This is a genomic window from Slackia equolifaciens (genome assembly GCF_003725995.1).
GTDB classification, from domain to species: domain Bacteria; phylum Actinomycetota; class Coriobacteriia; order Coriobacteriales; family Eggerthellaceae; genus Slackia; species Slackia equolifaciens.
On sequence record NZ_QIBX01000002.1, the window covers coordinates 115,344 to 173,014 of the forward strand.

At 61.4% G+C, this 57,671-nt stretch carries 45 protein-coding genes, 6 tRNA genes, 1 other RNA gene and 1 riboswitch (2 of these 53 cut by a window edge); of the genes, 6 read left to right on the forward strand and 46 right to left on the reverse strand.

Annotated features, from left to right (window positions below; genetic code table 11):
• The 9 genes from prfB to DMP06_RS02385 form a co-directional block, all read right to left on the reverse strand.
• Positions 1 to 686, reverse strand: partial view of a peptide chain release factor 2 gene (prfB, locus tag DMP06_RS02345; RefSeq protein ID WP_123208144.1) — the 5' portion only. It extends 412 nt beyond the left edge of the window; only the first 686 of its 1,098 coding nucleotides appear in the window; it begins with the start codon at positions 684 to 686; its stop codon lies beyond the left edge, outside the window.
• Positions 687 to 904: 218 nt separating this feature from the next.
• Positions 905 to 3,718 (reverse strand): preprotein translocase subunit SecA, encoded by a 2,814-nt coding sequence (secA, locus tag DMP06_RS02350; RefSeq protein ID WP_181443010.1) that lies wholly within the window; start codon positions 3,716 to 3,718, stop codon positions 905 to 907.
• Between the two features lie 251 nt (positions 3,719 to 3,969).
• The gene (locus DMP06_RS02355) at positions 3,970 to 6,492 is read right to left on the reverse strand and encodes an AfsR/SARP family transcriptional regulator (protein ID WP_123208146.1); all 2,523 of its coding nucleotides are present in this window, start codon (positions 6,490 to 6,492) and stop codon (positions 3,970 to 3,972) included.
• A gap of 502 nt (positions 6,493 to 6,994) precedes the next feature.
• Positions 6,995 to 7,071: transfer RNA gene (locus DMP06_RS02360), tRNA-Glu, on the reverse strand.
• A 26-nt stretch (positions 7,072 to 7,097) separates the two neighbouring features.
• Positions 7,098 to 7,172 (reverse strand) — tRNA-Gln (locus tag DMP06_RS02365).
• An 816-nt stretch (positions 7,173 to 7,988) separates the two neighbouring features.
• The gene (gene thiD, locus DMP06_RS02370) at positions 7,989 to 8,819 is read right to left on the reverse strand and encodes a bifunctional hydroxymethylpyrimidine kinase/phosphomethylpyrimidine kinase (RefSeq protein WP_123208147.1); all 831 of its coding nucleotides are present in this window, start codon (positions 8,817 to 8,819) and stop codon (positions 7,989 to 7,991) included.
• 83 nt (positions 8,820 to 8,902) lie between these two features.
• Positions 8,903 to 9,616, reverse strand: a complete 714-nt coding sequence (thiE, locus tag DMP06_RS02375) for a thiamine phosphate synthase (RefSeq protein WP_245962335.1) — start codon at positions 9,614 to 9,616, stop codon at positions 8,903 to 8,905.
• Between the two features lie 2 nt (positions 9,617 to 9,618).
• On the reverse strand, positions 9,619 to 10,458 hold the full coding sequence (gene thiM, locus DMP06_RS02380; RefSeq protein ID WP_123208148.1) for a hydroxyethylthiazole kinase: 840 nt from the start codon (positions 10,456 to 10,458) through the stop codon (positions 9,619 to 9,621).
• Positions 10,449 to 10,559: riboswitch (TPP riboswitch) on the reverse strand. Its footprint overlaps the gene before it by 10 nt.
• 102 nt (positions 10,560 to 10,661) lie before the next feature.
• On the reverse strand, positions 10,662 to 11,474 hold the full coding sequence (locus DMP06_RS02385) for a thiamine diphosphokinase (RefSeq protein ID WP_123208149.1): 813 nt from the start codon (positions 11,472 to 11,474) through the stop codon (positions 10,662 to 10,664).
• Between the two features lie 569 nt (positions 11,475 to 12,043).
• On the opposite strand from DMP06_RS02385, the gene rnpB reads away from it, so the two are divergent.
• An RNA gene (gene rnpB, locus DMP06_RS02390) (RNase P RNA component class A) lies at positions 12,044 to 12,416 on the forward strand.
• A gap of 298 nt (positions 12,417 to 12,714) precedes the next feature.
• Here rnpB and DMP06_RS02395 read toward each other — a convergent pair.
• The 23 genes from DMP06_RS02395 to DMP06_RS02500 all read right to left on the reverse strand — a co-directional run bounded on the left by DMP06_RS02395 (position 12,715) and on the right by DMP06_RS02500 (position 37,419).
• Positions 12,715 to 13,599 (reverse strand): DivIVA domain-containing protein, encoded by an 885-nt coding sequence (locus DMP06_RS02395; protein ID WP_123208150.1) that lies wholly within the window; start codon positions 13,597 to 13,599, stop codon positions 12,715 to 12,717.
• Between the two features lie 29 nt (positions 13,600 to 13,628).
• The gene (locus DMP06_RS02400) at positions 13,629 to 13,889 is read right to left on the reverse strand and encodes a YggT family protein (RefSeq protein WP_123208151.1); all 261 of its coding nucleotides are present in this window, start codon (positions 13,887 to 13,889) and stop codon (positions 13,629 to 13,631) included.
• Position 13,890: 1 nt separating this feature from the next.
• On the reverse strand, positions 13,891 to 14,640 hold the full coding sequence (gene sepF / locus DMP06_RS02405) for a cell division protein SepF (RefSeq protein WP_123208152.1): 750 nt from the start codon (positions 14,638 to 14,640) through the stop codon (positions 13,891 to 13,893).
• Between the two features lie 35 nt (positions 14,641 to 14,675).
• A complete protein-coding gene (locus DMP06_RS02410; protein ID WP_123208153.1) occupies positions 14,676 to 15,368 on the reverse strand; it encodes a YggS family pyridoxal phosphate-dependent enzyme in 693 nt (230 codons plus the stop codon).
• Positions 15,369 to 15,444: 76 nt separating this feature from the next.
• Positions 15,445 to 16,278: a purine nucleoside phosphorylase YfiH/LACC1 family protein gene (locus DMP06_RS02415; protein ID WP_123208237.1), complete on the reverse strand. Its 834-nt coding sequence runs from the start codon at positions 16,276 to 16,278 to the stop codon at positions 15,445 to 15,447.
• Positions 16,279 to 16,308: 30 nt separating this feature from the next.
• On the reverse strand, positions 16,309 to 17,445 hold the full coding sequence (gene ftsZ / locus DMP06_RS02420; protein ID WP_123208238.1) for a cell division protein FtsZ: 1,137 nt from the start codon (positions 17,443 to 17,445) through the stop codon (positions 16,309 to 16,311).
• Between the two features lie 177 nt (positions 17,446 to 17,622).
• The gene (locus DMP06_RS02425) at positions 17,623 to 18,606 is read right to left on the reverse strand and encodes a cell division protein FtsQ/DivIB (protein WP_123208154.1); all 984 of its coding nucleotides are present in this window, start codon (positions 18,604 to 18,606) and stop codon (positions 17,623 to 17,625) included.
• Positions 18,590 to 19,504, reverse strand: coding sequence for a UDP-N-acetylmuramate dehydrogenase (gene murB / locus DMP06_RS02430; RefSeq protein WP_245962336.1), 915 nt, complete (start codon positions 19,502 to 19,504; stop codon positions 18,590 to 18,592). Before murB ends, DMP06_RS02425 begins: the two co-directional genes overlap by 17 nt.
• Positions 19,494 to 20,897 carry a UDP-N-acetylmuramate--L-alanine ligase gene (gene murC, locus DMP06_RS02435; protein WP_123208156.1) on the reverse strand — a complete coding sequence of 468 codons (1,404 nt, stop codon included), beginning with the start codon at positions 20,895 to 20,897 and terminating at the stop codon, positions 19,494 to 19,496. The genes murB and murC overlap by 11 nt, the downstream gene beginning before the upstream one ends.
• A gap of 154 nt (positions 20,898 to 21,051) precedes the next feature.
• The gene (murG, locus tag DMP06_RS02440; protein ID WP_123208157.1) at positions 21,052 to 22,152 is read right to left on the reverse strand and encodes an undecaprenyldiphospho-muramoylpentapeptide beta-N-acetylglucosaminyltransferase; all 1,101 of its coding nucleotides are present in this window, start codon (positions 22,150 to 22,152) and stop codon (positions 21,052 to 21,054) included.
• Positions 22,153 to 22,158: 6 nt separating this feature from the next.
• Entirely contained in the window at positions 22,159 to 23,784 is a 1,626-nt protein-coding gene (locus DMP06_RS02445) for an FtsW/RodA/SpoVE family cell cycle protein (protein ID WP_245962337.1), read from the reverse strand.
• Between the two features lie 9 nt (positions 23,785 to 23,793).
• Positions 23,794 to 25,224 carry a UDP-N-acetylmuramoyl-L-alanine--D-glutamate ligase gene (gene murD, locus DMP06_RS02450; RefSeq protein WP_123208158.1) on the reverse strand — a complete coding sequence of 477 codons (1,431 nt, stop codon included), beginning with the start codon at positions 25,222 to 25,224 and terminating at the stop codon, positions 23,794 to 23,796.
• A gap of 249 nt (positions 25,225 to 25,473) precedes the next feature.
• Positions 25,474 to 26,529: a phospho-N-acetylmuramoyl-pentapeptide-transferase gene (mraY, locus tag DMP06_RS02455; protein WP_123208159.1), complete on the reverse strand. Its 1,056-nt coding sequence runs from the start codon at positions 26,527 to 26,529 to the stop codon at positions 25,474 to 25,476.
• On the reverse strand, positions 26,526 to 27,947 hold the full coding sequence (locus DMP06_RS02460; RefSeq protein WP_123208160.1) for a UDP-N-acetylmuramoyl-tripeptide--D-alanyl-D-alanine ligase: 1,422 nt from the start codon (positions 27,945 to 27,947) through the stop codon (positions 26,526 to 26,528). Before DMP06_RS02460 ends, mraY begins: the two co-directional genes overlap by 4 nt.
• A 47-nt stretch (positions 27,948 to 27,994) precedes the next feature.
• Complete coding sequence (locus tag DMP06_RS02465; RefSeq protein WP_123208161.1) at positions 27,995 to 29,713, reverse strand: peptidoglycan D,D-transpeptidase FtsI family protein; 1,719 nt, start codon at positions 29,711 to 29,713, stop codon at positions 27,995 to 27,997.
• Positions 29,714 to 29,722: 9 nt separating this feature from the next.
• Positions 29,723 to 30,256 (reverse strand): cell division protein FtsL, encoded by a 534-nt coding sequence (locus DMP06_RS02470; protein ID WP_123208162.1) that lies wholly within the window; start codon positions 30,254 to 30,256, stop codon positions 29,723 to 29,725.
• 69 nt (positions 30,257 to 30,325) lie between these two features.
• Positions 30,326 to 31,288 (reverse strand): 16S rRNA (cytosine(1402)-N(4))-methyltransferase RsmH, encoded by a 963-nt coding sequence (gene rsmH, locus DMP06_RS02475; protein WP_123208163.1) that lies wholly within the window; start codon positions 31,286 to 31,288, stop codon positions 30,326 to 30,328.
• Positions 31,289 to 31,306: 18 nt separating this feature from the next.
• The gene (locus DMP06_RS02480) at positions 31,307 to 31,741 is read right to left on the reverse strand and encodes a division/cell wall cluster transcriptional repressor MraZ (protein ID WP_123208164.1); all 435 of its coding nucleotides are present in this window, start codon (positions 31,739 to 31,741) and stop codon (positions 31,307 to 31,309) included.
• A 1,084-nt stretch (positions 31,742 to 32,825) separates the two neighbouring features.
• Complete coding sequence (locus DMP06_RS02485; RefSeq protein ID WP_123208165.1) at positions 32,826 to 33,179, reverse strand: hypothetical protein; 354 nt, start codon at positions 33,177 to 33,179, stop codon at positions 32,826 to 32,828.
• Complete coding sequence (locus DMP06_RS02490; protein ID WP_123208166.1) at positions 33,158 to 33,880, reverse strand: helix-turn-helix domain-containing protein; 723 nt, start codon at positions 33,878 to 33,880, stop codon at positions 33,158 to 33,160. The genes DMP06_RS02485 and DMP06_RS02490 overlap by 22 nt, the downstream gene beginning before the upstream one ends.
• A gap of 457 nt (positions 33,881 to 34,337) precedes the next feature.
• A complete protein-coding gene (locus DMP06_RS11305) occupies positions 34,338 to 34,595 on the reverse strand; it encodes a hypothetical protein (RefSeq protein WP_148042479.1) in 258 nt (85 codons plus the stop codon).
• Between the two features lie 102 nt (positions 34,596 to 34,697).
• Positions 34,698 to 35,675 carry a site-specific tyrosine recombinase XerD gene (gene xerD, locus DMP06_RS02495; protein WP_123208167.1) on the reverse strand — a complete coding sequence of 326 codons (978 nt, stop codon included), beginning with the start codon at positions 35,673 to 35,675 and terminating at the stop codon, positions 34,698 to 34,700.
• A 130-nt stretch (positions 35,676 to 35,805) separates the two neighbouring features.
• Positions 35,806 to 37,419, reverse strand: a complete 1,614-nt coding sequence (locus DMP06_RS02500; protein ID WP_123208168.1) for a CTP synthase — start codon at positions 37,417 to 37,419, stop codon at positions 35,806 to 35,808.
• Positions 37,420 to 37,841: 422 nt separating this feature from the next.
• Between DMP06_RS02500 and DMP06_RS02505 the strand changes: the two genes are divergently transcribed.
• Positions 37,842 to 39,323, forward strand: coding sequence for a DUF1846 domain-containing protein (locus tag DMP06_RS02505; RefSeq protein ID WP_123208169.1), 1,482 nt, complete (start codon positions 37,842 to 37,844; stop codon positions 39,321 to 39,323).
• A gap of 546 nt (positions 39,324 to 39,869) precedes the next feature.
• Here the strand turns inward: DMP06_RS02505 and DMP06_RS02510 are convergent.
• Positions 39,870 to 40,730: an NAD(+)/NADH kinase gene (locus tag DMP06_RS02510; RefSeq protein WP_123208170.1), complete on the reverse strand. Its 861-nt coding sequence runs from the start codon at positions 40,728 to 40,730 to the stop codon at positions 39,870 to 39,872.
• Between the two features lie 80 nt (positions 40,731 to 40,810).
• Between DMP06_RS02510 and murJ the strand changes: the two genes are divergently transcribed.
• On the forward strand, positions 40,811 to 42,889 hold the full coding sequence (gene murJ / locus DMP06_RS02515; RefSeq protein WP_123208171.1) for a murein biosynthesis integral membrane protein MurJ: 2,079 nt from the start codon (positions 40,811 to 40,813) through the stop codon (positions 42,887 to 42,889).
• Between the two features lie 191 nt (positions 42,890 to 43,080).
• Here murJ and map read toward each other — a convergent pair whose 3' ends face one another.
• The 12 genes from map to putP form a co-directional block, all read right to left on the reverse strand.
• Positions 43,081 to 43,854 carry a type I methionyl aminopeptidase gene (gene map, locus DMP06_RS02520; protein WP_123208172.1) on the reverse strand — a complete coding sequence of 258 codons (774 nt, stop codon included), beginning with the start codon at positions 43,852 to 43,854 and terminating at the stop codon, positions 43,081 to 43,083.
• Between the two features lie 196 nt (positions 43,855 to 44,050).
• A complete protein-coding gene (rplA, locus tag DMP06_RS02525; protein WP_123208173.1) occupies positions 44,051 to 44,761 on the reverse strand; it encodes a 50S ribosomal protein L1 in 711 nt (236 codons plus the stop codon).
• 53 nt (positions 44,762 to 44,814) lie between these two features.
• Positions 44,815 to 45,309 (reverse strand): 50S ribosomal protein L11, encoded by a 495-nt coding sequence (gene rplK / locus DMP06_RS02530; protein WP_123208174.1) that lies wholly within the window; start codon positions 45,307 to 45,309, stop codon positions 44,815 to 44,817.
• A 98-nt stretch (positions 45,310 to 45,407) separates the two neighbouring features.
• On the reverse strand, positions 45,408 to 45,941 hold the full coding sequence (nusG, locus tag DMP06_RS02535; RefSeq protein WP_123208175.1) for a transcription termination/antitermination protein NusG: 534 nt from the start codon (positions 45,939 to 45,941) through the stop codon (positions 45,408 to 45,410).
• Position 45,942: 1 nt separating this feature from the next.
• Positions 45,943 to 46,344 (reverse strand): preprotein translocase subunit SecE, encoded by a 402-nt coding sequence (gene secE / locus DMP06_RS02540; protein ID WP_123208176.1) that lies wholly within the window; start codon positions 46,342 to 46,344, stop codon positions 45,943 to 45,945.
• Positions 46,345 to 46,446: 102 nt separating this feature from the next.
• Positions 46,447 to 46,522: transfer RNA gene (locus DMP06_RS02545), tRNA-Trp, on the reverse strand.
• Positions 46,523 to 46,534: 12 nt separating this feature from the next.
• Positions 46,535 to 46,684 (reverse strand): 50S ribosomal protein L33, encoded by a 150-nt coding sequence (rpmG, locus tag DMP06_RS02550; protein ID WP_123208177.1) that lies wholly within the window; start codon positions 46,682 to 46,684, stop codon positions 46,535 to 46,537.
• Between the two features lie 121 nt (positions 46,685 to 46,805).
• Positions 46,806 to 48,008: an elongation factor Tu gene (tuf, locus tag DMP06_RS02555; protein WP_123208178.1), complete on the reverse strand. Its 1,203-nt coding sequence runs from the start codon at positions 48,006 to 48,008 to the stop codon at positions 46,806 to 46,808.
• A gap of 86 nt (positions 48,009 to 48,094) precedes the next feature.
• Positions 48,095 to 48,171, reverse strand: a tRNA-Met gene (locus DMP06_RS02560).
• 43 nt (positions 48,172 to 48,214) lie between these two features.
• Positions 48,215 to 48,290: transfer RNA gene (locus tag DMP06_RS02565), tRNA-Thr, on the reverse strand.
• Between the two features lie 4 nt (positions 48,291 to 48,294).
• A tRNA-Tyr gene (locus tag DMP06_RS02570) sits at positions 48,295 to 48,379 on the reverse strand.
• 522 nt (positions 48,380 to 48,901) lie between these two features.
• A complete protein-coding gene (putP, locus tag DMP06_RS02575; RefSeq protein ID WP_123208179.1) occupies positions 48,902 to 50,470 on the reverse strand; it encodes a sodium/proline symporter PutP in 1,569 nt (522 codons plus the stop codon).
• Positions 50,471 to 50,654: 184 nt separating this feature from the next.
• Here putP and DMP06_RS02580 point away from each other — a divergent pair, with 184 nt between their 5' ends.
• Complete coding sequence (locus DMP06_RS02580; protein ID WP_123208180.1) at positions 50,655 to 51,932, forward strand: aspartate aminotransferase type Ic; 1,278 nt, start codon at positions 50,655 to 50,657, stop codon at positions 51,930 to 51,932.
• Between the two features lie 692 nt (positions 51,933 to 52,624).
• Here DMP06_RS02580 and nifJ read toward each other — a convergent pair.
• Complete coding sequence (nifJ, locus tag DMP06_RS02590) at positions 52,625 to 56,179, reverse strand: pyruvate:ferredoxin (flavodoxin) oxidoreductase (RefSeq protein WP_123208182.1); 3,555 nt, start codon at positions 56,177 to 56,179, stop codon at positions 52,625 to 52,627.
• 452 nt (positions 56,180 to 56,631) lie between these two features.
• Here nifJ and DMP06_RS02595 point away from each other — a divergent pair, with 452 nt between their 5' ends.
• Together DMP06_RS02595 and DMP06_RS02600 are read left to right on the forward strand one after the other, a co-directional pair.
• Positions 56,632 to 57,060 carry a hypothetical protein gene (locus DMP06_RS02595; protein ID WP_181443012.1) on the forward strand — a complete coding sequence of 143 codons (429 nt, stop codon included), beginning with the start codon at positions 56,632 to 56,634 and terminating at the stop codon, positions 57,058 to 57,060.
• Positions 57,061 to 57,319: 259 nt separating this feature from the next.
• On the forward strand, positions 57,320 to 57,671 hold the 5' portion of the coding sequence (locus DMP06_RS02600; RefSeq protein ID WP_274542715.1) for a very short patch repair endonuclease. Its footprint extends 47 nt past the window's final position; the window shows 352 of its 399 coding nt (coding positions 1-352); the start codon lies at positions 57,320 to 57,322; its stop codon lies off the right edge, out of view.

Below are 57,671 nucleotides of genomic sequence, written 5' to 3' on the forward strand. Positions count from 1 at the left end.
AGCTCCACTTCGATGTCATCGGACACCACGGGGAGCACCTCGACGCCTGCGAAGGTGGTCTGACGGCGCTTCTTATCATCGGTGGGAGAAATGCGCACCAGGCGATGCACGCCGCTTTCGCTGCGCAGCATGCCGTAGGCGTTTTTCCCCTCCACTTGGAACTGGGCCTTGTCGAGGCCTATGCCCTCGCCCGGCACCACATCGAGCACCTTGACCTTCCAACCGCGTTTCTCCGCATAGCGCGTGTACATGCGATAGAGCATCTCGGTCCAGTCCTGCGCCTCAAGGCCGCCCTGGCCGGGATTGATGGTCACAATGGCATCGTTGCCGTCCATCTCGCCCGAGAACCACGAATCGATCTCGAATTGGTCGAGCATCGCGGAAAGCGCCCGCAGCGCATCCTCTTTCTCGGCAAGAAACGCCTCGTCCTCGCTGGCCAAATCGGCCGCGGTGCGAGCGTCATCGAGCAAGCCGCACGCGCGGCGGTACGCCTCCAGCGTATCGCGCACGGCGCTCGCGACCTTCGACACCTCCTGGGCATGGGACGCATCGTCCCAGAAGCCCGGGCGCGCCGCCTCCTCGTCAAGCTCGGTGAGGCGCGCCTCTTTCTCCTCGATATGCAGATACGCCCTGGCGGCCTCCAACCGCTCCGCCGCAGCCGCTATGTCTTTATCCGAATCAGCCATTGTTCCTTCCGAAAATCAAAATACCTGGTCGTTGACCCGTCTCGCAGAGCCAAAGCAAAAGATCGAGAGACGGCCCAACGCCTCGCATCGCTCCGCCGCAGCCTCACGCGCGCCCCTTGGACGCGCCGAGCGCCGTGCAAGGTTCAGACGGGGCGCCCGGTTGCCAGGCGGCATCGCAGCGCCTCATCGAATGGCCTGCCAACCGGCAGGCCAACGAGCTACCTATCCTTGCCGTGGCATTTCTTGAACTTCAAGCCGCTTCCGCAGGGACAAGGATCGTTGCGCCCCACGTTGGCATAGGGATCGTCGCTCTCGTCCTTGCGATACGGCGTGCGCTGCGCGGGCTGCTGCGGCTGCGGGGCGCCCTGCGCCCTTTGCGCCTGGCCCTGCTGCGTCCGGCGCTGCGCCGCGGCCTGCGGGGCCATGCGCACGTTGAGCGCTGCCTCCGGCGAGGAGTAGCTCACCTTGCCGGAAAGCGGGGACGCCTCTTCCTCCTGCTGCACCGGCGCCGCCAGCTGCAGACGCAGAAGCGTGCGCAGGAAATCCTCGTACATCGATGCCGTCAGCTCGGCGAAGGCGGCGTGCGCCTCCTCCTTGTACTCGACAAGCGGGTCGCGCTGGCCGAAGGCGCGCAGCCCGATGCCCACCCTCAAGTAATCCATCGCCTGCAGGTGGTTCATCCAGCGCACATCGATGATGCGCAGCATCACCTGGGATTCGAGGGAGCGCATAGCGTCGGCGCCCAGCTGTTCCTCCTTCTCGCGGTACACGCCCAAAAGGTAGTCGGTCACCGCATCGGCGAGCAAGGCGGGGTCGTCATCGTGATCGACCTTCGCGGCATCGAAATCGTTTCGGCCGCACAGGTCCGCCACCCACAGGTTCACCGCGCGTATATCCCAATCGTCGCTCGCCGAGCGGTCGGGGCAGTTCTGGCTCACGACGCTTTCAACCTCGTCGCGCACGATGTCCTCGATGCGGGCGGAAAGATCCTTGCCGTCGAGGATTGCGTTGCGCTCGCCGTAGATGGCGTTACGCTGCAGATTCATCACGTCGTCGTATTCGAGCACGTTCTTACGGGCGGCAAAGTGCATGGCCTCCACTTGGCGCTGCGCGCCCTCGATGGCCTTGGACACCATGCCGGCCTGGATGGGCATGTCATCGGTGGCGCCGGTCTTTTCCATCATGCGGCCGATCGAGTCCATGCGGTCGCCGCCAAAGAGACGCATCAGGTCGTCTTCGAGCGACAGATAGAACTGCGTGAGGCCCGGGTCGCCCTGACGGCCGGCGCGGCCGCGCAGCTGGTTGTCGATACGGCGCGACTCGTGGCGCTCGGTGCCAATAACGGCCAGGCCGCCCGCGGCGAGCACCTTCTCATGCTCCTCGGCGCACACGCGCTTGGATTCCTCCAGCGCGCGCTCGCGGTCCTCGGCGCTTGGCGCGGGAAGCGTGTTCTCGGCGCCCTCTTCGGGCTCCTCCCCCGGCATGAGATCGGGATTGAACCCGCGCTCGCGCAGCACGTCCTCCATCAGCACCTCGGGGTTGCCGCCGAGCAGAATGTCGGTGCCGCGGCCTGCCATGTTCGTGGCGATGGTAACGGCGCCCAGGCGTCCTGCCTGAGCAACGATATGCGCCTCGCGCTCATGGTTTTTCGCGTTCAGGGTTTCGTGGGGAATGCCGCGTTTGTCGAGCAGGCGAGAGAGCTTCTCGGAGCTCTCGATGGAAACCGTGCCCACCAGGCACGGCTGGCCCGCAGCATGGCGTTCCTCAACATCGTCGGCAACGGCGCGGAACTTCGCTTCGATGGTGCGGTATACCAGGTCGTTCTCGTCCTTGCGAATGACGGGCTTGTTGGACGGGATGGCCACTACCGGCATATTGTAGATTTGGCGGAACTCGGCGTCCTCGGTCATGGCCGTGCCGGTCATGCCGGAAAGCTTCTCGTAGAGGCGGAAGTAGTTTTGCAGCGTGATGGTGGCGAGCGTCTGGTTCTCCTCGCGAATGCGCACGCCTTCCTTGGCCTCGATAGCCTGGTGGAGGCCCTCGGAATAGCGGCGGCCCTCCATGATGCGGCCTGTGTTTTCGTCGACGATCTTGATCTCGCCGTTGATCTTCACGTAATCAACGTCGCGCTTGAACAGGAAGTGAGCACGCAGGGCCTGCTGCAGGTGGTTTGCCATCTGGCCCGACGGATCGGCGTAAATGTCGTCGATGCCAAGACGCGCCTCGATCTTGGCCAGGCCCGATTCGGTGGCCACGATGGTGCGCTTCGCCTCGTCCATCTCGTAATCCTCGTCGCGCACCAGCCCGAACATCGCCTGGGCGAACTTGCGATAGGTGTCGGACGCCTTTACGCCCGCGCCCGATATGATGAGCGGCGTGCGCGCCTCGTCGATCAGAATGGAGTCAACCTCGTCGACGATGGCAAAGAAATGACCGCGCTGCACGCGTTGGCTTGCGCGCGTGACCATGTTGTCGCGCAGGTAGTCGAAGCCGAATTCGGCGTTCGTGCCGTAGGTCACGTCGGCGGCATAGGCGGGAATGCGGCTGGCGGGGCGCATGCCGTTTTGGACAAGGCCCACGTTCATGCCCATGAAGCGATAGATCCTGCCCATCCACTCGCTGTCGCGACGCGCCAGGTAATCGTTCACCGTGACGATATGAACGCCCTTGCCCGCCAGCGCATTGAGGTAGCCCGCCAGCGTGGACACGAGCGTCTTGCCTTCGCCGGTCTTCATCTCGGCAATCTGGCCATCGTTGAGCGCCATGGCGCCGATAAGCTGAACATCGAAGTGGCGCATGCCGGTGGAGCGCACGCTCGCCTCACGCACGGCGGCGAACGCCTCCGGCAGAATCGATTCGAGCGACCCCCCGTTGGCGACGCGCTCCTTGAACGCCGGCGTCAGCGCGCGAAGCTCATCATCGGAGAGCTCCTGCACGGACGGCTCGAGCGCGTTAATCTTGTCCACCATGGCGCGATAGCCTTTGAGTTGCTTGCCTTCGCCCATAGTGAGAAGTTTCGAAAGAAATCCCATGATGCCCTTTCGTCTCGCGCCTTTGCCGAGCTCGTCGTCGGATGGGGCGGAGCAGGTCTTCAGTGGTGGTAATGTAAAAATGCGAGCGTTGGCTACTTTATCACATGCCGCCTGCGTATTGCCTCGTTGTGGCGCCTCCTCCCCAAAGTCTCAACGCGGGAAAAAGCACCCTCCCTCACCCGTTTGCAACCCCCTCCCGCCCCCTTCTGCGCTCTATCCAACTCCTCTTGCGCCCACCTATTCCACGGCGATCACTCGCTCTCCGCGCACACCAACAGCTCGTCGTAGAGGCGAACGATGCGCTCCGACGGGCTCATGCCCAGCTCGTCGCCCATAAACCGCAGGCATGCAAAATAGGTCTCCATCGCAGAGGTGCGCCTGCCTGCCATCATCTGCGCGCGCATGAGCGCGTAGTACACGTCCTCGCGACCGCGGTCGAGTTCGAGCGCCGCGTTGGCAAACCAAAGCGCCGTCTGCGGCTCGCGCGCGTCGCACAGCCGCCCGGCCGCCGTGGCGCATGCGTCCACCGTGCGCGATCTGAACCGCTCCCGCATCCCCACGATGTAGAGGTTGTCGGTCTCGGAGGGCAGAAGGTCGCAGAAAAACCCTGCCGAGAGCCGCTCGAACACCCCCATCCATGCACGTGCATCGGGCGGGTCGAACATGAGGCGGCGGTATAGGTCCTCGAACTCCTCGATATCGCTGTGCACGAAGCGGGAATCCACCATGCAGCTCGTTTGATGGCGAACGAGATACGGGCACAGCCCCTCCTCGTCAGACAGGGCCTTGCGCAGCACGCTCCATACCGAATAGAAGTTGGATACCCCGCGCTCGCTGCGCGACGAGGGCCACAGAATGTCCACCAGGTCGCGGCGCGGCACCTCGCGCCCGCGATGGAGCACCAAAACCGCCAAAAGCGTTTTGGCTTTCTGTTTTCTGAAAGAGCCCGGATCGACCATGCGGCCTCCCACGCGCACCTCCATGCCGCCGAACAGCCGCACGCGCATCTCGGGCACACGGCGGCGCAGCTCCTCATCGTCGACGGCGCGGTGCCGAGGGATGGCCATGGCCATATCGCGTCGCATGCGCGTCGCCCATTCTGCGCGCTGGGTGGAAAGCCCCACCACGCGCTCGTCGGCAGAGATGCGCCACGCCTCATCGCCCACCGTATAGCCCGATGCGGTGGCAATCTCGCTTGCCACCACCGCCTCGAGCACGGTCGCCTGGCGCCCTCCGCCGCGCACGACCTCCAGCGCCAGACGCACGACTGCATCGCGCTGCGCACGCGACCAGGGCGCCCACTCCTTGCGCACGATCCGCCCGTTCGCATGCGCCAGAAGCACCGCTATGTGCGCCAAGGCGGCCTCTTCCCCCGCAAGTTCGCAGGCGATGGGCGTCAACACCGCGAGCGCCTTCAGGGGATCGTCGCGCAATGCCAGACGCGAGGCCGCGAGGCGTCGGAACGCCTCCGAATCGCCGCGCTCCTGCTCATCAGACGAGTCGCGACGAGCCGCGATTCGTTTAAGCGCCCGCAGCGCCCGCGCCCGTTGATCGTCGTTGCCGCACTCATCGCATAGCAGAGCGGCCTCGCATACGTTGCATGCCGACGAATCGGGATGAGCCATGGCCCGCGAGGCGAACCCTGCCGCCGCCTGCGCATCGCCCAAGATCCTAAGGCGCATCGCGGCATCCAGCAGCGCACGAGGGCTCAACCCCGCAGGACGTTTGCCCAGGCTTTCGAACAGGTCCTGAAGCGGCGCAAGCTGCCCCGCCGCCATGAATCCCGCATGCGAGCGTTCGATCCAGGAAATGCGGCGCTTGCGCGCGCAGAGCGCCTTCATCGTCTCGCACGCTCGTCGATACGCACCGCGCTCGACGAGCAGATCGGCCAGGCGCGCAGCCAGCGCATCGCGCCCCACATAGCCCGCACGCTCTACCGCCGAATCTATGGAATTCGCATAGGCGCGCGCGAGGCGCTCGACCGGAAGGCGCACGGCGTCGAACCCCTCCGCAACCAAATCGATTCCCAAATGCGGATAGTGGCGCGCCAGGAAGCGAAGCGTGTCGCGCTTGATGCCGCGCACCAGAGCGCCGAGGTCTTCGAACGAACCCTCTTGCAAAACGAGCATGACCAGCATCGCAAGCCGCATTTCTGCAGGCAGCTCCATCGTCCTGAGGCCGTCGACGAATGCGCCGCGATCATCGTCGTCGCCCCATGCCAGCGCGCACACGCGGTCAACTCGCCGCGTCATCGCGCCATCCGACGCGCCGCGAAGTGCTTCGAGCTCAGCGTCGTCCGCCAGGAAATCGTCTGCCTCGAGCAGCACGCGGTCGCCTTGGCGCTCGGAGTAGGAATCGAAGGGTGGCAGCATGCTCGCCGCCACCTCCCATCCCGCGGAAAGAAGCGCATCGACGCACGCGGAGAACGCATCGGCCCGCGCGTCATCGAGATAGGGAACGTCCTCGAACACGGCAAGCGATTGAGGGGAGCCCATCTGGACAAGCGTTTCCACGATGGCGGCGGCGTCCAGATCGCGCAGAAAGCAAGGGCTTTGGCAATCGATCCAATACACGTTGTGAAGGCCGAATATGGAATCGGCGTATTCGAGGAGAAGGGTCGATTTACCGTACCCCGTTGGAGCAACCAGAAAGCGCGCCACCTGGCGCTCGCCCATCATCTTCTTCATCAGGCGTGGCCTGTCGTAGCGTTTGCGCTGTCCGAGCAATTTGGGGCGGCAGCCGTTACAGGCCGAATTCATCAGAAAGTTCCTCATACCCCTTCCCTTCACATAGGGCAATGCCGCAAAGCAGGTGCGGCAAAACGGTCCAAGCGCGATTGTAGGGGCAAATGAGGCGGTGTCGTTCCTTCCTGAGCAACGCCATAAGGACGAAATCACACCATGGAAGCGGCCGAGGGCGCAGACTAACGCTGCAGACAACGCCGAACGGCAAAACCAATACCTTGCCCCAAAAGGGCTTTTGCGGCATAGAAATCGGGAAGGATCCGGCAAGCTTTCGGCAAGAACGGGGCAAGGTCGGAGGACCCGCCCAAAGCGCCACGCCCCAGTCGTCAAGCATCAGCGCCTGAGCCCAATGCCAGAGCACGAAGCTGAGGCGTGCCCCGATGGGTCCATCCAATACGCATTGCACGCAGCGCCTGAGCCCGAACCGAGCCGCGCCCCACGTGGGTCCGCCCGATACGCATCGCATGCAGACGTGGAATCAAAATGGCATAACGTAAAAAAGCAGGCCACCGAAGTGACCTGCCTGAAGTTTTGGTAGCCTGGAGGGGATTCGAACCCCCGATCTTCGCCTTGAGAGGGCGATGTCCTAAACCGCTAGACGACCAGGCCATATGTTAATGTGCGCTTGCGAAAAATGGCTGGGGTGGAAGGAGTCGAACCCTCACAGACGGAACCAGAATCCGTTGTACTGACCATTATACTACACCCCAGTACACTCGCACCCTGCTGCGTCCCTCGCAAGCCCTGCGTGTTTCGCAATCCCAAGCGCGAGTGAGTATATTACGGATTCGTCCCTCTCCCGTCAAGCGTTTTTCCGAACTTTTTTGAAAAATTTTTTTCCAGGGCATCATTGCGCCTCAAGAGAGCCAATCTGTCTCACCCACAGGAACGCTTGCCACTTGGCGGGATTTCCATCTACGCCACCTCCCGCTCGGCCTTATCCACAGGGACGTTTGCGGCAGTCGCCGCCGACCGCCTGCCCGCCGCCGCGGCTGACCGTTTGCCAACCGCTGCAATCAGCCATCGCCAACCGCCATAGCTGACCGTCCGCCAACCGCCACCGCCACGGCCAACCCTCCACCGACCGCCACGGCTGACCGTACGCAAACCGCCACGGCCAGCCGCTGCAGCCAACCGTTCGCGAACCGCCATAGCCACGGTCCGTAAACCGTCATGGCCACCGTCCGCCTGCCGTCATGGCCAGCCGCCCCCGCACGGGCGTTTCGGCACCCGATCAAAGACACGAGGCATCGCGATCAATCATTCGGCTCCGACGGTTCGCCCTCCCCCCTTCGCAGGAAACGCCTCCCGTGGAAAATGCCGTGGATTCTCAAGTGGATTATGGTCCGATTTCTGCGCCCGTTTTCGCACCTTACCGCAAGAGCCCCTTGGCACCATCGGCATCCTGCAGGAAAAAATGAGCGATTTCCTTAGCAGAAAATCGCCCGTAAAGTTTTCTTTTTCTCAACGGTAAACGGCATGGCATTCACCGCAAACGGCACGCTTACCCATATCGAAACCGACGCTTATGCCTCAGACCCCCGCGTCTCGAGGGCACCTCGCAACGCCCATAGGTGGTCGAGAGGACCGCATCCTTGTCCCATATCGAGCCCAGCAGCCAGCGCGCCTGCCACATAGCGCTTAGCCCTCACAACCGCATCCTCCACGTCGCATCCCTCGGCAAGCCCGCAGGCAATCGCGCTCGAGAGCGTGCAGCCCGTGCCGTGGGTGTTCGAGGTTTCGATGCGCACACCCGAAATCCACATGCAGTTCCCCTCCGTGTAAAGAAGGTCATCGGCTCTCGTGGCGTCTACATCGTGCCCGCCTTTTACGAGCACCGCTCCTGGAGTCGTGGCGGAAATCGCCTGGGCGGCGCGCTCCATATCCGCCTTCGAGGAAATTGACACGCCGCTCAAAGCCTCCGCTTCGAGGATGTTAGGCGTGACCACACGCGCCAGCGGAAAAAGCTCCGACACGAGCACGTCCTTCACGCCCTCGCCCATGAGCGCCGAACCGCTCGTGGCAACCATCACCGGATCCACCACCACGTTCTTCGCACCATGGGAGCGAAGCCCGCTTGCGATGGCGCGCACAAGATCGCCCGACGACACCATGCCGATCTTGACCGCATCGGGGCGGATGTCGGCGAACACGGCATCCATCTGCGCCCGCACGAATTCGGGCGTCGATTCGAACACGCCCGCCACTCCCGTGGTGTTTTGGGCGGTAAGGGCCGTAACGGCGGTCTGAGCGAACAGCCCCAACGCCTCGATGGTCTTGATATCGGCCTGAATGCCAGCTCCGCCGGAGCTATCCGACCCGGCGATGGAGAGCACGCTTTTGAGGGCATAGGTCATGGTTCCTCCCGAAAAGCCCACGCTCATAGGCGTGGGACGAGCCGCAGGCCCACAACGCAGTCGCGTGGGCCTGCACACATCCGTTATCGTAAATCCAGCGAGCCCAATCGCTCGCGTAGCTTGCGAGCGGCTGCCTCCACATCGGACGCGGCGAACAAGGCAGACACCACTGCCGCACCCGCGGCGCCTGTTCCGTCAAGCACGTCTACGGTATCCACGTTAAGGCCGCCGATACCCACCACGGGAATATCCACCGCGGCGCAGATGGCGGCAAGCTCCTCGCGCGACACGTCTGCCGCATCGGGCTTGGTGGGCGTAGGGATAAGCGCCCCCACACCTAGGTAGTCGGCACCGGCGGCCTGGGCGGCGCGAGCTTGCTCCACCGTCTGCGCCGACACGCCCACGATTGCCCGGGCGCCCAACGCTCGGCGCGCATCGGCGCATGCCACATCGGACTGCCCCACGTGCACCCCATCGGCACCGGACCGCAGCGCCGCCTCCACATCGTCGTCGATGACGAACGGCACGCCCGCCGCACGGCACACGGGGATGATGGTATCGGCCAGGGCGACGAGCTCGTCGGTGGATGCATGCTTCTCGCGCAGCTGCACGAACGTGGCGCCGCCCGCTATGGCCTGCCGCACGCATTCGGCCAACGTGCGGCCGCGAAGCCATGCGCTATCCGTAACGGCATACAGCCTCATGCCGCTGCGGATGGCACGGGACGTCCACTCGCCGCGCGACAGAAGCTCGCGCGGCGCGCTCACGGTGCCGCCGAATCGCTCGTCGGCACTCATTCTCACAGCTCCTCGATTCGAGCAAAACGCACAAGATCGGCGCCGGAAAGCAGCGAAAGCGCATCCATAAGATAGGTGCGGAACGTTCCCGTGCCATCGGCCTCGGTCATGCGCGCCTCGGCCCGCTGGCCCGCAACGCCCATGTGAACCACGGCGGCCAAGGCCGCCTCGAGCGCTTCCTCGGCGAAGCGTGCCACGTAAGCCCCCGAGATGGCCGACAGCATGCAGCCCGAGCCCGTGATGCGCCCCTGCAGCGGCGTGCCGTTGCTCACCGCGAATGCTCGGTTGGCATCCGCTACGATATCGATGGGGCCGGTAATGGCCACCACGCATCCCGCCTTAGCGGCAAAGTCGCGCGCGAAGGCGGCGGCGCGACGCGCGGCATCCATGTCGGTCACGGCATCCTCGGGATTCACATCCACGCCCTGGGTTGCCGCGGCGGCGCCGGCGATAGCCTTTACTTCGCTCATGTTGCCGCGCACGAGCGTCACCGGCAGCGTATCGAGAAGCTCGCACGCGGTCTTGGTGCGTAGCGCCGAAGCGCCCGCCCCCACCGGATCGAGCACGATTGCATGGCCCAGACTCGCAGCGCGAGCACCCGCCACCTTCATGCCCTCGATGCTACGCGCGTTCAGCGTGCCGATGTTGAGCACCAACGCATCGCAGATGGAGGTGATGTCCTCCACGTCGGCGGGCTCATCGCTCATGATGGGGCTTCCCCCCACGGCGAGCACTGCGTTCGCGCAACCCTCGACGGTCACGTAGTTCGTGATGCAGTGGACAAGCGGGCAGGTTTCGCGCACAGATTGGGCGCAGGCGGAAATAGATGCACTGGTAGACATGTTCTCTCTCCCTTCGTTGGCATTACCCATGTCAGGTTCCGCGGGTCGGTGCGAAGAAGCACCCTCTCAGCCCGCTTCGGCGAGCTCCCCGTATGTGCGCTTGTGATTATAGCCGTTTCGCATGATGTGTTATTGCCCACGCGTAAACCCCTCCGGTCGACGGCATACGAACAGCACGACGCACGCTGGAGAGCCGGGCGGTTTTATCGAAGCATATCGAGCGGCATCGCCGGCAGAAAGACAATCACGTCGCCCTCGAGCACCTCGATGCAAGCGGCACAGCCGGTAAGCTCGTTGGACACGCCAAGCGATGAGTCGCACGGCAGAACGACGTTTTCGACCTCGTACAAAAGCCCCCGCTCCGTCACGCGCGCATCGCCGCCCATAGCGCATACCGACACGACCCCCTCGATCCCGGCAGGTATATCGAGCTTGACGACCAACGGCGACCCCTCGTTCGCAATAGCGGAAGCGCCCCCGCAGCTCTTGCGACAGACGGCATCGGCTTCCTGCTTCTCTGATGCTAATTCCGCATCAAGCGCGTCACCCCTCTCTACGGAGCGTGTCGCGTCTGGAGATTCCCTTGCCTTGTTCTGGCGGGAAGAGAGCGCCACAACCACATATCCCTCACCTATCGCCGCCACATGCATGCCGCAACGAGCGAAATGAACGAGCGTTTGCAGCGTAGCCATGGTCTGATCGAGCCTGCCGCCGAGCGCGCCATATACCGCCGCCGACCGAAAGCCCTCATGATGCGCCCATTCGAGCGCAAGCTCCAAATCGGTCGCATCCTTCATCACGGGATGGCGCTCCACGCGCGGTGCCTCTGGCACATATCCCAGCGAGTCAAAATCGCCCAATGCCACATCGGGCGCCACGCACGCCCTCTCAAGACTTGCAAACCCGCCGTCGGCAGCCACCGTGCATGCGAACAGACCCGCTTCGCGTTCGCGTAAATAATGCTCCGCGTCAAACGATGCGGAGCCGACAATCGCGCAGCAATCCGAAAAGAACATTCTGCCTCCTTAAGCGGCATCTATCCCCAACAATTAGGCTCACCTGGCAGCATGACGTCACGATTACCGGACTCCCAGCTCGGCAGCGCCCGCACAAAAAGGCTGCCGCCAAACCGCCCATAAGACCATCCGGCTGCCAGCTCCGCGCAAGTGAGCATCCAATCGCCGGAGCCAAGCATAGAACGCCCGGTCGCTAGGGCAATACGTGAAGCCCCGTCCGTCCATGTACGAAGCCACTCGGTCGCCAAACCTACGCGCAAAGCCTCCCTGGCGACCATCCAACGTCCCAATCCGGCGCATCGCAATCAGCAAACGCCGATTTGCTGCAGTTTTCGAGGGGTACCCCGAGTACACTGCCGTTAAGCTCCTCGTTTCCCCAGTTCACGGTCTTGCGCCGATTGGGCTACTCGAAGGGGTGCCCGAAAACTGCAGCAAATCGGCGTTTGTTTCACCGTCCCCAGAATCATAGCGAAACACGGCCCAAGCACAAACTGCGGCTTTCGGAAAATTCTTCCACATCGCACTCGAAAAGGTGGAGCCGCAGGAAATGAATGGTACAATATGCCGGCTATGCGGGCCGGACGGTCGCGGGAGGGCGTGCCCTCGTGAGGAAAGTCCGGGCTTCTTGAGGCAGGATGCCGGCTAACGGCCGGGCGGGGAAACCCGACGGATTAGTGCTGAAGAAACTTAAACTCCCACTGGCGCTTGGCGCTTCGGCGCCTCGCGTTAAGAGAAAAGCTGAGAAGGTGCGGTAAGAGCGCACCAGCACGTTGGTAACAGCGTGGCTTAGGTAAACCCCATCCGAAGCAAGGGCGAATAGGCATGCGATACGGCTGAGCCTCTCCGTGCATGCGGGTAGCCTGCTTGAGACGTGCGGCGACGCGCGTCCTAGATAAATGGCCGTCTTAGAAGACAGAACCCGGCTTACAGGCCCGCTACGGCATTAAAAAAGCTCCCCTTTCGGGAGCTTTTCTTTTGGGCATGTGAGGCACGGGGCAAAGCAGCGATAAGCCGCCAGGCACCCAGATGGACAGGATGGTGCCAGGCACCCAGATGGACAGGGTGGCGAGAGCGTTGCGCGATTCGTACGCAAGCCCCGACGCCGTGGCCAGACGGAGACATGGGCATCCGCGGAGCAACCAAGGATCACGGCCAGCCCGACGCCGTAGCTGGATGGGGCATGATAGCTTTGCGGCCCTCATAGAACAATTACGCCGGCTGGCAAGCCGGCGTAATCAAGTTAGTCGATATCACCCAGATCGAAGGCATCCGACGCATCGCCGAAGCCGGAGAGGTCTTTCTCGACCGTCGACGGCTTCACCTGCGCGGGAATGGTGGCGGCGGGCGTCACGGCTGCGGTCACGCCAGCTGAAGGCATAGCGGGCGCGGTGTAGCTCGGAGCCACAGCGCCGGTGGCGCCGGCGGGTGCGGGCTTATGAACCGGTGCCTGCACGGGACTCGCGAAACGGGCATGAGCGCGCTTCTTGCCGTCGCGCTTGGCAAGCTCGTCCTCGATATCGTCGAGCTTCTTGTTGGCATCCTCGATGAACGCCTTCAGAGCCTCGGAGTAGCTCTCGCAGGTCTGCTTATGAGAACGCTCCAGCTCCTCGATTGCATCCTCGATCTTGATGCGCTCGGCGTTGGCGCGGTCGATGATATCCTCGGCATCGGCCTCGGCGTTATCATGGATGCGCTTCGCCTCGGCGTTGGCCGCTTCAACGACCTCCTGCGCGGAGCGCTGCGCGGTCACAAGCGCGTTAGCGATAGCGGAGGCGTCGCTCTTCTGCTCTTCAAGCTGGCGCTCCAGCTCGGCGATGCGGGCGTCCTTCTCGTCATCGGAGATGACAGGCGCAGGCTCGACCTCGGCCTCGTTGGCCTGAGCGGCAAGCTCCTCGGGCGCCGCCGGCTCGGCGAACGCAGCATCCATATCCATGGGCTCGTCATCAAGATAGCCGCCCTGGCCCTCGTACTGGGCGAGGCGGGCAGAAAGCTCATCGATCTCGGCGTTCAGATTGTCGATCTCGGCGGCAACGTGCTCCAGGAACACATCCACCTCGTCGACGTCATAGCCCTTGCGGTCGACCGTAAAGCTCTGATTGTGAATCTCTTCGGAAGTGATAGCCATATCCGCTCCTTATTTCTCGCTGTGCCGACCTAGAGGATGCTCACGATCAGCCGTACTGCAAATTGTAATACAAGCAAAGCGACGATGGGCGAAATGTCGACCATGCCCCCGATGGGCGGAATGAACCGCCTGAACAGGTTAAGGTACGGGTCGCAGAGCTTGCCCAGAATCGTATCGATGTCGCCCACGATGCCGGTTTTCTGCGGAATCCACGACATGAGGACGTACACGAACAGAATCATGCTGTAGACGTCCGCCAGCGTAACGATGAAGTACTGGAGGGCGTACATCCTACATCAGCCCCTGATCGCGCAAACGCGCCGCCTCGCCGTCGGTAAGGCCGATGCCTCGCGTGAGCGCGAACACATGGCCCGATACGCATTCCACGCGCGCATCAAGAGCGCACGCGACGCCAAAGCTGAAATCGAGGATGCGCTTGCCCAGCGCCTCGGGAGTATTGCGCAGCGAAAGCACAGCCACGTCGCCCGACTTGAGAATCTTGGCGATGCGCTCTGCCTCGGCGTAGCTTTCCGGCTTGATAACCGTGAGGATGCGCGTGGCCCGCTGGGTCACGCGGGGCTCCACCACGGGGCTTGCCGCGGGGCCCTGGGCCTCAGGCACCACACTCGATGCGCGAATGGCCCCCGTTTCGCTCGCGGACGCAGCGGCGTGCGCCGGCTGAGAGCTTGTCTCAAACAGGCTGTTCAGACCCGGAGAGCGCTGCTCGTCGGCGCGAAGCGATGCCAGGTCGCGATTGGGACGCGTCGCCTGCGGGTCGTCGGAAGGCGTGTACTGGGTATGGGCGCGCACGTCATCAGCCGTCACCAGCTTAGGCAGCGAAGGCGAAAACGACCCCGTGGAGGCAGGCTCCTGCGCGTAATCGGCGTTGTCGTCGAAAGCGTACTCGCCGAAATCCTCCTGACCGAAGTCGTCATAGGCCGCGGCATCGCGCGCAGATGAACGGCGCGGGCGAGCGGCATGGGCATCGCGAGTGCTGAAGCGATCCTTCAGCTCGTCAAAGCTAGGTATCCTCAAATCCATAACGTCAATCCACCTTATCGTAGTCAACCGGACGCTTAGGCATAGTTTTCGCTGAATATCGCGCGTCCGATACGTACCATGGTAGCGCCTTGGGGTATGGCTTCCCGATAATCGTCGCTCATTCCCATCGAAAGTTCATGGAGGTCCACGTCTTGCATGCCGCGCTCGGCAAGCGCCGCCCCCATCTCATCGCGCAGCTTCGCAAGCCGTTCGAACGTGGCGGAGGCCTTCGCCATATCGCCCTGGGGCGCCATGGTCATCAGGCCGCGCACGCGCACATGGGCAAGCCCCGCACAATGCTCGAGCATGGCAAGCAAGTCCGCGGGAGCGAGGCCCTGCTTGTTCTCTTCGCCATCGTTCACCTCTATGAGCACGTCTTGGACGATGCCCGCCTCCGCCGCCAAGCGCTCGATACGATCGGCGTGGCTCACCTGGCAGAGGGAATGAATCAGGCAGGCGCGCCCCACGACCATGTTGAGCTGGCGCGATTGGATGTTGCCGATGAAGTGCCAGCGCTCATGGGGAAACGCATCATGCTTGCGCGCAAGCTCAGCCGGGCGATTCTCGCCGAAATCATGAACGCCCGCAGCAATCGCCTCCTCGACGGCATCGACATCCACCGTCTTGGAAACACCGATTACGCGCACGGCATCGCGCGGCCTGCCGCACGCCTCGCACGCATCCCCCACCTCGGCGGCAATGCGTTCGTATCTTTCTTTCAACGTCATCGCAGATTCGCCTCTTTCGTTGCATATGCGGCGTTCTTATGCGCCGCGTGAAGTCGTTTTCCCGGGTCGCGAGCCACTATACCGGAGAAGACGCGCGCACCGCGAACGCACCGTGGCGCCCGCAGATGCCGCCGCTTGCTCGATAGGAGAAAAACCTCGTCTGCTCGCATACGGTGCACACCTCGGCGTCCGCAATCCGATCGCCGCTGACTCCGATGGCGCACAGCGAGTCGCGCAGGGCGCGCGCCATATCCACATGTCGGGGGTCGGGCACGCACGCGGGACCGAACTCACGGGCGAACACCTCGCCCACCTCGGGCCCCACCTCGAAGTGGCACGCCCTGATGTGCGGGCCGATATAGACGTTGAGCTCGCAGGCGGAAATCTGGTCAAGCTCGCAGAGCCTGACCACCGCAGCCTCGGCTATGCGCGCGACCACGCCTCGCCATCCGGCGTGCACCACGGCGAAATGTCCCGCAGGCGACACGACGATGACCGGCACGCAATCGGCAAAACATAAAAGCGCCGATACGTCATCACAGGTCACAATCACGCCATCGGCCCCATCCCGCGCCGTCGCATTCACACCGGACGCATCATGACGATCGCGGCACACGACAAGGGTCTTCCCATGGACCTGATGAGGGCGAATGCACACGCTTCCCGATGCGCCGAACGCGTCCATCACGCGCGCCACGTTCTCCTCTACGCAGCCCAGATCGTCATTCACATGCCGGCCTAGGTTGAGCGACGAGAATGCCCCCTCGCTTACGCCCCCCAACCGCTCGGTGAACGCAATGCGCACTCCGCACGCCTCGAACAGGCCTTCGTCGGTCAAAGCGACACATGAGCCGAAACGACCCTCGACAAGCCGAGGAGCCGGCAGCGCGAGGGTCGTTCGTTCGTTCATGGTTTCATCTCCGCACACGGAGCCGCTGTCCTATCGGCGACGCAGGAAATCGGGAATGTACTCCTCGTCGGCGATGCGCGTAGAGGCGGCATTGGCCGACGTGGCCACCGGAGAGGTGGGATGGCTCTGGTTGGAGGTGTAGGTGTCGCGAATCGGAGCGGTGGACGCGAACAGGTCGTTGCGCGCGCTATCGAAATCGATGGTGGACTGCGACGGACGAGAGAAGCCGGTGGCGATGACGGTGATGCGAACCTGGTCGCCCAGAGTCTCGTCGATGATCTGGCCGTAGATGATGTTGGCGTCTTCGTCCACGACGGCCTCCATCGCGCGGGCCGCGGCGTCGACCTCGGCAAGCGTGAGGTCCGGGCCGCCGGCGATGGAGAACAGCACACGGCTGGCGCCCTGGATCTCGGCTTCGAGCAGGTTGGAATTGATGGCCTGGGTGGCGGCGTCGAGCGCGCGGTTCTCGCCCGTGCCAAAGCCGATGCCCATCATGGCCGTGCCCGCGTCCTTCATGACCGCACGGATGTCGGCGAAGTCGAGGTTGATGAGGCCGGGGATGGTGATGAGGTCGGTGACGCCCTGAATGCCCTGGCGCAGGGTATCGTCGGCGATGCGGAACGCGTCGAGCATGGAGGTCTTCTTATCGATGACCTCGAGCAGGCGGTCATTGGGGATGACGATGAGGGTATCGACCTTCTGGCTGAGCAGATCGCAGCCCTGTTCTGCCTGGTTGCGGCGCACGCGGCCCTCGAAGCCGAACGGCTTGGTCACGATGCCAACGGTAAGCGCGCCGATTTCCTCGCGCGCGATCTCGGCCACCACGGGAGCGGCGCCCGTGCCCGTGCCGCCGCCTTCGCCGGCGGTGACGAACACCATATCGGCCTCGGCCAATGCGTCGCGGATCTCGGAGCGGGACTCCTCGGCAGCCTGGCAGCCGATCTCGGGATTGGCGCCGGCGCCCAGGCCGCGCGTCAGTTCCTCGCCGATATGAATGACCTTATCGGCGTTGGACTGGAGCAAAGCCTGCTTGTCGGTGTTGACGGCAATGAACTCCACGCCCTTGAGGCCGGCCTCGACCATGCGGTTGACGGCATTGGTGCCGCCGCCGCCCACGCCTACGACCTTGATGACGGCCAGATGATCTGAACCAATGTTATTAGGCATCGTATCCTCCACACGTGCGTCGTTTATGCTGCGTTTCTCTGCATTCGCATCGGTAGCGTGCAAACTTGCAAACGCTTTCGCGAAGAAAGCATGACAGCAATACTTTACACGAACAGACGCACAATGCAAGGAATTGGGGGGCCGCAGGCTCCCTAGTTTCGCCGAAGTTACAAAAAATTACACCGCTCGCCACGTGGGGCTATCCACCACGCGCACGTTGATGTATGCCACCTCGCCCTGATTGTCAGCGAGCAGTTGAAGGCAGATGCGCTCCTTCTCGCGGATATCCTCGGCCACGCCGAAATCGATCTCGACGTTCGACTCGAGCGTGAGGCGCGTGCTCTCGGCCGACTGGGCCGACACCGAAACCACCTGATCTTTCAGCTCGGTGGTGAGCCCGGTCACGATGTCGAGCGCGTTCACTATCGACTCATCGGTGCAATAGGCTCCGATCTCGGGCGATACGCCCGGCCCCACGTCCTTGATCGAGAACACGTTCTTGGCATCCTCGAAAATCGCGGGGCTCACGCTCGCGGCCGCCTCGGAACCCTCCTCGGGGATCACGCACAGCCACATGCCGTCGGTGGACAGCGCCCACGTCTCGGTGGATGAGCCGTCCTGCGAGGTCACCTCTACCGTCGCACCGATATCGCGCTCGGTCACGGCGAGGTTGAGCGTGTCGGGGAACACGCGCTGTACATCCACGTCGGCCACCCACGCATCGCGCATGATGCTCTCTTTGATCGCGCCCGTGTCAACGCGCAGAAGGGTGGTGTCGCTGGGCACGTTCGCCAGCTGCGTCATCTCGTCGCCCGTCAGGTGCTCCACGCCCGACACCGTGACCTGCTTGATGGAGAACAGGGGCGAAAAGTACGCGCCCACGGCGCCGATCGCCAGCACGGCGATGACCACGAACACGATGATGGCCTTGGTCATGTGGGCGCGATAGGTCTGCTGGGCACGCCTGCGGTGGGTGTCCTGCGCAAGCGAGCCCACCTTCACCGTTGACACGCGAGGCGCAGCGCTGCCCAGATCGCGGCGCTGGGTGTATGCGCGACGGTCGTAGCTCCCCGCACGGGAAGGGCGACCGGCGCTCGAGCGGTAGGAAGATGACGCCTGCCGCCTCGCCTGCGGGCGTTGTCTGCTATTGCGTGAAGCCAAGGAAACGCACCTCCGGGACAAGCTCTATTCCGCAGCGCTCGCGCACCGCATCCTGCGCCGCATGGATGAGCGAGAGCACCTCCACGGCTCGCGCCTGCGACCGGTTGATGATGAAATTGGCGTGCAAATCGGATATCTGGGCTCCGCCGCATGTAGCCCCCTTGAGCCCCGTGCTCTCCACGAGGCGCGCGGCCGACGCTCCCTCGGGGTTGCGAAACACGCTCCCGCACGATGGGTACGACAAGGGCTGCGTCTTGCGGCGGCGCGAGCGAGCCGATTCCATACGAGCGCGGATATCCTCGGCATCCCCCGGCTCGCTCGCCAGCTCGCACTCAAGCACGATCTCGTCGAACGGCAGCGAGCTTTGGCGATACCCCCACTCGATATCGGCGGCATTGTAGCGACGCAGGCCCGCGCCGGGGCGCAGCGTAGTCACCGAAATGACGCGGCTTCCCAGGTAATCGCGGCTCGTGCCGGCATTCATGCGTAGCGCCCCGCCGAGCGTACCGGGCGTGCCCACGGCGAACTCGAAGCCTTCGCGCGCATGGGCGTGCGCCTCGCGCACCACGTGCGACAGGCGACACGACGCGCCCGCCGAAAACGTACCGGTTTCCTCGTTGTACACGCAGGCGGAAAATCCCGATCCAAGCGTAATCACCGCGCCGTCGAACCCATCGTCGGACACGAGCAGGTTGCTCCCCTGCCCCACGGCGACCCACGGCACGCCCAACTCGCGGCACGCGTCCGTCGCGCTCGCCAACGAGGAGAGCGAATCGGCGCGCACCAGGTAGCGCGCAGGGCCTCCGATGCGATACGTTGTATGGCGGCTCATCGGCTCATCGGCAAGGACGATGCCTTCGAAATCGCCGGAAAGAGCACGGGCAAGATCAAGCGTCACGACGCGCATCCTCGCCTTCGCGCAGGATCGACAGCAGAGCCGGGCCGAAGGCGGTCACATCGCCCGCGCCCATCGTGAACACAAGATCGCCCGGGCGCACCAGGCCCGCCATCGCGGCAATGGCCTCGTCTTTCGTGGGGGCGTACACGGCAGATGCCGGCTTTCCGTGCTCCCTGATGGCCTGTACGATCAGATCGCCGCTCACGCCCTCGATGGGCGCCTCTCCGGCGGCGTATACATCCGTCACCACAACGCAGTCTGCCGCATCGAACGCTTCGCCGAACTCGGACGCCAGACTCTGGGTGCGAGAATAGCGGTGCGGCTGGAACAGCACCATAACGCGTGCGAAATCGAGGTCGCGCGCGGCAGCGAGCGTCGCCTTGATCTCGGTAGGATGATGGGCATAATCGTCCACCACGGTGATGCCCGCCTCTTCGCCGCGCAGGTCGAATCTGCGGCGCACGCCTGAGTAGCGCGCAAGCCCCGCGGCGGCGGCCTCCACATCCTCGCCCAATGCGTACATCACGCCCAGCACGCCGGCGGCGTTGAGCGCGTTATGACGGCCGGGATTCTTGGGCAGCTCGCACGAGACCGTGCGCCCGTCGGGGAACGCCACCTCAAACAACGCTGCTACGCCGCGAGTGTGGTAGCCCTCCACACGAATATCGCAATCGGCATCGAACCCGTACGTGAACGAACGCTTGGCTGCCGCACGCGCCAGGCGCACGAGCTCGGGGTCTTCGCCGCACGCCACCACGGCGCCGTCATCGGGCACCGATTCCATAAACTGAGAGAACGTGGCGCGAATCTCATCGATGCCGCCCACGTAATGGTCGAGATGATCGGCCTCCACGTTGGTAACGAGCGCCACATAGGGAGAGAGGTTCAAGAACGAGCCGTCGCTCTCGTCGGCCTCGACCACGTAGTAATCGCCTTTGCCAAAGCCGGCGTTTGACTGGTACGCGTCAACGATGCCGCCCACCACGAACGTAGGCTCAAGGCCCAAGGCATCCACCACGGTGGCGAGCATGGATGACGTCGTCGTCTTGCCGTGCGTGCCCGCGGCGGCCAGCGTCTTCTTGCCTACCCCCAGCTCGGCGAGCATACGAGCGCGCTGCCACACCTCGATGCCCAGCTCGCGCGCGCGAACGACTTCCGGGTTTGTTTCGGGGATGGCGGTGGATACGACCACGATGTCGCAGTCGTCGTGCACGTTGGCCGCATCATGGCCGATATGCACCGTGATGCCCGCCTGCTCCAGCTGCTCGGTATAACGCGACGCCTTCATATCCGAGCCGCTCACGACATAGCCCAAATCGGACGCGACGTGCGCGATACCGCTCATACCCACGCCACCTACGCCGACGAAATGCAAGCGCTTAGTTTCGGCCATCAGTCACTCCTGTCTCTATACGAATGCGCCTCGGCGCCTCCCGGCGTCAAAGCGCAGCACCCGCCTTTGCTCAAGCCTTCCCGAAATACGAAGCGTCCCGTCGGATGAAGCTCATGCGGGATAACGCGCAGCCGCCTATTGTAGCCCAGCGCCATCAGGCGCGGGCGAACCGACACACAACATCCGCCAACGCATGCGCCGCATCCTCGGTCTTGAACGCCGCCGCGTTCGCGCGCATCTCCTCGCGCAACGCCGCATCGGTCGCAAGCGCAATCACCTTGTCCGCGAACTCCTGAGAATCAAGCGCGTCATCAGGCATCATGTAGGCAGCCTTAGCCGCCACGTAAGCGCGGGCGTTGGTGGTCTGGTGGTCGGCCGTGGCAAACGGGAACGGCACCAGAAGCGCCGGAAGCCGCAGCGCCGATATCTCGGCGAGCGACGTGGCCCCCGCGCGCGAAATCACACAGTCCGCCGCCGCGAGCGTCTCCGCCATGCGATCTTGGTACGGCATGATATGCCAGCGCTTGGCCTCCTCATCGGTGAGGGCAAGCCCCTCGAGCGTGGCGTCATACTCCTTGGGACCGGTGATATGTACCACATGAAGGCCTTCGATATCCATCAACCGCTGCTTGAGGGACGAGACGGCCTGGTTGATATGGCGCGCGCCCAGGCTGCCGCCGAACACGAGCAGCATCGTGGCGTCATCGGGAATGCCGAGCATCGCGCGGCCCTCCTCGCGCGTGGCGGAGAGCACCGAGCTGCGCACGGGGTTGCCCGTGACCACCGTCTCGCCGGGGATATCCACGCCTTCGGCGGCCACGCCATAGGTCAGCGCCACCGCGCGAGCGCGTTTGGCAAGAAACTTGTTCGCCATGCCCATGACGGAATTCTGCTCGTGCACCACCACGGGCACGCCGAGCTTCTCCGCCGCCATACCCACGGGGATGGACACATATCCGCCGAAGCCCACAACCGCCGCCGGGTCGAGCTCGCTCATCCAGGAGCGGGCGCGCTTGGCCGAACGGGCGATCTTGATGCTCGAGGTCACAAGCGTCCAGGGGGCCTGGCGATCGAAGCCCGCCGCGTCGAATGCCGTAAACGGTATGCCCGCGAGTTTCACCAAACGCGCCTCGACGCCCTGCGGAGTGCCGGCGAAGTGGACCTCAAAACCTCGCTGCTGCAACACCTCGGCAAGCGCGAGCGCCGGGTTGATGTGGCCGGCGGTGCCTCCGCCCGATAAGACTATCTTTCTCACTCCGCATCATCGCCTTCGGTCGTCGTAGTACGTTCTATCTTTGCCGGTTCCCAGCCGCAAACCTCCGGACCGGGCGCGCGAGGAGGACGCCTTGGCCCCTTCGTCGCGCACAGGACGCCTCTCGCCGCTCGAACTCACAGCGCGAGACGATCGAGAGGCACGCCGATCGCTGCGTCCGCGCGAGGAGCTCTCGAATTCGGAACCGCCCCCGCGCCCGTCGACGTTTCGGCCCGAACCGCGCCCGGACCTGCCGGCACCGCGGTCGACCCCGCTCCCCCTCCTTGAGGAGGAGAGACCCGACGAGGCCCCCGCAAACTCGCGCGCCTCCGCGCGGTGCGCACGCCCGCGACGCGAGACGCGCTCAGATGGCGAATCGTCTACGGGCTCATCACGCTCGACGCGCAGCACGTTGAGGTTGTTGCGGCGCTGCTCGTAGGGCGTGAGTACATTGGAGTTGTAGCTCACCGACATGAGCACGCCCACGATGAGCAACGACGAAATGACCGATGAACCGCCCGACGAAATGAACGGCAACGGCTTTCCCGTGGTGGGAAACAGCCCCGTGGCGCACGCCATGTTCAAAAACGCCTGGCCTACCAGCATAACCGTCAAGCCGCCCGCAAGAATCTTGCCGAAATCATCGGGTGCCTTGGCGGCAATGCGCAGACCGGCGTAGAGGAACGCGATGAAAAGCAGGATGACGGCCAGCGCGCCAATCATCCCCAACTCCTCGCCTATGATGGAGAAGATGAAGTCGGTCTCGGCCTCGGGCAGATAGAGGAACTTCTCGCGCGAATTGCCCAGCCCCACGCCGAAGATGCCGCCCTGCGAGAACGCATAGTAGGAGTGGATCAGCTGAAAGCCCGTGCCGTAGCCGCCCTCGCCGTCGTCCCACGGATTGAGCCACACCCTCACGCGATCGGCGCGGTAGCCCGTGCTCATGGCAACGACGGCCACCACCGCCAATATCAGCACGATAGGGACGAGAACCCTGAGCGGCACTTCGCCCAGCCATGCAACGGCGAGCACGCCCATGAAGATGATGATGGCCGAACCCATATCCGACTGCGTCTCGTACAAAAACGCAAGCGGGATCAGCACCAGGACGAAGCCCCACACGAGCGCCTGCTTGAGATTCATCGCGCCCTCGTTGAAATCGCACAGGATACGCGCCGCCCCGATGACCAAGATGATCTTGGCGAACTCGGTGGGCTGAAGGCTGAAGGGGCCGATATAGATCCAGCGCTGGGCGCCCAGGGCTTCGGTACCCACCAGCAGCACCGCCACCAAGAGCGCGCACGCGAGCCCCCAGAACACATAGAACACCGGACCCGACCGCCAAATATGGTACGGCATGAAGCGCGCCACAAGAAACGCCCCGAACGCGCCCGCGAGCACGAACGCAGCCTGCTTGCCAACGTAGGAAAACACGCTTTCCTCGTTGGAAATAGCCTCGACGGTAGATGCGGAGAACACCATCACGAGCCCGATGAGCACCAGCAGAATCACCGACACCATGAGCACGACGCGCGGCAGCATGATGTCGGCGGGCACTCCGCGAGCATCCGCCTGGGCCCTCGCCGCCTTCTCGGCGGATCGAGCATCGTTGTTATGGATCAGGGTAAACGCCAAAACAGCCGCCTAGCGCTGGGCGCGTTGCGCGCGAAACGCCACGAGATGCTTGAACACGCGCCCGCGATGCTCGAACGAATCGAACTCGTCGAACGAGGAGCATGCCGGAGAAAGCACCACCGTGTCGCCCGGCTGCGCGATTGCGATGGCCGCATCAAGCGCGTCCTCCATATGGGCCGCCTGGATGTGCTCAAGCGCGCTTCCCTCGAACGCCTTCATGAAGCGCTCGCCGGCCGCGCCAAAGCACACCACGGCGCGGCACGTATCCTGCGCCGCTTCGACAAGCTCGCCAAGATCTGTGCCCTTATCGTGACCGCCCAGCAAAAACACCGCGCGACCATGGGGATACGCCGAAAGCGCCTTGAGCGTGGCGTCGACGTTGGTTGCCTTGGAGTCGTTCACGAACGTCACGCCGTCGATCTGACCGCACGGCTCCAAGCGGTGCTCAAGCGGCCTGAACGAACGCAGGCCCTCACGCACAGCATCGACCCCGGCCCCCGCCTCCATGGCGGCCGCAACCGCACAGAGCGCGTTGATCACGTTATGATCGCCCTTGATGGCGAGCCCGTCGCGGTGCACGAGCGAGAACTCCTCCCCGCCCCGGCGAACCGTAAGGATGCCGTTTTTGCAGAACGCGGCCCAAGCGGCGCCCGAATCCTCGAGCGATACCTCACACACGCGCGCGCCCGTCTCCCTTATCTGGGGAAGCACCTCCTGCACGCCCGCATCGTCCACGTTCACGATCGCCAGACATGACGCGTCCATGTTCGCGAACACACTCGCCTTGGCCTGAGCGTAATTCTCGTAAGTCATGTGCCAATACAGGTGATCGGGCGTGATGTTGAGCAGCACCGCGGCACGAGGCGCGAAATGAACGCACGAAGCCAGCTGGAACGAGCTCGTCTCGGCCACGTATACGTCGCTTTTGCCCTGCGCCACCGCCTCGATGCAGGTGTTGCCGATATTGCCGACGGCCTCCACACGCGCAGATGCCGCCTCGAGGATGTGAGTCGTGAGCGACGTCGTGGTGGTCTTGCCGTTGGTGCCCGTGATGGCAAGCCAGCATGAATCCTGCGCGCTTTCGCGCCAGGCGAACTCCACCTCGCTGATAACCTCGTCGCTCGCCGCGGCGGCATTTTCATAGAAGCGCGAGAACTGCGAGATGCCGGGGCTCGCAATGCAGAGATCGTAGTGCCCCTCGAAGGTGTACAGGTCGAAATACACCTTCGCGCCGCGCGACTCGCAGTACTGCGCGAACTCGAGCGCGCCTTGCGTCTGCTCGCCCGCTGCAATGGTGAGGCTCTTCACGTCCTCGCCCAGATGGCGCGATTCCAGGCAGTAGCGCGCCGCAGCACGGCCGCTTTTACCCAAGCCCAAAATGAGCACGTCGCCCAACGATTTCGCCGCCCTCTTGCGGCCCTCGATCATCTCACCAGTCATAGCAACCTCCTACCGCGGAGAACACACTTTCCCACCAAGGCGCACCTTTAATGCAGCCGGCTCGCAGCGGGGCGCCTTGGGTGCGGATGGGGTCCGCGCAGTTCCGCATGATAAACAGGCCAGTGGCCTGTTTAGTCCCCGCCTTCCGCGCCCGAGAGGGCGCCCCGTGGCTTTCGCGCGAGCAGGACTGCCCGGGTACGGACCCTTCCGCGCCTAGGGCGCCCCATCTCGCGAGAGGGTCGATTCCCCCTACCCCGTTACGAGCGGCTGCACGAACCACAGCACGAAGCCGAAAGCTGCCAGCACGCCCGACACGATCCAAAAACGAATGACTACCTTCGTCTCGCTCCAGCCCTTCTTTTCGAAGTGATGGTGCAAAGGCGCCATCAGGAACAGGCGCTTCTTGGTGCGCTTGTAGTAGGCCACCTGCAGCATGACCGAGATGGCCTCGGCCACGAACAGGCCGCCGATAATGATGGAGAAGACCTCGGTTTTGGTCACAATGGCCGCGCAGCCCAGCGCGGTGCCCAGCGCGAGCGACCCGGTGTCGCCCATAAAGATGTCTGCGGGATAGGTGTTGAACCAGAGGAAGCCAACGCATGCGCCGGCGATGGTGGCGCCGAACACCGCCATCGGCAGCATGTCGCAGCGGTAGGCGATGGCTGCCATCACCAGCATAACCACCATGACCGTGCCCGCCGCCAAGCCGTCGAGTCCGTCGGTCAGGTTGACGGCATTGCTCATGCCCATGAGAAGAATGTTGCAAAAGATGAGGTAGAGCCACGGAATGCTGAAACCGTCCTCCATGCCGGGAATGGCGATCCACGTTTGGAGGATGCCCAAATCAAGCGTGCACAAGAACGGAATCTCCACCACGGGCTCTATGTCGGCGAAGTTCACCACGGCGAGAATGAACGCGCTCGAAATCAAGAACTGACCGATGAGCTTGCCCTTAGGGGTCAGGCCGAGCGAGCGTTCATGGATGACCTTGGATGCATCGTCGAACAGGCCGAGCGCGCCGGTGAGGAGCGTGGCAAGAATGGCCGCCACGAACCCAAACGAAGGAGGCACCACCAAAAGCACCGTGACGAGAATGGCGATCAGCATGATCACGCCGCCCATCGTGGGCGTGCCCTGCTTGACAAGATGGCTCTGAGGGCCGTCAGCGCGTACCTGCTGGCCGATATGGGTGCGCGTGAGGAGTTTGATCCAGGCCGGCATCAGAATCATCGTGATGGCCGCGGCAACCACAAACCCCAAAAACACGAGAAACGTCGGATACGACGAGAAAAAGCTGCTTATCATGCGCCGACAATCCCTTCAACAACGCGGTCAAGCCCCATGAAATGGGACGCCTTAACCAATACGATATCGCCTTCGGACAACACAGGTGCCACCGCTTCGACCGCCGCCGAAGCATCGGGCACGCTCACCACGCGGTCTGCCGCCATGCCTCCATCACGAGCCCCCTGGGCAATGCGCGCGGCGAGCTCGCCTACGCACACGAGCAGATCGACCCCGGCTAGCGCCGCGGCGCGACCCGCATCATAGTGGCCCGCGTCGGACGCCTGGCCCAATTCGCCCATATCGCCCAGCACCGCGATCTTCTTGCCGGACGCCTTATACGCGGCGAGCATCTCGAGCGATGCCTTCATGCTCGCCGGGCTCGCGTTGTACGCGTCGTCGAACACAAGCGCGCCGCACGCCGCACGTTTGAGCTGCGCACGCCCCGCTTCGGCCTCAGCGCCCTCGAGCGCCGAGGCGACCTCGTCCAAACTCATGCCGCAGGCAAGGCCCACTGCAGCGGCAGCGCAGGCGTTGTCCACGTTATGAACGCCGCGCAACCCCAGCGTGAGGCGCACGGATGCGCCCTTCGCATGCAGGGTGAAACGGGGGTGGCTTTCCTCGTCAAGCTCGACGTCGGTCGCATACACATCGGCGCGGGGATCTTGCCCGCCGAACAGCGTCACGGCTATGCCACGCTCCTCAGTGCGGGCATGCGCGCGGATGAAATCCGTGAATTCGCCCTGAGCCCGCAAAAACGCCGTGCCGCCCTGCGGCAGCGCCTCGATGAGCTCGGCTTTGGCGCGGGCGATGTTCTCACGCGTGCCCAGATATTCCAGATGCGACACGCCCACATTGGTGATGACGCCCATATCGGGACGCGCGGTCTTGCAGATGCGCGCAATCTCGCCGGCGTGGTCCATGCCCATCTCCACCACGAGCATCTCGCAGTCTTCGGGAGTGGTGAGCACCGTATAGGGCGCGCCGAGCTGATTATTGTAGTTGCCCTTGGTGGCATGCGTGCGATACCTGGCCGAAAGCACCTGGCGCACGAGCCCCTTCGTGGTGGTCTTTCCCACCGAACCCGTAATGCCCACCACTGTCGCGCCGAGCGTCTCGCGCCACGCGCGAGCAAGGGCTATCACGGCCTCTTCGCCGTCGCGAACCGCCACGATAGCCGCACCCGTCTCCTTGGCGCGTGCAACTTCGTCCTCGCGAGGGGCGCGGCTCATAAGCACCACCGCGGCTCCCGAGTCCATGGCCGAGACGGCGTAATCGTTGCCGTCTACGCGCTCGCCCACGATGGCCACATAGGCCCACCCTGGCTCAATCGAGCGGGAATCCCAGCTCAAGCCACATATCTGAGCGCGAGCATCGAGAGGGGCAACCAATAGGTCGCCCCCTGTGATGCCCGGTATGTCTTGTATCGAAAACTTCATCGCGTGCCTTCTTGCGTTTACTCCCATGCCCCGCAGGGCATCCAAGATCAATCCTGAACGATGCCGTAGCGATCGATGGCATCCGCCATTATATCGTGAAACACCTCAGTGGTATTTCGCTCGTAGGGCACCTCGTTCACGCCCACAAAGCATACCAACGGAAGCGACGCATCCGGCAAAAATCCCGTGAAATCCAGATTCCAGGAGCCGCTGACGTAGCCGCCGTTCTCCTCGTCGGCGTATTCTGCCGTGCCCGTTTTGCCCGCAACGGTATAGCCGTCGATGGCGGCGCCAGTGCCCGTGCCGTCGGTCACCACGGTCTCCAGCATGCTGATCATGGTGGGAATGGCGTCGGTGTTCTCGATGATCTGCTTGGTCTCATACGTAGGAGTCTCGCCGGTCTGGGGCTTCGAAATAAGCAGGTGCGGGGTGCATGCAACGCCGTTGTTGGCGATGGCGCCGTAGAAGCGCACCATCTGCAGCGGCGTAACCGAAACGCCCTGGCCGAACGTCAGGTTGTACTTCGCGATGGTAGACCACGACTCCACGTCGGGCGCCAGGTAGCCCCCCGCCTCGCCCGGGTAATCGACGCCGGTGGTCTCGTTCAGCCCGTACGTCAGGATCTTGTCATAAAGCGGACCGAAGCCCAGATAGTCGCGCACTGCAAGCGAAATGCCTACGTTGGAAGACTGGTTGATGATTTCACGGAAGGTGAACACCGCGTCGGCGCGCTTATGGGAGTCGGACACGGTGTAGCCGTCCTCCGCCTCGAGGTATGCCGGGCAATCGATTTTCACGTCGGGCGTGATGTCGGTGCTCTCCAAAAGTGCCATAGCCGACACGGTTTTGAAGATGGAGCCGGGCTCGAAGGCGTAGGTTACGGCTTTGATGGAGTCGGCGCCCTCATCGATCTTCGACGTATCGGAAGGATTGAGGAACGGAGTCGACGCCATCGCCAAGATCTCGCCCGAGGAGGCGTCCATCAGCACGGCGGAGCCATCGGTGCCCCCGATCTCGTCCACGCCCTGCTCAAGGCGGTCTTCAAGATCTTTCTGCATATCGATGTCGATAGAGATCACAATATCCTGACCGTCCACCGCAGGCTCATCCACCTCGGTGCCGTCGGGAATGGGAATGCTGTCGCCGTTCTTGTCAACTCCGCCCGTTTGGAACACGCGCTCGCCCGGCGTGCCCGAAAGAATATCGTCGTAATACAGCTCCAGGCCCGTGAGGCCGTTGCCGTCGACATCCACCAGGCCCACGATCTGGCCCGCCGTCTCCCCATAGGGATACACGCGCTTGGTATCGTCGAGGAAATAGACGCCGGTAAGCCCCTTGGCACGAAGCGCATCGGCGTCCTCCACGTCGGCCTGACGCTTCACGTACACGAACGTGGTGTCTTGCGTGAGGTAATCCGTGTAGTCCTCGGCGTCTCCCCCCAGCGTTTCGGCAAGAGCGGAGGCGGTGCCGCTCACATCGGTGATTTCTTTGGGGTTCACATAGACCGTCGTCGCCTCCACGCTCGTTGCAAGCACGTTGCCGTTGCGGTCGTAGATGGTGCCGCGGCGCGCGGGGATGTCGATGCTCAGCGTACGCGACGCCGCCGCAGCCTCGCTGTATTCGGGCGCCTTGATGATCTGGAGATACACAAGACGGCCCGCCCAAACCAGGGCGAGCCCCAGGAAGATGACGAGAAGCCACCATATTCTGCTAGAAGGAAGACCCGGCCCCTTGGGAGCCGCATTGCCGTTGTGAGCCGCACGCATGGGCGACGCCTAACCTGCGTTCTCGATAGCGCTAAGGCTGCCGGAAAGCGAGAGGTTGCCCTGGGCGTCAGTTGCCACTACGTCGGGCTCAAGCGTGACCACGGTGGTCTCGGAAGGAGCCGCCATGCCGAGACCCGTCGCCTCGAGCTTGATGTGCGTCGAATTGGACAGCTGGCTCTGCATGACCTCAAGATCGTTGCCGGTGGTACGCGCCGATTCGATTTGGCTGGAGAGCTCGCTCGTGGCGATGGAAGTGTTCACGCTCATCGCGGAAAGGCCCACGCGCACGCACGCGATTGCGGCAATGACAATAGCGACGGCCACCACCACGCGCGCGATGGTCATGATAGATGCGGGAAGCTCTACTACCTCAGAGCGGCTGCGGTGCCCGGGAATAACGCCAAATTCGGGCTCGGATTCAGGGCGATACGCCGGAGCGGCGCTTCCATAGAGATACGCGGAGCGGGAAGATCCGGCATAGGCACGGCCTGCGGCACGGGAGGTGTCCGACCGGGAAGCACGGTAGGAACGTTCGTTTTTCATACCGGCCTCCTTTCTGTGTTGATGTTGCGTTTCGGTCGGTCGTCTTACGGGAGGCTCGGCTTCCCGTAGTTATTGCTTTAGCTTCTGCGCCACACGCAGCTTTGCGCTGCGGGCGCGAGGGTTGCGCTCCACTTCTTCCGACGTGGGAAGAATGGGCTTGCGCGTAACCACCTTGAGCACCGGATGCGCATTGCACACGCAAATCGGCAAATCAGGAGGACACGTGCACGTGCGCGCATGCTCCGCGAAGGTTTCCTTCACGATGCGATCCTCCAGCGAGTGATAGCTGATCACCAAAATGCGCCCGCCGGGGTTGAGCCACCTAACAGCGGCATCGAGCCCACGCCTGAGCACGTCGAGTTCTCCGTTCACCTCAATGCGCAAGGCCTGGAAGGTGCGCTTTGCCGGGTGGCCTCCTGCGCGACGCGCCGAGGCAGGAATGGCGGCCTTGATGATGTCCACCAGCTCGCCCGTCCTCTCGATGGGCTTACACTCCCGCGCTTCGACGATGAACTGGGCGATTCTGCTCGCCCACCGCTCGTCGGAATTCTCGCGGATGATCCGGGTGAGCTCTGCTGCGTCTAGGGTGTTGATGAGCTCTGCTGCGGTTATGGTCTGTTTGCCCGGAGACATCCTCATGTCAAGCGGAGCGTCCTCCTTAAAGGAGAAGCCACGCTGCGGGAGGTCGATCTGCGGCGAGGACATTCCCAAGTCGAACAAAAATACATCCACCCCGGGAATCTCGGCCTGCAAGAGCAGCTCGTCCATGTCGCCGAAGTTGCCGCGGAGGAGCTCAATCCTGGGTGGTGTGTTTAAGTTGAGGGATTCCAGGCGAGCCCCCGCGGCCGCAAGGGCCATATCATCCTGGTCGATGCCGATCAGGATGCCGTCAGGTCCCAGCATTTTGGCTACTTCGGACGAATGTCCTGCCCCGCCGAGCGTTGCGTCCACGAACGTGTGCTGCGATGTAAGGTGTGATTGTTCGAGGCACTCGGCGAGCAGAACAGGTATATGTCGGTATTGGTTTGTCATGAACACTCCTCGCCAGGTTTATCCGAACAGCAATGCGTCGAGATCGATGCTGCTCTGGTATTCCTCCCAGCGCTGCGTGTCCCACACCTCGATGTGGTTGGTGTTGCCGATTAGCGTAACGTCCTTATCGATGCCCACCTTTTCGCGCTGCTCCTTTGACAGGGTGATGCGCCCCGCAGCGTCGATGGTGCCCGGCATGGATAGCGAGTTAAGCGCAAGCTCGAGCTTTACGTGAGCAGGTTCATTGGGGTCGTATCCGCCGCGCTTTTCGAACAGCGAATCCTTCCACTTCTTGAACTCCTCGTGCGTATACACCAAAAGCTTGCCCGCTTTGGCGTTGCTCAGCACAACCATCTCGGTGCCTTCCGGCAGAGACTTGCGAAATTGGGCAGGCAGAGACAGACGTCCCTTGGCGTCAACCTTATAGCGGTATTGGCCGAAGAGGTCGTCCAACCCCTGGCTCCTTCCTTTCCCACATCTCAACCGGTGACGCCATTATATCCCACTTTCTCCCACCAAATAGGAAAAATCCCCCACTTTCAATCTCCCATTGCCCCACCCTGTCCTAAATCGCGCCAAAACGATGCCGCTGTTTCCATATCCGGCGGATGAAAAAGGGATGGCACAAGATGTAGTGCCATCCCTTCTTTTCAAGATTGTGAGGGAAATATGTTGTGGGTGGGAGGTCTGCCCATAGGGGTGCCGCCGCTTCGCTGAATCAAGGCGCCGACCCGTCAAATCGAGACGATTGCGATTGGCCTAGACGATCACCCGTTAAATCGAGACCGATTGCGATGAGCCAAGATGATCGCCTGCCAAACCGGGGCGATTGCCGCCAAACCGAAACTCGGTTGCGATGGGCCAAGATGATTACCCGCTAAAACGAGTCCGATTGCAACGAACCAGGAGATCGCCCATCAAACCGAGGCGATTGCCGCCAAACCGAAGACCAGTTGCGCCCAGCACTCTCGGAAAAATGAAAGCAACTGGGAGTTTCCGGCTCCGAACGGCCAAGCTTGCCAGTTTTCGTAAGTATGTAATCCTCTTCCGCCCCTGGAGCGCGATATTGCCAGTTATTCCAAGTATGTAATCCTCTCGAATGCTTTTTCGACGTTCAGATCGGCCTAAACCGCACTCGATGTTATTTATTTCCTCTAAAAAGCCCCTCTGGACGAAGATATTCGACACTTTGTCTAGTATCTTGCACGCTCCAGGATTACATACTCGAGAAAACTGGCACATCGCGGAATTATAGGGGCGAAAAGGATTACATACTTGGGAAAACTGTCACATTGAGCGCGGCGGTATGGTCCGGCGATCGTTGAGGCTTCACCCGGGCTACGTCCGGCGATCGTCGGAGGTTCGCCCGGCTACGTCCGGCAATCGTCGGGGCTCTTTCCGAGTAGCCGGATGATGAACGGGGATACCCGATGAAACTTCGCTCGGGCTATGTCCGGCAGTCGTTGGGGGGGGGCTTCGCTCGAGATACGTCCGGCAACCGTTGGAGATCCGTTCAAGGCCCGCAGCCTTAACGCGCTTATTCGCCGCGCTTCGAATCGCGTTCGTTCGTCGCGCGCCTCGTCGCGCGCGCAACACCCACCACGCACAGCGCGGCTGCGGCGACCAGGATCACGATGAGCGCCAGCCAGCACAGATTGTCGTTGACCGCAGGATACGTAGCCCAGTCGGCGAAGTTCACATGCGTATGAAGGTCGAACGAGCTGAGCGTTCCGTAGAAAAGCATGTTCACCACGCCGCTGCCCAGAAAGACCCCTGCGCCAAACGCCGCAATGGCGGCCGCCAGACGAAACGGCAAGGCGACGCGCATGTACCGCACCGCCAGAAACGTCGTCCATACCGGCACGAGCATCACCGCGGCGACACAATCCATCCGCAGTGTTTCTTCAAGCACCCCCCATCGCGCATGCAGGTAGCTGACACCAAGAACATCAGCAGCATGGATACGGTGGACAAATAAATAAGCCCCTTATGCGAAAGAGCAGGAGCATCCGAGCGCCGCGCCGCCCACACCAGCACAAATGGCAGCGCCACAACGCTCACGGCGAACAGCAAACCCACGAAAGACAGGCTGAACGTCTTCAAGCCCGCCCATCCATAGCGCCCGTACTCCACCAGCATCAGCAGATTCGCGAAACAATACCCCGAGCAGAACGCCGCCATGCCGCGCTCTGTCTTCACCAGCACGGGCACATGGGTGAACGACGCCAGAAGCAGGCACCCCGCCACCGCCCGCGCAATGTCGTAGGGAAACGGACCAATGAGGTTTTGGGTCGTAGCCGCGCCCGCAATGACGAATAGGTAGATCGCACTCCACGCGATGAGCCACGCGAGGCGCACTTTGCGATGCACGTCCACCTCGCGCTCCATACGGCGTTGGCGCTCGTCGTCGCTCGCCGTGACCAGTTCGTGTTCGCTCACTTCAAGCGCCTCGCACAGCGGCGTAATCTGCGTGATGTCGGGGTAGGACACGCCACGTTCCCACTTGCTCACGGCCGGTTCCGTCACGTAAAGCTTTTGCGCGAGCTCTCGCTGCGAAAGGCCTTTCGCCGTGCGCTTCTCTTGTTGCCCAATCTCATCCGGCGCTCATCCCCAAATCCCGCGTCAAGAAGCACCTGGAGAAAATGCGATTCCCTCGCCGCCCCTATCCGCACTCAAGATCTTGCGACAGAACCATCTCGCAGGGAAACGATGGCCGACCTATTGCGCCCACCCCATTACAGTTTGAGTCGCAGTTAATTCGATGTTCGGGACGACGGTCCAGGATGTCGGATTACGATTGGGGCAAGTCCATAGGGACTGCCGATCGGGCGCCCGCGGACGGCCCCCACAACGGCCGCGCTCAGCGATACCCGCATGCCACCTCGCTGAAATAATTACGCTTAGCGATATTCGCCTCTCCCTTCGCGCTGAAAAAGGCACGTTTAGCGAGAATTGGGCCTCTTCATGCTGAAAAAGTTACGTTTAGCGAAAGCTCTTCCCCAGACAAATGAGGACCCCTTTGCAGCAAAGGCTTTGAACAACAGCCCCATCAGGCATTATTGGAATTCTCAATGAAAGCCGATGCAGCCACTCTTCCTTCGAACGCCCTTTCCATAACGCTAAACGCAACATTTTCAGCAAAAGACACCCTGAATCTCGCTAAACGCAACTTTTTCAGCAAGGGATCGCCCAGGGCAAACCTGGACGTACGGCACGCGCCGTGGAGAACGAGAAAACGGCTCCATGTGTCGAAAAACACTCCACCGGCGGATGCGCTATCGCGTCCCGCCAAATACTTCACTTTCACGCCCGACCTTCTACGCGAGAGGGTGCGCCTGGACAGCCGCTCGCGGGAGACCGTTGCCGCCGCCCGCCCATATGCGCGCGAGGGTGCGCTCTGTGCCGATTGCTATTCAGCCAGCTTTTTCGCCCCGCCCCTCTGCGCGCGAGGGTGCGCCGCCAGGTATTCCTCGCGAATATGGGCGCGGCTTACGTGGGTGTAAATCTGGGTGGTGGCGATATCGGAATGCCCCAGGATTTCCTGAATTGCGCGTAAGTCCGCCCCTCCCTCTAGCATGTGGGTGGCAAACGAATGACGCAACGTGTGCGGATGCAAATCCTCGATCCCCACGGCAAGCCCCGCATCGCGCACCAGCGCATGCACACTCTGACGAGATATGCGCCCGCCGCGTGCGTTGAGAAACACCGCCGAACATGCGCGCCTCGCATGCGCAGACAGCTCGGGACGCCCGGCATCAAGATACGCCGAAAGCGCTGCCTCTGCCATGCCGCCAATAGGCACCGCGCGCTCGCGCGACCCCTTTCCCATCACGCGCAACAGCCCCTCGTTCAGAAACACATCGGACGAATCGAGTCCGCACAGCTCACTCACGCGCAAGCCGCAGCCATACAGAACCTCCAGCATGGCACGGTCGCGCAACCCCAGAGGACCGTCACGAAATGGCTGCGAGAGCAACGCATCCGCCTGGTCAACCGTGATAGCGTCGGGCAAGCGATCAGGGATTTTGGGCAGCGGCACCAAATCGGCTGGATTCGTACGGCAATACTCCTCGCGCACAAGAAACTTGCTGAACCCCTTCACCGCCGCCATGTGGCGCTCCACACTCGACGGCGCATATCCTCGCTGTTTGAGGTCTGCAGCGTACGCCTCCACGTGCTCATGGGTCACTTCGGCGAAATCGGATACTCCGCGCTCGCCAAGAAACGCGAGATAGTCCTCCAGGTCGTCAGCGTACGAATTCAGGGTCGCACGCGAAGACCCGCGCTCCACCGACAGATACGATAGATATTCGTCTCGAAACGCCAGAAGGCCCGACGCCGCGGCGCCGAGCCCTTCCGCCGTTTTCCTGAGCGACAGCCTTGCCATGTAGATCCATACCGTCCCTTGCCAAAGGCGGCCTAGCGCGCCCGCCCCGTGTGGCCCCATTCATCGAACGCACCATACCACGAACGGCGAAGCGGAGCATACCGGGGCACAAGGAGAATAGCACACGCCTTTAGGCACTGCGCGATTCGCGCCCTTTGCATGCCGCCGCAACAAACGAAACGAACAGCGGATGCGGGCGCGTGGGACGACTCTTGAACTCAGGGTGCGCCTGACTGGCCACGAACCACGGATGCTCGGGAAGCTCGACCATCTCCACCAGGCGATCGTCGGGCGAAGTGCCGGAAATCACCAGACCCGCCTCCTGCAGCGCGCGGCGATACACATTGGATACCTCGTAGCGATGGCGATGGCGCTCATAGATAATCTCATCGCCATAGATCTGGCGCGCAAGGGTGCCCTGCGCAAGCTTGCAGGGATAGGCCCCCAGACGCATGGTGCCGCCCTTGTCGTCGATGTCCTCCTGGTCGGGCATGAGCGAAACCACCTGATACGTCGCATTCTGGTCGAACTCGGAGGACGTGGCGCCCTCAAGGCCGGCCACATCGCGCGCAAACTCGCACACAGCCGCCTGCAGCCCCAGGCAGATGCCGAAGAACGGCACCCCGCGCGTGCGCGCAAAACGCACTGCGGCAATCTTGCCCTCGAACGCGCGCTGGCCAAAGCCGCCCGGCACCAAGATGCCATCCATCCCGCTCAAAAGCTCCTCGGCGGTCTCGTCGGTCACACGCTCGGCGTCGATCAGGTGCAGCTTCGCATTCACCCCGTTTGCCACACCCGCATGGTGCAGCGCTTCGATGATGGAGAGGTAGGCATCGGGCAGGCTCACGTATTTGCCCACCACGGCGATATCCACCTGCCCCTCACGGTTCTTCTCGGCGGAAAGGAATGCGCGCAGCGGCGAGAGGTCGATTTCATGCGGCTCGAGCCCCAGCTTTTCGAGCACCTTGAGGTCGAATTCCTGGTCGAAAAGCCCCAGCGGCACCTCGTAGAGGCTAGGGCTGTCCACGCACGCCAGCACGTCGGTGGGCGCCACATCGCAAAACAGTGCGATTTTCTCGCGCACGCTGGACGAAACCTCGTGGTCGCTGCGACACACGATGAAATCGGGCTGCACGCCCATGGAACGCAGCTCCTTCACGCTGTGCTGCGTGGGCTTGGTCTTCACCTCGTGCGCGGCGGCGATGTAGGGCACGAGCGTCACGTGCACGAACAGCACATCGCCCGCCGGGCGCTCTTTTTTGAACTGACGCGCGGCCTCGATGAACGGCTGGCCCTCGATGTCGCCGATGGTGCCGCCTATCTCGGTGATCACGATGTCGGCGCCCGTGGTTTCGGCGATGCGGCGCAGACGTTCCTTGATGGCGTTGGTCACATGCGGGATCACCTGCACCGTGCCTCCCAGAAAATCGCCGCGACGTTCCTTGGCGATCAGGCTCTGATAAACGGAGCCCTGCGTGAAGTTTGATTCGCGCGTGAGGTTTTCATCGATGAAGCGCTCATAATGCCCCAAGTCAAGATCGCCCTCGTGGCCGTCCTCGGTCACGAACACCTCGCCGTGCTGAAACGGGCTCATCGTGCCCGGATCCACGTTGAGGTACGGATCCATCTTTTGCATGGTCACCTTGTAGCCGCGCGCTTTAAGCAGATGCCCCAGCGATGCGGCGGTGATGCCCTTGCCTAGCGACGAAACCACGCCGCCCGTCACAAAGATGTGTTTTGCCATGGACGCTCCTATCTCATTCGGGAGCTCGGCGGGCGGGGAGGACTCGTGCTCAAAACAGTCCTGCTCGCTCGAACGCGCCGGATGCGCCCTCTCGGGCGCAAAAGGCAGGCACTAAACATGCCACTGGCATGTTTACCATGCGGAACTGCGCGCGATGTCCTCCCCGCCCGCCGAGCTCCTCACATGCACACATATCGAAGTTGAGCAGCAATGCCTATACATAAAAAAACGCCTCGGAGCCCATGCGGCTCTTCGACGTTTCATCATTGTAGCTCACGACGCGACGCTCTCCTCAAGCGCTTTGCGAATTAACACAGGAGAAACCACCGCGTGCCGCACACGCTAGGCTATAATCCCTCTGTTCGACATACGCCCAAAGACGGAACGCCCGTCTTGCATATCAGAAGGGGGCCGCCATACCCATGCGCATCGGATTCGACAACGACAAGTACATCGCCCTCCAGGCAGAGCACATCCGCGAACGCATCGGACAGTTCGGCGGCAAGCTGTACCTGGAATTCGGTGGCAAACTGTTCGACGACCATCACGCCTCGCGCGTGCTGCCGGGATTTCAGCCCGACAGCAAGATTCGCATGCTCAAGCAGTTCGCTGATGACGTGGAAATCATCGTGGCCATCAACGCCAACGATATCGAGAAGAACAAGGTGCGCGGCGATCTGGGCATCACCTACGATGAGGACGCCCTGCGCCTTCTAGACATCTTCGCCAATATGGGCTTTGCCACCGCGGGCGTGGTAATCACCCGCTACCAAGACCAGCCCTCCGCCAAAGCGTTCCGCCGCAAGCTGGACTCCTTGGGCGTCAAAAGCTACCTGCACTACCCTATTGCCGGATACCCCAACGATATGAGCACCATCGTGAGCGACGAGGGCTTCGGCAAGAACGAGTTCGTTGAAACCACCCGCCCGCTGGTAGTGGTAACCGCCCCCGGCCCCGGCTCGGGCAAGATGGCCACCTGTCTTTCTCAGCTCTATCATGAGCACAAGCGCGGTATCGAGGCCGGCTACGCGAAGTACGAGACCTTCCCCGTGTGGAACCTGCCGCTCAAGCATCCCGTGAACATTGCCTACGAGGCCGCAACGGTTGATTTGGACGACGCCAACGCCATCGACCCCTTCCATCTGGAGGCTTACGGCAAAACCACAGTGAACTACAACCGCGATATCGAGATTTTCCCCGTGCTCAAAACCATGCTCGACCGCATTCTGGGCGCGTGCCCCTACAAGTCGCCAACCGACATGGGCGTTAACATGGCGGGCCTCGCCATCTGCGACGACGACGCCTGCCGCGACGCCGCCAAGATGGAAATCGTGCGCCGTTACTTCCAGGCCGCAGTCGATGCTCGACGCACCGGCGTAGGCCAAGAGTTCGTCGAGCGCCTGGAGCTCCTGATGAACCAGGCGGGCGTGGATTCCAACTTCTCGCCCGCACGCAAAGCCGCCCTTCTGAAGGAAGAGGCAACCGGCGCCCCCGCCGGCGCGATGGTTTTGCCCGACGGCCGCGTGGTCACGGGCAAAACCTCCAACCTGCTGGGTGCGGCGTCATCGCTTCTGATGAACGCGCTCAAGGGCGTGGCCGACGTGGATGAGGACTTGTTCGTCATAAGCGACGAGGTGATTGAGCCTATCTGCCGCCTGAAAACCGGCACGCTGCACGCCAACAACCCGCGTCTGCATTCCGACGAAACGCTCCTGGCGCTCTCGGTGAGCTCCGCCACCGATCCCATGGCGAAAAAGCTCATTGACAACGCCGATAGGCTGCACGGCTGCGACGCGTTTTTCAGCGTGATCATCTCCGAGACCGACGAGAAGCTGTATCGGACGCTGGGGATCAACGTTTGCTGCGAGCCCAAGTATGAAAAGCGGAGGTTCTTCCATAAGTAACCCTCCGGGGGCAAAGGGGGAAGGGGCGAGGATGGTTCCTCGCCCCTTCCCCCTTTGGAGCCCCGGCGCGCTCTCGCGCGCAGAAGCCAGGGACTAAACACGCCACTGGCGTGTTTACTGCACCAGCCCGCGTGAGACACCGGATGGTTGAGGCTTCATCGCCCACCGGGGGCGGCCTCGCTTCGCTGGCCGCCCGTTCGCGAGCGCGGTTGAGCTCGAAACGCCGCCAAACGCCTCTCTCTCGGTTCGCGCTTCGCGCCGCGCACGTTGCCTTTGGCTCGTGCACGGCGGAATTCGCTTCGCTCTTCCGCGGTTCGGCACGGAGCACTTTAACAGCGGCAAGCCCTTCGCGACCAGCGCCAAGATGCCCAAATCATCACCGCACGTCCTGAGTGTCTTAGAGGCGCTGCCTTTACTACCGCCACAAACCGTCAACCTCAAATCCAGCCAAAAACAATGAGGCCCGCCCTCGTCCCAATCGTGGACGCAAGGGCGGGCCTCGGTTTTTGCGGGCACCTGTAATGCGAAGGCTGATTCGCCTGCTTGCTAGTGCGCGATGTCCTTGAAGAAGGTTTCGGAGATGGCGCTGTAGAAGCCCTCGTTCTTGTATCGCAGCAGAATGGTGGGGTTGTGCGACTTGCGCACCAACACGCGATCGATGGGCTCGTCGAGGCTGATAAATTCGCCGTCTACGAAATAGCTCGCCTCGCGGCTTTCGGGGTTGCGAGACAGATCGATCTCAACGATGTCGCTCGGATCGGTGACGATGGCGCGCGAGAGTAGCGAGTGCGGAGCCAGCGGCACAAGGATGAGGCCCTTGAAGTCGGGGGCGACGAGCGGACCGCCGGCCGAAAGCGCATAGGCGGTCGAGCCCGTGGCCGAAGACACCACCAAGCCGTCGCCGCGCATATCCACAATATGGTTACCCGAGATTTCCAGGCCAAAATCGATGATGCGACCCAGCGCGCCGCGCGTAACGGAGAACTCGTTGAGCGCAAAGCGGCTCGCCACCACATTGCCCTCGGAGATCAAATCGACATGAAGACTCGCGCGCTCCTCGCGCGTCACATCGCCGGCAAGCGCAGCCGCCACAATGGGCACAACGCCGTCTTCGCTTGAATTGACCAAGAACCCCAGATGTCCGAAATTGATACCCAGAATAGGCACGCGCGACTTACCCACCAAGCGGGCGGCGCGCAGAATGGTGCCGTCGCCACCAAGAGACACAACCATGTCAAACGCCGACATGTCGATATCGGCGCCGGTGCCCTGAATCGACTCGATGGACAGCGGCATAGAATCCAATTCCTGATGCCCCACTCCCTGCGAATCCAGATAGGTCGCCAGCAGCATCGACGCATCAATGGCCGCCGCGTTGGAGTTGTTGCGAATAATCAGGATGTTCATGATACCTCGTTTCAAAAGCCGTCGTCAGACGCTACTATGACGATAACTTTTGCATTATACCCAAACCCCGAAAGCGTAGTATGAGCGCAAACCACATTTCCACATCAGAAGACTCTTCGCGCGATGCGCGCGCAACCCAGCCCGAGCCCGCATCCGACGCGTCCTCGATAGGTGGATCGGCCGCACTGATCAGTTTCTTCGTCATCATCTCTCGCATCACGGGCTTCGTGCGCACCTGGGCCATGGCATTCGCTCTCGGCTCCACCATGCTTGCAAGCTCCTACCAGGTGGCCAACAACCTTCCCAACATGCTCTACGAGATGGTAGTCGGCGGCATGCTGGTGACCGCCTTTCTGCCTGTGTACATGTCCGTCAAAAGCAAGCTCGGCGAACGCGGCGGTAACGAGTACGCGAGCAATCTCTTAAGCCTCACGGTAATCATCCTCGGCCTTGTCGCCCTTGTATGCACCTTGTTTGCCCCGGCGCTCATCTATACCCAAAGCTTCATGAGCGACCAGGGCACCATGGGCGACGCGATCTTCTTCTTCCGCTTTTTCGCGATGCAAATCGTGTTCTACGGCGTGTCGACCATCGTAAGCGGCCTGCTCAACGCCTCACGCGACTACCTGTGGAGCAGCGCGGCTCCCATCTTCAACAATGTGATCGTTGCCGCTACGTTCATCCTCTATGCCGTGGTCGCCCCAAGCGATGCCGAACTGGCCAAGCTCATCATCGCCATCGGCAACCCCCTGGGCGTGTTCATCCAGATGGCCATCCAGATTCCGGCGCTCAAACGCAACGGCATCCGCATTCGCCCCCATATCAACCTCCACGACCCCGCGCTTCGCGAGACCCTCTCCATTGGCGTGCCCGCCGTCATCGTGATGGTGGCAGGCCTCATCATCGTGTCGGTCCAAAACGCGGCGGCATACGCCTACCTGGACAACGGCCCCTCGGTCATCTCGTATGCGCGCCTGTGGTTCACGCTCCCCTACGCGTTTCTCACGGTGCCCATCACCACTACGCTCTTCACCGAAATCGCCGATATGCAGACACGCGACGACATGGAGGGCTTCAAACGCGCCGTGGTATCGGGCAGCAACCAGATTCTGTTCTTCATGATCCCGTTTATGCTCTATCTGATAGTATTCGCCGAGCCCCTGGTTACGCTCTACCACATCGGCGCCTTCACTCAAGAGAACATCTCTCAGATAGCTATTTATCTAATCGCACTCGCCACATCACTGCCCGTATACGGAGTGAACACCTACATGCAAAAGACGTTCTCCGCGCTTCGCTGCATGAAACAGTATGCGATCATGATGGTGGTGTCTGCCGCTATCCAAATCGCCTTCATCGCAGCCTTCCTGGCCCAAGCGGCGACGATCTCCCCCATGGTTGGCATGGCAAGCGTTGCGTTCAGCGAAACCGTCTACTACCTTGTGCTCGACGTTGCATGCTTCGTGTTCCTGCGCGCAAGGCTCGGCAAGCTCGGCCTGGGAAGCCTCGCACGAGCCGTTGCCCTGTCGTTGGTCCTCGGCATACTGGGAGCCGGTATCGGCGCTGGAATCTCATGGGCGCTGCAAGGCACCATCGCGCCCTCCGACGGATCAATCATCCATGCTCTCATACGAATATTCTGCGGCGGCATTGTCGCACTTGTCGTCACGTTCGGCCTCGCGATAAAGCTGCGCTTACCCGAAGCGAGCTTCCTCATCAATGCCGTTGGCCGTTTCGCGGGCAAGCTGGGCCGCTCGAAAACTGCAACGCAGCCTGACGAGGATCTTTCCGCCGCGCCCGCCGATGCGTGGCGAGAAGGAGAGCAGCCCGTGGAGCTCGTCGGCGCGCCCAAAGATGCACGGCACTCGAATCGACGCGACCAAAGCCGAAGCGCCCTTGCCGAGTCGCGCGATTATGAGCCCAGCGCCCAACCCGAGGGAACCCGTGACACGGTTAGTAGTCGAATCGTTCGCGCGGCACACGCCAAGCAGTCCGAGCAACAGGTACAGGAGCTTGAGCGCAAGCTTGCCTCGGCGCGCCATGCCCGCGGAGCAGCCCCGAAGAGCGCCCCGAAGCACGCCAAGCAGCAAACGAGCCCGAGCGACGCCAAAATCGCCCGAGCCCGCCACGCTCGTTCCACATCGGCCAACAATCGTTAGCGCTGGTCTCGTGCGCCCCTGCTGGCTCCATGAGCCCTGATTAATGCGATCAGCGTCGTACGATGCCCGTGGCGCCCTCTGTCGCCAGCTGCCCGTGAGGAGCCCAGCACGACTGCCCTCCTCACGGGCAGTCACAGACAGCCAGCACCACCCGCAGCATGAAATACAGCATGGGGCATCTTCGCTGGCCTTTAATCAACCGGTCTCTTATGGTCCTCTTCGGTGGTAAGAATCACCGGCCCGTCCTCGGTGATGGCGACGGTCTTCTCGAAGTGAGCGCTCGGCTTGCCGTCGCGCGTAACCACGAGCCATCCGTCTGGCATCTGGCGCGTCTTCCGCGTGCCCATATTGATCATAGGCTCAATCGCCAGCACCATGCCCGCCTCAAGCAGAATGCCGCGATGACGATGCCCATAGTTGGGCACATTGGGCTCCTCATGCATGTTGCGCCCGATACCGTGCCCCACATACTCGCGCACTACGCCATATCCGTGAGCCTCGGCAATCGACTGCACCGCATATCCGATATCGCCCAGACGGTTTCCCGGACGTGCAGCGTCGAGCCCTGCCCACATGCATTTCTCGGTCACGTCGAGCAGCTTCTGCACCTCGGGGGAAATCTTTCCCACGGGATATGTCCAGGCATTATCCCCTACCCAACCGTCAACAGTGGCGCCGGTGTCGATCGAGATGATGTCTCCCTCCTGCAAAGCCACCTTCGCAGACGGAATCCCATGCACGATTTGCTCGTTGATGGAGGCGCAAATGCTGCCGGGGAACCCACCGTACCCCTTGAACGCAGGTATGCCGCCTTCAAGACGAATAAGCTCCTCGGCGTATTGATCAAGTTCGAGCGTGGTTACCCCAGGAGCAACCTTAGAGCCCACCTCACGCAGCACCTTTGCCGAAATGCGGCCTGCTTCCTTCATGGCTTCAATTTCGGCTTTTGATTTCCTGATAATCATCCCTACCAGCTTTCGTAACACGTCAGACATCTGCAGCAATGTATCTGAACTTCTAGCAAAGTGTATACAAGTGCAAACTGCATTTGACAGCCATTCTATCACGCTCTCGCTTCACGGATGCATTTGTTAGTATTGGCTTACTCATTGCAAAAAGAAAGACCCGCCAAAGCGAGCCTTTCAAGAAGGTAAGGTTTCGCTACTCAGCCTTAGCGGCAAAGTCGCGGGAAACGGAAGGATCGATAGAGATGCCGGGGCCCATGGTGGAAGCCACGGTGATGGACTTGAGATAACGACCCTTAGCCGCAGAAGGCTTCATGCGAACGATCTCGTCGTACACAGCGCCGTAGTTCTCGGCCAGCTTCTCAGCGGTGAAGCTCACCTTGCCGAGAATGACGTGAGCGATGCCGTAACGGTCGGCACGATACTCAACCTTGCCACCCTTGAGGTCGGCGATGGCGGTAGCCACGTCGGGAGTAACGGTACCCAGCTTGGGGTTGGGCATCAAACCGCGGGGGCCGAGGATTTTACCCAGACGGCCGACCTTGCCCATCATGTTGGGCGTAGCGACAGCGGCGTCAAAGTTGAGGTTGCCGGCCTGAATCTCAGCAACCAGGTCGTCGGAGCCAACGATGTCGGCACCAGCGGCCACAGCGGCCTCGGCGGCAGCGCCCTCGGCGAACACGGCAACGCGAACGGTCTTACCAGAGCCGTTAGGCAGGGAGACCATGCCGCGCAGCTGCTGATCGGCCTGACGGGTGTCGATGCCCAGACGGAAGTGGACCTCAACGCTCTCGTCGAACTTGGCGGAGGAAATCTCCTTCATGAGTTCGAAGGCCTCCATCGGGGTGTACAGCTTGCCGGCCTCGATCTTCTCGGCAGCAGCCTTCTGATTCTTGGTGAGTTTCATTGAAATTCCTTTCGTGGTACTGGCGGGCAATGCCCTTCCACTTGATTAGCGAACTACTCAGCCTTGCCGGCGAGCATGGCGGCGAGCTTCTTGGAAGGCACGTAGGTCTTCTTCATCTCGCGACCCTCGACGCGCACGCCCATGGAACGGGCAGTGCCGGCGACGATCTCCATGGCGGCCTCAATGTCGTTAGCGTTGAGGTCGGGCATCTTGATCTCGGCGATCTCGCGGAGCTGATCCTCGGTGAGCGTACCCACGAACTTCAGCTGCGGGATACCAGAGCCGCTCTTGATGCCGAGCTTCTCCTTGATGAGAACAGCCGCGGGAGGAGTCTTGCAGACGAAGGTGAACGTCTTGTCCTCGTAGACCGTGATCTCAACAGGGATAATGGTGCCGGCCTGGTCCTGCGTGGCGGCATTGAACGCCTGGCAGAACTGCATGATGTTGACGCCCTGGGCACCCAGAGCCGGGCCTACCGGAGGAGCCGGATTGGCGGCGCCGGCAGGAATCTGCAGTTTAACGAAACCGCTTACTTTCTTCTCAGCCATCGTTTGTTTTCCTTACCTTCAAGTGACTTTACTCTTACGACCACGCTGCACGAGAAGCCCTGTCCACTCAGGCATGCAACGGGTCGAGAATAATCGCATTAAATAGTGGCGACCTGATCGAACGAAAGCTCGACAGGGGTCTCGCGTCCAAAGATGGAGACCATGACTTTGACTTTGCCGGATTCCGGAGATACCTCGGAAACGGTGCCGTCGAAGTCTGCCAAAGGACCGCTCGTAACCTTGACGGCCTGCCCCACCTCGAGAGAGGAAGAGGTGACCTTCTTGGGGCCGGCGACCGAGGTGCGCTTCATGATCTTGTTGAACTCTTCGCGAGTCAACGGCTCGGGATGACCCTGGCTTCCGACGAAGCCGGTTACGCCGGGGGTGTTGCGCACCGCAGCCCAGCTGCGATCGTCCATCTCCATACGGACGAGCACGTAGCCGGGGAACACCTTCTTCTCGCTCTCCACTCGACGGCCGCCCTCTTTGATCTCGGTGACCATCTCGGTGGGGATTTCGATGCCGAAGACGTTGTTCTCGAGGCCCATGGTCTCGATACGGCTTTCAAGGTTCTTTTTGACCTTGTTCTCATAGCCGGAATACGTGTGGAGCACGTACCATTTCTTTGCCATGCTAGGCTCCTATCCCGGAAAGAGCAACCATCAGAGGCGTGATAATCAGGTTGTCCAGAACGGCGACGAATACGCCGAAAAACACCAGCGCGGCAACGACAACGCCCGTCCAACGAAGCACCTCGGGGCGTGTAGGCCACGTAACGCGCTTCAGCTCGGCCTTAACCTCGCGCAGGAACTTGAAGCGCTGCTTCTTGGGCTTGGCAGCCTTCTTTTCCTCCGCCTTCTTGGCGGGCTTGGCGTCGGCGCTCTTGGCCTTGGACTTGAACAAGCCCTTTTTCTCCGGAGCGGCCTCCTCTACGGTTGCCTCTACGGCGTTGGCCTCACGCTCGGCAGCCTGGGCTTTGCGCGCCTGACGCGCAGCAGATGCCTTTGCCCTTTGCGTTTTGGATTTCTTCGCCATGTCCTCTTATCCCTTATGCGGCACAGGGCCGCAGAATCGCCTTTGACAAATTTTGACCAAACAGCAAAACAAGCAGCTCGCGTTGAAGCTGCTTGAACAAGCTGGCACGCCAGGAAGGACTCGAACCCTCAACTTGCGGTTTTGGAGACCGCTGCTCTACCAATTGAACTACTGGCGTGTTTCCCTTATCTTATCGAGTTTCCTTGTGCAGAGTGTGCTTACGGCACCACTTGCAGTATTTCTTCATCTCGATGCGATCCGGATTATTCTGCTTGTTCTTTTTGGTCGTGTAGTTACGGCGCTTGCACTCGGTGCACGCCAGAGTGACCAACGTACGCATGAATTCTCCTTCAGAATGATTGAATCGTAGCTTGTTTCGTACACATAGGAGCACTTCCGTGATAAACGGAGCCCGCATAAGGCGGGCTCCGTCATCGAATCACGTCCAGTATCAAGAGTGGTTACTTGATGATCTTGGTCACACGGCCGGAGCCAACGGTGCGGCCACCCTCGCGGATAGCGAAGCGGAGGCCTTCCTCCATGGCGATGGGGTGAATCAGCTCGCCGCGGAGCTCAACGTTGTCGCCAGGCATAACCATCTCGGTGCCCTCGGGCAGGTGGGCAACACCGGTAACGTCGGTAGTGCGGAAGTAGAACTGCGGACGATAGCCGTCGAAGAACGGGGTGTGGCGGCCGCCCTCTTCCTTGGTCAGGATGTAGACCTGGCCCATGAACTCAGAGTGCGGGGTAACCGAACCCGGCTTGGCCAGAACCTGGCCGCGCACGATGTCCTCACGCTTGATGCCGCGGAGCAGGCAGCCGATGTTGTCGCCAGCCTGAGCCTCGTCGAGCAGCTTGCGGAACATCTCGATACCGGTGCAGACCGTGTTCTGGGTCTCACGGATACCGACGATCTCCAGCGGGTCGTTCACATGCAGAACGCCGCGCTCAACACGACCGGTAGCAACGGTGCCACGGCCGGTGATGGTCATGGTGTCCTCAACAGCCATCAGGAACGGCTTGTCGACGTCGCGCTCGGGGGTGGGGATGTAGGAGTCCACAGCGTCCATGAGCTCCCAGATCTTCTCCTGCCACTCCTTGTCGCCCTCCAGAGCCTTCAGAGCGGAACCGCGGATGACCGGGATGTCGTCTCCGGGGAACTCGTACTCGGTGAGCAGCTCACGGGTCTCCATCTCGACGAGCTCGATGAGCTCCTCGTCGTCAACCATGTCGCACTTGTTCAGGAAGACGATGATGTAGGGCACGCCAACCTGACGGGCGAGCAGGATGTGCTCGCGGGTCTGAGCCATGGGGCCGTCGGTAGCGGCGATAACCAGGATAGCGCCGTCCATCTGGGCAGCACCGGTGATCATGTTCTTGACGTAGTCGGCGTGGCCGGGGCAGTCAACATGAGCATAGTGACGAGAGTCGGTCTCGTACTCGATGTGAGCGATAGAAATGGTGATGCCGCGCTCACGCTCTTCAGGAGCCTTGTCGATCTGATCGAAGGCAGTGAAGTCAGCATGGGCGGTGCCATGGGACCCGTCGTTCTCAGACAGGGTCTTGGAGATAGCAGCCGTCAGGGTGGTCTTACCATGGTCAACGTGACCGATGGTACCGATGTTCACATGCGGCTTGCTGCGCTCGAACTTCTCCTTAGCCATTATTCCTCCTCTTGGAATGGTCGAATGACCAAATACTAACGTGATACTAATACACGCGCCCAAAGGACGCGTGTACGTGATGCAAATGGTAGCGGTGACTGGATTCGAACCAGTGACGCCACGGGTATGAACCGTGTGCTCTAACCAACTGAGCTACACCGCCGTGTATAACTCGCATTGCCAAGGGCAATGATGAGCAGGTAAACTGGAGCCCGCGACCGGACTTGAACCGGTGACCTCTTCGTTACCAACGAAGTGCTCTACCGACTGAGCTACACGGGCGAACTGGTGGGCGCGCTAGGATTCGAACCTAGGTAGGCAGAGCCAACGGGTTTACAGCCCGTCCCCTTTAACCACTCGGGCACACGCCCAGTTCATCAAAGTGCTCGATGCGTTATGTGTACTTATCAAGCTGCCGCTTTCGCGTTTCGCAGATGTTCCCGAACGCGAGAGCGAAAGCATAATACGCTAGCATCCTAGTCGTGTCAACACTTTACACGCCTCCGGGCGTATCCATTCATATCCTGTTCATATCGACGCTCTGGCCTGGTATTTTCTTAGACTTGACATGCCATCACCCTCCTTCTTGACGTAATTGCGCGAAAAATTTTTTCAAAAAAGTTTTTGGCTAATCGCCGGTTTTTCCTTGCGTTAAACCGCTCATGCGCAACCGGATGACGGCCCCTCATCCGCCTTCACGCCAATAAGATTATTCGTTTCCTTTCCCTGAAACTGGAAGGGCGAGCCCTCTGGACTCGCCCCGCACATTTGAATCTCTCCACGCGTTTATATCTTATATGTTGGAAATCTGCTTGCCGTAAGAACTTGTGACGTGCGCAACTCGCCTATTGCCCCTAAGTCACCGCTCCCCTTCTTGCGACCGGTATTGCCTCCTATACATCAGCATCCATATAGGAATCGAACTCATCGGTAATCTTCTTCGACGGCGGCTCCGTCAGAAGCGACACCACCACAATGGCGATCAGCGAGAAGATGAAGCCCGGCAAAAGCTCGTACACGCCGAAGATACCGCCGAGCGGCTTGATTGCAAAGCTCCACACGATAACGGTGACGGCGCCCACAAGCATGCCCGCCAAGGCGCCTTGCTTATTGGTGCGACGCCAATACAGGCTCAAAAGCATAAGCGGTCCGAAGCTTGCGCCGAAGCCCGCCCAGGCATATGACACCACCTGGAAAATCGAAGAGTTCTGATCGAGCGCGATCACGATGCCAAAAATGAGAATCACGGTCAGCGCCACGCGCGACACGAACATGCACTGCGCCTCGGTCGCGTTTTTGTTGATGATGCCTTTATACAGGTTCTGCGAAATGGCGGATCCGGCAATAAGCAGATAGCTCGAAGAGGAAGACATGGTGGCGGCGAAAATGCCCGACACCACGAGGCCGCACACGAACGCGGGCAGCATCACCTGCGCCAGCAGAATGAAGATGTTCTCGGCGCTCGACGAGGTAAGGAACGCGTCAGGCATGGCGGCGCGGCCCACAAGACCGATGCACACCGCACTAGCCAGAGAGATGACCACCCAAATGGTGGCAATGATGCGGCTCTTTTTGATCTCGTCGGAATGCCGCACGCTCATGAAGCGCACGAGCACCTGCGGCATGCCGAAGTAACCCAGGCCCCACGCAAGGCAGCCCACGATGGTCACGATGCCGGTGCCATAGACGGCCGCATCGCCGAACACGGGCATGCCGTTCTCCACAAGCTGCACGCCATCGGGTCCGAGCGTGGGGTTCGCCTGCTCGGTGGCGGAAAGGAAGCCGGGGATGGACTGGAGGAATGCCACGGTGTTGTCCACGCCGCCCGCCATGCCCACGCTGCCAACGAACACGATGACCAGCGCGCAAATCATGATGGTGCCCTGGATCAGGTCGGTCGTGCATACCGAAAGGTAGCCGCCCACGAACGTGTACACGAACACCACAAGGGCGCCGAGGATCATCATGGTGGTGTAATCGAGGCCGAACAGCTGCGTGAACAGCTTTCCGCACGTAACAAAGCAGCTGCCGCAATAGATGCAGAAGAACAGCAGAATGATGATGGCTGCAACGCTCATCAGCACGCGCTTGTCGTCATGGAAGCGATTGCTGAAGAAATCGGGCAGCGTGATGGAGTTGCCAGCCACCTCAGAATACTTGCGCAGACGGCGCGCCACGAACTTCCAGTTAAGATAGGTGCCAATCGCCAGGCCGATGGCCGTCCACATGGCGTTCGACGCACCCATGAAGTACGCGATACCCGGCAGGCCCATGAGCAGCCAACCCGACATGTCGGATGCCTCGGCAGAAAGAGCCGTAAGCCAAGGGCCCAACCCTCGCCCGCCCAGGAAATAGCTCTCGGAATCTTTGTTCGACTTCTTCAAATAGAAAAAGCCCACCGACAGCACGACGATGAAGTACAGCGCCATTGCTGCGATGACTTGGATATCGTTACTCGACATCTGAAACCCCTCTAGTGTACTTTGCGCCCTTTTGGCGCCGGCATGAAAACATAGCCTGCAATTATACGGTAAAGTGCATGCGATGGGCTTGACATGCTTTATTTTGGTAAAGTGTCGCCCTGGACGGCAGATGCGAACATATGCGGCAGCGCGAAAGCGTTGCCGCCGGATAAGGAGGAATGCCGTGAGCTATGCAGAATTGAGCCGCGAGGAGCTCGAGGCGCTGAAGGCGGCGCTCGAGGCCGAATACGCCGAGCACTGCGCTAAAGGGCTTGCGCTGAATATGGCACGCGGAAAGCCGGGGGCCGATCAGCTGGCCCTGAGCCTTCCAATGCTCGATTGCGTGAATGCGACTACAGAGCTTTTTGCCGAAGACGGCACCGATTGCCGCAACTACGGCGTGATGGACGGCATCCCCGAGGCAAAGAGGCTCATGGCGTCAATCATGGACCACGACGCTGAGCGCGTGTGCGTATTCGGCAACTCCAGTCTCAATATTATGTATGACCTCGTAAGCCACGGCATGCTCTACGGCTACCTGGGCGCACCTGCGTGGAAGACGCTGCCCGAGATTGCATGGATTTGCCCCTCCCCCGGATATGACCGCCACTTTGCCATCTGCGAACAGCTAGGGATTCGCATGATCCCCGTAAGAATGACGGAGACGGGGCCTGACATGGACGAAGTGGAGCGCATCGCGGCGTCCGACGCTTCAGTCAAAGGCATCTGGTGCGTGCCGCAGTACTCCAATCCTACTGGCGCCGTGTACTCCGATGAGGTGGTGCGTCGCCTGGCGTCGATGGAATGCGCCGCGGAGGATTTCCGAATCTTTTGGGATAACGCCTACTGCGTGCATCATTTGTACGAGGGACGCGAGGCGCATGTGGCTGACATCGCTGCGGCATGCGAGGCGTCCGGCCACCCCGACCGCTACTTCAAGTTTGCAAGCACTTCCAAGGTGACGTTCCCCGGCGCAGGTATTGCGGCTGTGGCGGCAAGCGCGGCAAACATCGCTGAAATCAAATCGCGCGTGGGCGTGCAAACCGTAGGCTACGATAAGCTCAACCAGCTGCGTCATGTGAAGTTTTTGGGCGACGCGAACGGCATGGCCGAGCACATGAAGAAGCATGCCGCCATTATCGCGCCAAAGTTCGATATGGTTCTCGACATGCTTGAAGCGGGCCTTGAGGGCGTTGGCGCCACGTGGAGCAAGCCAGACGGCGGTTACTTCATCAGCTTCGAGGGTCTTCCCGGCACCGCCAAGCGCACCGTGGCTCTGGCGAAAGAGGCGGGCGTAACCATGACCGGCGCCGGCGCCACCTGGCCTTACAAGAATGACCCGCGCGACACCAACATCCGCATAGCCCCCACCCTACCGCCCATGAATGAGCTTGAGCAGGCAATGGAGGTGTTCGTCTGCTGCGTTAAGCTTGCGAGCGTGGAGGCGCTGCTGGCGGAATAGCTTCGCTTGAGGATGAGGGCGGTCGACGGTATACGCGCCGACCGCCCTCCTTTGAAACGACGCAATACTTCCAAACTAGAGTTGCTCGAATAACAAGCTGACGATCGGCTTCGCTAGGCACAACCCAAAGCGCATACAGACAGGTGCGGCATACGTTGAACAACTCTGCATATGCTCTATTCTTGCCGTCTTGGGCGCTAAGTGCACAAGACGGCAAGAATAGAGCATCGACTGCGACAGGCGGCAAAGCAAATGCCGTTGCAGGAGAATATTGAACTGGGATTATGTTGGAATAACCCCGTTATCTTCTACGCAAGAAGCTACCGCCAAGAATAAACCTGCTCTATTCCCAACCTTTCGGACATCAGGTGCACGAAACGGGAGCAATAGAGCAAGTCGAAGCGTGAATAACGAGAATGAAAGACAAGAAACCAACGTTGGAGCACTTGGCGATACCCCAGCTTCAGTCACACTCGCAAATGGCATGCGATTTGAAGCACTTGGCGATGTCCCAGCTTCAGTCATGCTCGCGAACGGCGCGCGAGCATAGCAAGCGCGCCCGAGTGGGCGATGAGGCTCCAAATATCCGGTTTCCCTTCTGAGCTGGTGCGAGGAGTGGGGATAGGGGTTCTAAAGGGGGGAAGGGGCGAGGAAACATCCTCGCCCCTTCCCCCTTAGACTAGCGTCGCAGACTACTCCTTGTCGTACATCGCCTTGAGATCGACCAGATGCTGATAGCGCTCCATGGCCGCTTCCTCGCTGCGCTCGAAGAGGTTCTCGGCGCGCTCGGGGAACTCGCGGGTCAGACGGCTGTAGCGTGCCTCGTTCATCAGGAACTCACGATAGCCGCCCGCAGGCTCCTTGGAATCGAGGATGAACTTCTTGCCGGCGGGAGCCGCAGGATTGAAGCGATACAGGTTCCAATACCCGCAATCCACCGCGCGCTTCATCTCGTCCTGGCAGTTCGCCATGCCGCCCTTGATCGAATGCATCTCGCAGGGGCTGTAGCCGATGATCAGCGAAGGTCCGGGGTACGCCTCCGCCTCGGCGATAGCCTTGACGGTCTGCGCGGGCTTGGCGCCCATAGCCACCTGCGCCACGTACACATATCCGTACGCCATGGCGATTTCGGCCAGGCTCTTCTTCTTGATATCCTTACCGGCGGCGGCAAACTGTGCCACCTGACCGATATTGGAAGCCTTGGAAGCCTGACCGCCCGTGTTGGAGTACACCTCGGTGTCGAACACGAACACGTTCACGTCCTCACCGGAAGCAAGCACGTGGTCCAAACCACCGTATCCGATGTCGTACGCCCAACCGTCGCCGCCGAAGATCCACACGCTCTTCTTGGTCAGGTATTCCTTGTTGTCAAGAATCGCCTGCGCGTTGGCAGCGCCCTCGGCGCACTCGCCCGCTGCGATCTTCTCAAGCTCGGCGATATAGGCCGCGGCGGTCGCCTTGCTTGCCTCCGCATCTCCGCGAGCGTCGAGCCATGCCTGCGCGGCTTCCTTCGCCTCGGCAGAAGCGCCCTCGGCAGCGAGGAGATTCTCGGTGCGAGCAACCAGGGTGTCGCGCACTGCCTCGTAACCTAGAAGCATGCCCAAGCCATGCTCGGCGTTGTCCTCGAAAAGCGAGTTCGACCAAGCGGGACCATGACCGTCTTTGTTCACCGTATACGGCGACGTGGCTGCCGGACCGCCCCAGATCGAGGAGCATCCAGTGGCGTTTGCGACGTACATGCGATCGCCGAACAGCTGCGTGACCAAGCGCGCATACGCGGTTTCGGCGCAGCCGGCACATGCGCCGGAGAACTCGAGCAGCGGCTGCTTGAACTGGCTGCCCTTGACGGTGGCGTCCTCAAGCTGCGGCTTGGGGGCAACGTTGTCCACGCAGTAGTCGAACGCGGCCTGCTGGGCCAGCTGGCCTTCGGCGGGCGCCATGAAAAGAGAATCCGTGGGGCACTGGCCCACGCACACTTCGCAACCCATGCAGTCGAGCGGCGAGATGACAAGCGTGTACTGCAGACCGGCAGCGGCCTTGCCCTTGGCGGGCACCAGGACGCAAGACTCGGGGGCGGCAGCAGCCTCCTCTTCGGTGAGGGCGAAGGGACGAATAGTGGCGTGCGGGCACACATACGAGCACTGATTGCACTGGATGCACTTGGCGGGATCCCACACGGGAACGCTCACGGCAACGCCGCGCTTCTCGTAAGCTGCAGCACCCTGCTCGAACTGACCGTCGGCGTAATCGACGAACGCGGACACGGGCAGGCTGTCACCGTTCATGTTACCCACGGGCTCCATGACCTCGCGCACCTGCTTGACCAGCTCGGGGCGGCCCTTGAGCTCATCGACCGCAGCCTCATCGGAGGCATTCGCCCACTCGGCGGGCACCTCAATGCGGGTATACGCGCTCGCGCCCAGGTCGATCGCCTTGTGATTGCGGTCGACCATCTCCTGCCCCTTCTTCATGTAGGACTTGGTGGCCGCATCTTTCATATATTTGATAGCGTCGTCCTGCGGAATCACGCCCGCCAACGAGAAGAAGGCCGACTGCAGAATGGTGTTGGTGCGCTTGCCCATTCCGATTTCGATGGCAAGGTCGATGGCGTTGATGGTGTAGAGCTGGATGTCGTTCTGAGCGATATAACGCTTGGCCTCGGCATCCAGATGATGTTCAAGCTCCTCAGGCGTCCACTGGCAGTTGATCATGAACACGCCGCCAGGTTTGACGTCCTGCACCATGCGGAAGCCCTTGGTGACATACGACGGATTGTGGCATGCCACGAAGTCGGCCTTGTTGATGTAGTAGGCGCTCTTAATGGGACTGTCGCCGAAACGCAGGTGGCTCACGGTGACGCCGCCGGTCTTCTTGGAGTCGTACTGGAAGTACGCCTGAACATATTTATCGGTGTGGTCGCCGATGATCTTGATGGAGTTCTTGTTGGCGCCCACAGTGCCGTCACCGCCCAGGCCCCAGAACTTGCACTCGATGGTGCCCGCTGCTGCGGTATTGGGGCTGGCAGGATCCTCAGGAAGCGACAGATGCGTCACGTCGTCCACGATGCCTACCGTGAACTCGCGCGCAGGCTCGTCCTTCTCGAGCTCCTTGTAGATGGCGAACACCGACGAAGGCGGCGTATCCTTGGAGCTCAAGCCGTAACGGCCGCCGCAAACCTTGAGGCCGCCCACGCCTTCCTGAACGAGCGCGTTGACGACATCCATGTACAGCGGCTCGCCCACGCTGCCGGGCTCCTTGGTGCGGTCCACAACCGCGATCTTCTTGACGGTCTTGGGCAAGGCGGCCACAAACTTGTCGGTCACGAAGGGGCGATACAGGCGCACCTTGACCAGACCCACCTTTTCGCCCTGAGCGTTGAGGTAGTCCACGACCTCCTCCACCACGTCGCAGAAGGAGCCCATGGCCACGATCACGCGATCGGCGTCGGGCGCGCCATAGTAGTTGAAGAGCTCGTAGTTGGTGCCCAGCTTGGCGTTTACCTGGTGCATGTACTCCTCGACCACGGCGGGCAGGGCGGCATAGTGCGTGTTGCATGCCTCGCGGTGCTGGAAGAAGATGTCGCCGTTTTCATGGCTGCCGCGCATGGACGGACGCTCGGGGTTGAGCGCGTGCGCGCGGAACGCCTTCACGGCATCCATGTCGCACATCTCGGCCAAGTCGGCGTAATCCCACACGGCGATCTTCTGAACCTCGTGCGAGGTGCGGAAGCCATCGAAGAAGTTGATGAAGGGAACCCCGCCCTTAATGGCGGCGAGGTGGGCAACGGCGGAAAGGTCCATGATTTCCTGGACGTTGGTTTCGGCGAGCATCGCGAAACCGGTCTGACGGCATGCCATAACGTCAGAATGGTCGCCGAAGATGCTCAGCGCGTGCGTCGCAACCGTACGAGCGCTCACGTGGAACACGGCCGGGAGCATTTCCGCCGCAATCTTATACATGTTGGGAATCATGAGCAGCAGGCCCTGGGATGCGGTGTAGGTGGTGGTGAGGGCACCAGCCGCGAGCGAGCCGTGCACCGTGCCAGCAGCGCCGCCTTCGGACTGCATCTCGCAAACTTTGACCGTAGTGCCAAAGATATTCTTTTTGCCGTTAGCTGCCCACTGGTCCACGAAATCGGCCATCGGGCTCGACGGCGTAATCGGATAAATGCCAGCGACCTCGGTGAACGCATAAGAAACATACGCGGCGGCGTTGTTTCCGTCCATGGACTTGAGTTCCCTCGCCATACTTCACTCCTGTTCTTTTGCGGCATGCATAATGCGAGCGCGGAGAAACGCGCATTCGCATAGCCCCCATACTCAAGGCACAAGTGCCCCATCGGTCGAAACCTCAGACGATGGGCATATTATCAGCACGACGCGACGCTTTAGGCGGGCAAAGTGCTTCGCGCGTATTTCCGTGCGCTCATGTTCGGTGAGCGGGCGGCGAAAATGGCAACCGAAAGCACCGTCACTCGCGTCGCCTAGACAAACCGGGGGAATTGTCCGCTCGGAATGGAACCCTGCAGAGCATCGATCAGTGCGAAACCGCATTCTTCAAGAATGGACCCTATGGAAATGAGCTCGCAGATGCGCTTGCGTTGAGCAAACGCCCATCGAGTTTCGCATGTTTTACGCAAACTCATCCGATTATGCGCCCCTCGCACAAAGTCGGCCCCTTCGGACGTATAATCCCGCCCATGAAAATCTCGACTGAAAAACTTCTCCTCGTTGCTGGCATCGTGTGGATCGTGGCAGGTGGCAACATCGCCAATATTGGCATAGGCGTGATCACGCACGACCATCTTGTATGGTGGGTTCTTGCGCTCACGCTGGCGGTCTTTGTCCTGTTCCACGTGTTCGTGTTCCAGAAGCTTGTGCGCAAGCATGCCGAACGAATTCGCGGGTTCGAGGAAGACCGCAAGCATATATGGCACTTCTTCGACCGCAAGGGCTACATCATCATGGCCATCATGATGGGCGGCGGCATCGCGCTGCGCATGAGCGGCGTGCTGCCTGAGTGGTTCATCGCCTTCTTTTACACGGGGCTGGGCTTTGCCCTCACCGTCGCGGGTATCTCGTTCATCATCTCTTACGTGAGAGGCGCTCGTGACACGCAAGCACAGTAAACCCGCTCCCGCTGCGCCTACGTCTTGGCGGACACGCCGCTTCGACCCCACCAAAACCCGCGTATCATGCCGTACGAGCGCCGAGCGTCTGGCGAAAAAAGACGCTCCGCTGCCTTGCCGCATTCGCACATCGGGGCGCCGGGGCGTGTGGCATACTGCCGCACGCAGAGAGAACCGACCTTTGACCCGAGCCTTCAGCAAATCGACCCGGGCTCTGCTCGCCGCCTCGCCGCGCCCCATCGCCGCTATCCCCCAGGCGGTGCGCAATAGCATGCGTGGCAACAAAGGCAAGGACACCAAACCCGAGCTGATCGTGCGGCGAAAGCTCCGAGAGGCGGGGCTCGACGGCTACCGTCTGCAGTGGAAGGCCCCGGGGAGGCCCGACGTGGCCTGGCCGGGCAAGCGCGTGTGCATCATGATCAACGGATGCTTCTGGCATCGCTGTCCTCACTGCAACCCTTCGATGCCAAAATCCAACCAGGAATACTGGGTTCCCAAATTCAAGCGCAACGTAGAGCGCGACGCGCGCAATTTGGAAGCTTTGCGTGCAGAGGGTTGGCGCGTCCACGTCATCTGGGAGTGCGAACTCAAAAAAGACGCCGCAGACCGCA

Bases quoted from the DNA above. Each gene is read 5' to 3' on its own strand.
- secA (WP_181443010.1), bottom strand. From the start codon at position 3,718: ATGGGATTTCTTTCGAAACTTCTCACTATGGGCGAAGGCAAGCAACTC.
- DMP06_RS02355 (WP_123208146.1), bottom strand. From the start codon at position 6,492: ATGAGGAACTTTCTGATGAATTCGGCCTGTAACGGCTGCCGCCCCAAA.
- thiD (WP_123208147.1), bottom strand. From the start codon at position 8,819: ATGACCTATGCCCTCAAAAGCGTGCTCTCCATCGCCGGGTCGGATAGC.
- thiE (WP_245962335.1), bottom strand. From the start codon at position 9,616: ATGAGTGCCGACGAGCGATTCGGCGGCACCGTGAGCGCGCCGCGCGAG.
- thiM (WP_123208148.1), bottom strand. From the start codon at position 10,458: ATGTCTACCAGTGCATCTATTTCCGCCTGCGCCCAATCTGTGCGCGAA.
- DMP06_RS02385 (WP_123208149.1), bottom strand. From the start codon at position 11,474: ATGTTCTTTTCGGATTGCTGCGCGATTGTCGGCTCCGCATCGTTTGAC.
- DMP06_RS02395 (WP_123208150.1), bottom strand. From the start codon at position 13,599: ATGGCTATCACTTCCGAAGAGATTCACAATCAGAGCTTTACGGTCGAC.
- DMP06_RS02400 (WP_123208151.1), bottom strand. From the start codon at position 13,889: ATGTACGCCCTCCAGTACTTCATCGTTACGCTGGCGGACGTCTACAGC.
- sepF (WP_123208152.1), bottom strand. From the start codon at position 14,640: ATGGATTTGAGGATACCTAGCTTTGACGAGCTGAAGGATCGCTTCAGC.
- DMP06_RS02410 (WP_123208153.1), bottom strand. From the start codon at position 15,368: ATGACGTTGAAAGAAAGATACGAACGCATTGCCGCCGAGGTGGGGGAT.
- DMP06_RS02415 (WP_123208237.1), bottom strand. From the start codon at position 16,278: ATGAACGAACGAACGACCCTCGCGCTGCCGGCTCCTCGGCTTGTCGAG.
- ftsZ (WP_123208238.1), bottom strand. From the start codon at position 17,445: ATGCCTAATAACATTGGTTCAGATCATCTGGCCGTCATCAAGGTCGTA.
- murC (WP_123208156.1), bottom strand. From the start codon at position 20,897: ATGGCCGAAACTAAGCGCTTGCATTTCGTCGGCGTAGGTGGCGTGGGT.
- murD (WP_123208158.1), bottom strand. From the start codon at position 25,224: ATGACTGGTGAGATGATCGAGGGCCGCAAGAGGGCGGCGAAATCGTTG.
- mraY (WP_123208159.1), bottom strand. From the start codon at position 26,529: ATGATAAGCAGCTTTTTCTCGTCGTATCCGACGTTTCTCGTGTTTTTG.
- DMP06_RS02460 (WP_123208160.1), bottom strand. From the start codon at position 27,947: ATGAAGTTTTCGATACAAGACATACCGGGCATCACAGGGGGCGACCTA.
- DMP06_RS02465 (WP_123208161.1), bottom strand. From the start codon at position 29,713: ATGCGTGCGGCTCACAACGGCAATGCGGCTCCCAAGGGGCCGGGTCTT.
- DMP06_RS02470 (WP_123208162.1), bottom strand. From the start codon at position 30,256: ATGAAAAACGAACGTTCCTACCGTGCTTCCCGGTCGGACACCTCCCGT.
- rsmH (WP_123208163.1), bottom strand. From the start codon at position 31,288: ATGACAAACCAATACCGACATATACCTGTTCTGCTCGCCGAGTGCCTC.
- DMP06_RS02485 (WP_123208165.1), bottom strand. From the start codon at position 33,179: ATGGATTGTGTCGCCGCGGTGATGCTCGTGCCGGTATGGACGACGTTT.
- xerD (WP_123208167.1), bottom strand. From the start codon at position 35,675: ATGGCAAGGCTGTCGCTCAGGAAAACGGCGGAAGGGCTCGGCGCCGCG.
- DMP06_RS02500 (WP_123208168.1), bottom strand. From the start codon at position 37,419: ATGGCAAAACACATCTTTGTGACGGGCGGCGTGGTTTCGTCGCTAGGC.
- DMP06_RS02505 (WP_123208169.1), top strand. From the start codon at position 37,842: ATGCGCATCGGATTCGACAACGACAAGTACATCGCCCTCCAGGCAGAG.
- DMP06_RS02510 (WP_123208170.1), bottom strand. From the start codon at position 40,730: ATGAACATCCTGATTATTCGCAACAACTCCAACGCGGCGGCCATTGAT.
- murJ (WP_123208171.1), top strand. From the start codon at position 40,811: ATGAGCGCAAACCACATTTCCACATCAGAAGACTCTTCGCGCGATGCG.
- map (WP_123208172.1), bottom strand. From the start codon at position 43,854: ATGATTATCAGGAAATCAAAAGCCGAAATTGAAGCCATGAAGGAAGCA.
- rplA (WP_123208173.1), bottom strand. From the start codon at position 44,761: ATGAAACTCACCAAGAATCAGAAGGCTGCTGCCGAGAAGATCGAGGCC.
- rplK (WP_123208174.1), bottom strand. From the start codon at position 45,309: ATGGCTGAGAAGAAAGTAAGCGGTTTCGTTAAACTGCAGATTCCTGCC.
- nusG (WP_123208175.1), bottom strand. From the start codon at position 45,941: ATGGCAAAGAAATGGTACGTGCTCCACACGTATTCCGGCTATGAGAAC.
- secE (WP_123208176.1), bottom strand. From the start codon at position 46,344: ATGGCGAAGAAATCCAAAACGCAAAGGGCAAAGGCATCTGCTGCGCGT.
- rpmG (WP_123208177.1), bottom strand. From the start codon at position 46,684: ATGCGTACGTTGGTCACTCTGGCGTGCACCGAGTGCAAGCGCCGTAAC.
- tuf (WP_123208178.1), bottom strand. From the start codon at position 48,008: ATGGCTAAGGAGAAGTTCGAGCGCAGCAAGCCGCATGTGAACATCGGT.
- putP (WP_123208179.1), bottom strand. From the start codon at position 50,470: ATGTCGAGTAACGATATCCAAGTCATCGCAGCAATGGCGCTGTACTTC.
- nifJ (WP_123208182.1), bottom strand. From the start codon at position 56,179: ATGGCGAGGGAACTCAAGTCCATGGACGGAAACAACGCCGCCGCGTAT.
- DMP06_RS02595 (WP_181443012.1), top strand. From the start codon at position 56,632: ATGAAAATCTCGACTGAAAAACTTCTCCTCGTTGCTGGCATCGTGTGG.